Here is a 57,065-nt window from a genome sequence, read left to right as displayed (position 1 = left end):
CCACGCTGGTGAAGATCCTTGCCGGCGTGCACCAGCCGACCTCCGGCACGATCGCCTTCGGCGGCGAGCATGTCGTCCTGTCCGATCCCTCCACCGCGCTCGGCCTCGGCATCGCAACCGTTTTCCAGGATCTGGCGCTCTGCGAGAATCTCGATGTGGTCGCGAATATCTTCCTCGGCCGTGAGCTCAATCCGCTGCGGCTCGACGAGGTCTCCATGGAGCTTCGTGCCTGGACCTTGCTCAACGAATTGTCAGCGCGGATCCCGAGCGTGCGCGAGCCCGTCGCGTCGCTGTCCGGCGGGCAGCGCCAGACGGTTGCGATCGCGCGTTCACTGCTCACCGAGCCGAAGCTCATCCTGCTCGACGAGCCCACGGCCGCGCTTGGCGTCGCCCAGACCGCCGAGGTGCTCGACCTCGTCGAGCGCGTTCGCGCCCGCGGCCTCGGTGTCATCATGATCAGCCACAACATGGAGGACGTTCGCGCGGTCGCCGACCGGATCGTGGTGCTGCGCCTCGGCCGCAACAACGGCGAATTCGAGCCCGACGTCTCCAACCAGGATCTCGTCACGGCGATTACCGGTGCGGACGAAAACTCGGTCTCGCGCCGCGCCAGCCGGCGCCGCGCCCATCAGTCGCCGGAGCTTGGGCGATGACCGACGACACGCAACGGGTTTCGGCGGCGCGGCTGCTCGACCGCAGTGACGAACGGGTCAAGCACGCGGACACGCTTGGAAACACGATCCGCGGCTTCGTCGATCGTGTGCGGTCGGGCGACCTCGGTTCGCTGCCGGTGGTCGTCGGGCTCATCGTCATTTGCACGGCATTCGAGAGTCTCAATCCGGTTTTTCTCGCGCCGAACAATCTGGTCAATTTGCTGTTTGATTGCTCGACGGTGGGCGTGATCTCGCTGGGCATCGTCTGCATCCTGATGGTCGGCGAGATCGATCTCTCGGTCGGCTCGGTGAGCGGGTTTGCATCGGCGCTCGTCGGCGTGCTCTGGGTCGGTCAGGATTGGCCGGTCGCCGTTGCCATCTTCACGGCCCTGTTGCTGGGCGCGGCCATCGGCGCGCTCTATGCGTTTCTGTTCAATCGCCTGGGGATGCCGAGCTTCGTGTCGACGCTGGCCGGCCTGCTGGCGTGGCTCGGCCTGCAGCTCTATCTGCTCGGCTCCTCCGGTTCGATCAACCTTCCGTATGGATCGCCGCTGGTCAATTTCGGGCAGATGCTCGTCATGCCGCCGGTCGTGTCCTATGTGCTGGCGGCGCTGGCGAGCCTGATCATGTTCGTGGCCGGCTATCGGACGGCCGCGCGCCGGCGGGCGGCGGGGCTGTCGGCCAGTTCGCTTAGCCGCATGGTGCTGAAAGCGCTGCTGGTCACCATCGTGCTCGAATTCGCCGTCTATTATCTCAATCTCGGGCGCGGCATTCCCTGGATGTTCGGCCTGTTCGTCGGCTTGTGCGTGGTCATGAACTATGCGTTGACGCGGACCAAATGGGGCCGCTCGATGTCTGCCGTCGGCGGCAATCGCGAGGCGGCGCGCCGTGCTGGCATCAACGTTCGGCGCGTCTATCTGTCCGCGTTCGTGCTGTGCTCCACGCTGGCCGCCGCCGGCGGCATTCTTGCCGCGGCGCGGCTGGCATCGTCCAGCCAGCAGGCCGGAACCGGGGACGTGAACCTCAACGCGATCGCCGCTGCGGTCATCGGCGGCACGAGCCTGTTCGGCGGCCGGGGCAGCGCCTATTCCGCACTGCTCGGCGTCATCGTCATCCAGTCCATTGCAAGCGGCCTCACGCTGCTCGATCTCTCCTCGTCGCTACGGTACATGATTACGGGCGCGGTCCTTGCCATTGCGGTCATCGTTGATTCGCTGGCACGGCGCTCGCGTCTCTCTCATGGCCGAGCTTGAATAACTCGAACAAGAAAAAGGACAAGCCTTGGCCCAGGAACTTGCAGGAAAAGTTGCCGCAATTACCGGCGCGGCGTCGGGCATCGGTCTGGAATGCGCCAGAACATTGATCGGCGCGGGCGCGCGGGTGGTGCTGATCGATCGGGCGGAGGAGGCGCTGAGCCGCGCCTGCGCCGGGCTGGGCGATCAGGCGATTCCATTGCGTATCGATCTCACCGATCCCGCGAGCGTGGCAGCCATGATGCCGCAGGTGCTGGAGAAGGCAGGCCAGCTGGACATCTTCCATGCCAATGCAGGCGCCTATGTCGGCGGTGAGGTGCTTGGCGGCGATCCCGACGCCTGGGACTGCATGCTCAATCTAAACATCAATGCGCTGTTCAGGTCGATCCATGCGGTACTGCCGCACATGGTCGAACGCAAAAGCGGCGACATCATCGTCACCAGTTCGATCGCAGGCCTCGTCCCCGTCGTCTGGGAACCGATCTACACCGCCTCCAAGCACGCCGTGCAGGCTTTCGTGCACACGCTACGCCGGCAGGTCGCCAAACACGGTTTGCGTGTCGGAGCCGTTGCGCCCGGTCCGGTCGTGACCGCGCTGATCAAGGACTGGCCCAAAGCGAAGATCGAGGAGGAAATGGCGGCCGGCGGCTTGATGCAGCCGGTGGAGGTCGCAGAGGCGGTGCTCTTCATGCTGACGCGTCCGAGAAACGTGACCATCCGCGACCTCGTCATTCTCCCGCAGAGCAACGATCTGTAGCGTCTTCATGACCAGGCAATCCGATCATCGCCATTTCCTTGGCATCGATGTCGGCACCGGCAGCGCACGGGCCGGCGTATTCGACCGCTCCGGCAGACTGATCGCGAGTGACAGCGCCCCTGTCGCGCTGTGGCGGGAGGCCGGCGACGTCGTCGAGCAGTCGAGCGAGGATATCTGGCGTGCCGTCTGCCGCAGCGTGCGGAGCGCGGTGGCACAGGCCGGCCTCGCGGCGGATGGCATTGCCGGCATCGGCTTTGACGCGACCTGCTCGCTGGTGGTGCTTGGGGAGAGGGGCGCGCCGCTGCCGGTTGGCCCGTCGGGCGATCCTGCCCGCAACGTCATCGTATGGATGGATCACCGCGCCGCCGATCAGGCGCGCCGGATCAACCAGACCGGCGAGAAGGTTCTCGATTATGTGGGCGGCACGATCTCACCCGAGATGGAGACGCCGAAACTGTTGTGGCTCGCCGAGAACATGCCCGAGACATTCTCCCGGGCGTGGCAGTTCATGGACTTGACGGACTTCCTCACCTGGCGCGCGACCGGGAGCTTGTCCCGCTCCATCTGTACCGTGACGTGCAAGTGGACTTATCTCGGTCATGAGAACCGTTGGGACGACAAATTCTTCCACAAGGTCGGCCTCGGCGTGCTCGCCGACGAGCAGTTCCGCAGGATCGGCACCGAGATCGTGCCGGGCGGAACAAGGCTGGCGGCGGGCCTGACCGCGGAGGCCGCGGCCGATCTCGGTCTCGCCGCGGGAACGCCGGTCGCCGCAGGCCTGATCGATGCGCATGCCGGCGGCGTCGGCACGGTGGGCGCGCGCGGTACGGCCGGCACGGTGCTCACGCGCATGGCCTATGTGTTCGGAACCTCCGCCTGCACCATGACGACCACGCCGGACCCATCCTTCGTGCCCGGCGTTTGGGGGCCCTATTTTTCCGCCATGGTGCCCGGGCTTTGGCTCAATGAAGGCGGGCAGTCGGCCGCCGGCGCCGCCATCGAGCATCTGTTGCAGATGCATCCGCATTCCGCGCAAGCGGCCCAGGCTGCAAGCGGGAAGCAGCAGACGCTTGCCGATTGGCTTGCCTGGGAAACTGAATCCCGCGGCGGTGCCGAAATGATTCCGCAGTTGGTCGGCGAGGTTCATATCGTCCCCGAGTTTCTCGGCAATCGCGCGCCATTCGCGGATCCCGACGCGCGTGCGCTGATTGCAGGGCTCGATATGCGCTCGGATCTGGAGAGCCTGCTGGCGCTTTATCTGGCCGGGCTGTGCGGTCTCGGTTGCGGGGCGCGCCAGATCGTTCGCGCTCAGCAAGACAAGGGCATTGCGGTCGATACGATCGTGGTCAGCGGCGGCGCCGCGAAAAGCGGTCTGGTGCGGCAAATCCTCGCCGATATGACGGGCCTGACGGTCGCTGCGTCGGCCTCCCCGGAGGCCGTCCTGCTCGGCTCCGCAATGCTTGGGTCGGTTGCCTCAGGCGATCATGCCGATCTCGGCGAGGCGATGCAGGCGATGTCGGTTTTGGGAGACGTCCATCGACCCCAGGCCAGTTTGGCAGGCTGGGCCGATCGGCGCTTTGCCGCCTTTGAGGCCCTGCAAAAGGTCGGTCGGGCAATGAGAAGCGCTTCTTAGCCGCTTTGCCAACTGAACCCGCTAGCCAGGCCCGGCTTGCGTCTGACCCGGCAATGCCTGCTGGAGAAGAGGGCGCCCGACCCTCTTTCATCATCTCGACACATATGTCATGATAGAAGTACAAATGTATAGGCCGGCTTGTTTGCCCGGCGAGGGAGGGCTGCCCATGAGTAGGAAAGTCGCATTCATTGCGGCCTTGTTCGGTGCGTTGGCATTGGCTGGTCCGGCGCAGGCGCGGGTCGAGGTCCAGTGGTGGCACGCCATGAGCGGCGTCCTCGGCGACCGGCTCAATGAACTGGTCGAGAAGTTCAACAAGTCGCAGGACAAGTACACGGTCGTCGCGGTTGCCAAGGGCAACTATGACGAGGTGACCAACGGGGTGATCGCCGCCTATCGCGCCAAGCGGCCGCCGGAGATGGTGCAGATCGCCGAGCGCGGTTACATGACCATGCTGCTGTCAGGGGCCATCGTTCCCGTGCAGGATCTGGTGGAGCAGAAGGGTTACAAGATCGACTTTTCGGACTTCATCAAGCCCGTGGCGAGCTTCTGGAGCTACAAGGGGCGGATGTCGGCGATGCCCTTCAACTCGTCGACGCCGATCTTCTGGTACAACAAGGATCACTTCCAGAAGGCCGGTTTCGACAAGCCGGCCGAGACCTGGCAGGAGCTGGAAAAGCAGCTCTACGCCATCAAGTCCAAGGGGATCAGCGAATGCGGCACGGTGCTGCCCGGCGATTTCTACTGGAGCCTGCTCGAGAACTACAGCGCCATCAACAATCAGCCCTACGGTACGCTGGCGAACGGCTTCGACGGGCTCGGCACCGAGTTCGTGTACAACAAGACGAAGGTTGTGTCGCAAGTCGCGCGGCTCAAGAAATGGCTCGATGACGGCGTGATGCAGATCGCGGGCCAAGGCTTCAGTCCCGAGCAATTGTTCACGTCGGGCCGGTGTTCGACCTTCGTCAATTCGACCGCATCGCACGGCAACATCGAGCGCAATGCGACCATCAGCTGGAGCGCCACGTTCCTGCCGCACGAAAGCGACATCAATCCGCCTCTCAACAGCACCATCGGAGGCGGCGCCATCTGGGTCATGAAGGGTCACACGCCGGAGCGCTACGAGGCCGTCGCGGCTTTTCTGGATTTCGTCGCCCAGCCGGAAACCCAGGTCTGGTGGCACGGCGCGACCGGTTATGTTCCGGCGACGAATCGCGCCTATGCGCTCGCGCGGGAGCGGGGTTATTACAAGGATCATCCGACCAGGGAGATCGCGGTGCTGCAGCTCTCGCGGGGCACGCCGAACGAGAACTCGCGCGGCTTCCGCTTCGGCAATTTCGTGCAGACGATGCTGGCCCAGCGCCAGGAGGTCGAGGCTGTGTTCTCGGGCCAGAAGCAGCCCCAGCAGGCCATGGATGACGCCGTCAAGCGGGGTAACGAGATTCTGCGGCAGTTCGAGAAGCTGAATGCCGGAAAGACTCCGGAAACCGAGCGTCCATGACGCTGCGCCTGTCCATCCCGTGGCGTGACGCGCGCGCGCCCGTGCTGCGAAGGCACGGGAGCGGCGGGTCCAAGGCCCTGCCGGCGGCGGCCGCCGGCAGCTCGCGCAGGTCGGGGAAGACGCGGCGGCGCGAGGAGGCCGGACTGAAGCGCGCCAATTTTGGTGATGGTCCGGGCCTGCCGACGCTGCTGTTGCTGCCGCAATTGTTGATCCTGCTGTTCTTCTTCTTCATTCCGTCGCTGCGGGCGCTGATGCAATCCGTCCTGCTCAGCGATCCCTTCGGCAATAACGTCCAGTTCGTCTGGTTCGATAATTTCAAGGCGCTGCTTGCGAGCAGCGACTACCGCCAGTCGATCGCGGTGACGTTCTGGTTCACGGTGGCGCAGAACGTGCTGACATTGGGCAGCGCGCTCGTGCTGGCCTTTGCCACGGACAGGATCGTGCGTGGCCGCTCGGCCTATCGCACGATCATCCTGTTACCCTATGCCATAGCGCCCGCGATCGCCGGCATCCTGTGGGCCTTCCTGTTCAATCCGGCAGTCGGCCCGCTCGCGCAGGTGCTGCACAGTTTCGGCATCGCATGGGACCCCAACCTCAATCCGTCCGATGCGCTGATCCTGGTGACGCTCGCCGCGTCCTGGAAGCACATCTGCTACGACTACATCTTCCTGGTCGTGGGCTTGCTCGCGGTACCGGTGTCGCTGATGGAGGCCGCCGCCGTGGACGGCGCGGGGCCGATCCGCCGCTTCGTCTCGATCGCGCTGCCGATGCTCGGGCCCACCATCTTCTTCCTCACGGTGATGAACTTCATCTATGGCTTCTTCGAAACCTTCGCCATCATCGATGCCGTGACGAAAGGCGGGCCGGCCGGTGCGACCAATATCCTGGTCTACAAGGTCTTCGTCGACGGCTTCGTCAATCTCGATCTCGGCTCTTCGGCAGCACAATCGGTTCTCTTGATGAGCTTTGCGCTGATCTGCACGCTGCTACAATTCCGCTACTTCGACCGCAAGGTCAATTACGGGGTCTAGCCGCATGGTCGAACGCTCGCCGGTCCTCAATATGGTCTGCCACGCGATCCTGATCGCGGGCGCGCTGATGGTCTGCGTACCCCTGTATTTCGCGTTCGTCGCCGGCTCGCTCACGGTGGCCGAGGTGCAGAAGGTGCCGTTGCCGTGGCTGCCGGGAGGCCAGTTCATCGACAATCTGCAGCTGGCCTGGAGCAAGGGCAATTTCAGCCGCACCTTCGCCAATTCGATCATCGTTGCGCTCGGCATCACGGCCGGCAAGATCGCGGTGTCGTTGCTCTCGGCCTTCGCCATCACCTACTTCCGCTTCCGCTACCGAATGCTCGCATTCTGGCTCATCTTCATGTCGCTGATGCTGCCGATCGAGGTTCGGATCGTGCCGACCTTCGAAGCCGTGGCCAATGCGGCGCTGCCGCTGCAATGGCTCCTGGAGACCCTGCATGTCGCGGAGATCTGGAGCTGGATCAGCGGGCATGAGGTCGCGATCGCGCTCGAATGGAACATGGTCAACACCTATCCCGGGCTGATCCTGCCGCTGATCGCCTCGGCCACTGCCACGTTCCTGTTTCGCCAATTCTTCCTGACCATCCCGGAGGAGCTGTGCGAGGCGGCGCGGCTGGACGGCGCCTCGCCGCTGCACTTCTTCTGGAGCATCCTGCTGCCGCTGTCCGTCCCGAACATGGTGGCGCTCGCCATCATCCTGTTCCTGTTCGGCTGGAATCAGTATCTCTGGCCGCTGCTGTTCACGACCGACAAGGACATGGCAACGGCGGTCATCGCGTTGAAGGGCCTGATCCCGCGCTCCGACAGCGAGCCGGCCTGGAATATTGCCATGAGCGGTGCGCTCCTCACGATGTTGCCGCCGGTATTGGTCGTTCTGCTGTTGCAACGCTGGTTCATCAAGGGTCTTGTCGACAGCAGCAAATAGGAATTGATCATGGTTTTCATCGCCGGGCATCGCGGCGGACGCAATCTTTGGCCGGAGAACAGCCTGACCGGTTTCCGCAATCTGTGCAGGGAAGGGGTCGACGCGGTCGAGTTCGACGTGCATCAGAGCACGGACGGCGGGCTTGTCGTGATCCATGATCCGCTGCTCGATCGCACCACCTTCGAGACGGGACCGGTGGGCGCGCGCAACCTGCGACAATTGACGGCAACGCGTCTGCGTGATGCCGGCGATGAGTGCATTCCGACCCTGGACGAGGTGCTCGATGTGTACAGCGAAACCACGCTCGAGCTGCATATCGAGATCAAGACGGATGCGCTCGGCAATCCCTATTCGGGCCTCGAGGCGCGGCTGATCGACCATATCAAGCGCCGCGGCCTGGAACGGCGCGCGGTCATTACCTGCTTCGTGCCCGGGGTGATCGAGACCGTTCGTCGGCTATGGCCGGAAGCGCGGGTGCTGGTTTCGCTCGACCGTCGTTCGGCAGAGATGATGGGCGGGATCGAGCCCGCGCTGGCGCAATTGGCCGCCATTCCCGGCTGCATCGTCGCGGTCGAAAAATCGCTGCTGGGGCTCGTCTTGCCGCTCGCGCTCAAGATGCTCGGCTCCGAGCGTCTCGGTGCATGGGTGACCAACGAGCCCGAGGATATCGCTTACTGGCTCGCCCAGCCGGTGCGACAGATCACGACCGATCGGCCGGATCTCGCCGTGAGCATTCGTCGCAGGCTCGAAACGATGCCGGCGCGCCCATGATTGCCCGCCGCCGCTTTCTCGTGGGATCGCTGGCGAGCGCCGCCTTGGCTGCGCCCGCTGGCTTCGTGCGGGGAGCGCCGGTGTCGTTCGGCGCAGATCCCTTCACGCTCGGTGTTGCCTCCGGATGTCCGCGTGAGGATCGCGTCATCCTGTGGACCCGCCTTGCGCCGCAGCCGCTCGAGGACGGCGGCATGCGGGACGCGTCGGTGGACGTCGAATGGCAGATTGCGGAGGACGAGGCCTTTTCGCGTATCGTCTCCCGCGGCGTCATGCGGGCAACGGCCGAGCTTGCGCATTCCGTGCATGCCGAGGCGACGGGCTTGCTGCCGGATCGCGTCTACTGGTACCGCTTCCGCGCCGGTCCGGCGCTCAGCCCGGTCGGACGCACCCGGACCGCACCCGCCGGGTCGTCGCGGCCTTTCCGCTTTGCCTTCGCATCCTGCCAGCAATACGAGCAGGGCTATTTTGCCGCCTATCGCGACATGGCCGCACGCGATCTCGATCTCGTCGTGCATCTCGGCGACTACATCTACGAGAAGTCCTGGGGATCGCGCCACGTCCGCCAGCACGGCGTCGGAATTCCGACGACGCTCGAGGAGTTCCGCAACCGCTACGCGCTCTACAAGAGCGATCCCGACCTGCAGGCGGCGCACGCCGCCTTTCCCTGGCTTTCGGTCTGGGACGATCACGAGGTGATGGACGACTATGCCAATGATCGCTCCTACACCGTGCACGACGCCGGTCAGTTCCTGAAGATCCGCGCGGCCGCCTATCAGGCCTATTACGAGCACATGCCGCTTCCGCTTTCGGCGCGCCCGCGCGGCGCGAACGCCACGATCTACGAGCACTATCGCTTCGGCGAGATGCTCGACGTGCTCCTGCTCGACGACCGGCAATATCGCTCGGCATCTGCCTGTGTCGGAAATGGGCGGCCGACCTGGGTGACGGATTGTGCAGGCCGCACCGACGAGGCGCGGACGATGTTGGGCCGGGACCAGGAGCAATGGCTCGATGCGCGCCTGCGCGACTGTCGCGGCCGCTGGACCATCGTCGCGCAGCAGACCTTGATGGCGCAGGACAAGCGCGAAGCAGACGACGGCGCGCGTTTCTGGATGGATGGCTGGGACGGCTATCCCAATGCACGCCGCCGGCTCCTTGATTCGCTTATGGCGCATCGCCGGCGCAATCCGATCGTGATCGGCGGCGACCGCCACGCCTTCTTTACCGCCGATCTCAAGCGTGATGACGCCCGCCCGGATGGCCCGACCATTGCGACCGAGTTCGTCGGCACGTCGATCAGCTCGGACGGGCCGAGCGAAGCCAGCGTCCGCAAGGCGCTGGCGGAGAACCCGCATCTGCTCTATGCGCGTGGCGACAAGCGCGGCTATGCGACCGTCGAGCTCGACGCCCGGCATTGCACCGTGGGATTCGAAGCGCTCGACGACGTCAAGGACGCCGCGAGCGCCGTGCGCCGGCTGACGAGCTTTGTGGTCGAGAATGGCGTGCCGGGCGCGAAGACCGCATGACGACATCCGCATGCTGCAGATTTGACGGCCAACGAAAGATCGCCTCAAATGCTTCGACATCTGATTGTGCCTTGAGGCCGCTGCGGGGGGCTGCGCCGTGACTGATCAAACCATCCTGCGGGTCGCCTGGCTCTACTACATGGAGAACCTGACCCAGGCCGAGATCGGCGAGCGGCTCGGGCTGACCCGCGCTCGCGTCAACCGCATGCTGTCGGATGCGCGGCAGACCGGCATCGTCAACATCCGCCTCAACTCCGCCTTTGCGATCTGCACGGAGCTGGAGCACCGCTTGCGCCGGGAATGCGGCCTCGAGGATGCCGTCGTCATCCCGAGCCCGGAGAATCCCGAGCAGGTCGGCAGCCTGATCGGTATGGCGGCCGGCGCGTATCTGTCCAAATTGCTCGAGCAGAAGCGTCCGCGCATCATCGGCATCGGATGGGGGGCGACCTTGCGCGAGACCATCCGTTACGTCACGCCGGCGGACTATCCCGATCTCTCCATCGTCTCCATGATGGGCGGCCTATCGCGCGGACTCGAGCTCAACACCTTCGAGATCGCCGGTGAGCTCGCGCACCGGCTGCACGCCCAGTGCAGCTATCTGGCCGCCCCGATCTTCGTCAGCAGCCGGCGCTCGCGCGACACCTTTTTGGCCCAGGAGGTCTATCAGGAGGTGCTGAACAGCGTTGAAAAGATCGATCTTGCGCTGTTGAGCATGGGAGACATGACGCCGCGCTCGCTGTTGATGCGGCATGGGCTGCCGCCGGACGTGCGCGCCGAGCATCTGCGGGCGGCTGGCGCCGTCGGCGACGTCCTGGCGCAATTTCTCGACAAGACCGGCCGGCCCATCGATCACAACATCAACAGCCGCGCCATTGCGATGCCGCTCGACAAGCTGGCGCGCGTGCCGACGTCGATGCTGATCGCCGGAGGGCTCAACAAGGCGCCGATCATCGCTGCGGTGCTGCGCGGCCGGATCGGCAAGGTGCTGGTGACCGACGAGAACACCGCCATCGCGGCGCTGAAGCTGATCGACAAGCAGAAATAGCCGTACTTTCCGCCACCGCTATGACATCCGCCGTGGGCGCCCCTGTCCACGCGCGGCCGACGTGCGCCGGAAGGCCTGCAAAAGCATTTGTCACTTCGCTGTTACATATGTAATATGCCGGAGACAATTGCTCAGAAGGATGGCGTCGACATGCGCGCTGCGGTGCTCCAGGACATTCGTGATATCCGCGTCCTCGATATTCCCGAGCCGAAGCCGCTCGCGGAGGACGAGCTCATCATCCGCGTCAAGGCTGTCGGCGTCTGCGGCAGCGATCTGCACTCCTATCTCGAGGGCGGAACAACCGGTCCGACGCAAGTCAGGCCGTTCGTCCTGGGTCATGAATTCTCGGGTGTCCTCACGCCGGACTCGGCGCGCAAAGCGGGGTTCTCGGCCGACGCGCTGGTGGCGGTCGATCCTTCCATTCCCTGCGGCCGTTGCGAGTGGTGTCACCGCGGGCACACCAATCTCTGCCCCAATGTGAAGTTCCTGGGTTACGCGCCTCACAACGGCGCCATGGCCGAATTCGTCTGCGTGCCCAAATCGGCCGTGCATCTGGTGCCCGACAGCATCGATCCCGCCGGCGCAGCGATCCTGGAGACGCTCGGTGTCGCGATCCATGCCATGGATCTGGCGCGTCCGCGGCTGCTGGAAAGTGTGGCGGTGCTGGGCTGCGGGCCGGTGGGACTGCTGCTGGTGCAACTGGCGCGGCTCGCGGGCAGCGGCAAGATCATCGCAATCGACCCGGTCGAGCAGCGTACCGCACTGGCCTGCGACCTCGGCGCGGACGTGGCATGCCGCAGCTACGCCGAGGTCGGCGAGGCCACCGAGGGCCGCGGCGTCGACCTGGTGATCGAGGCGACCGACTCCTCGCACGGCTTCGAGCATGCGGCGCGTTGCGCCCGTATCGGTGGCCGGGTGGTTCTCGTCGGCATCCCCGAGAACAACCAGTACATCCTCAGCGGCGCGGAATCGCGCCGGAAGGGCCTGTCGATCAAGTTTTCACGCCGCATGCCGGAGGTCTATCCGCGGGCCATTGCCCTTACGCAGTCGGGGAAGATCAAGCTGGCGCCGCTGGCCACGCATCGCTTCTCGCTCGACCAGACGCCCGCCGCATTCGAGCAGCAGGTCGCGCGGCGCGATGGAATCATCAAGGCGATCATCTGCCCGTAGACGGAGCGTCATCTCGTCAAGAGCCTGGTGCAGTGGAGCAGGCACAGAAGCAGGACCGGTCGTGATGGCGAAATCGTCGAAGTTGGTCGTCGCCCGAAAAGGGCGCGTGCTGATGGTGAGACGCAAGCGCGACGGGCTCTGGATGTTTCCCGGCGGCCGCAGGCGGGCAGGCGAGAGCGACAGGAGCTGCCTTCGTCGCGAGATCAAGGAGGAGCTTCCCAAGCTGAAGCTCGGGCCGTTGAAACTCTGGAAGGAAGTCAAGGCGAGGAAGAGCCGGACCGGCCGGCGGATGAGCGATGCGATCTTCCTGGCCAAGAAGGTGTCGGGGCGCCTGAAGGTCGGCGACAAGAAGGAGATCGACCGGGCGGTCTGGCGCAAGCCGCGCGGCGCCGGACTGACGCCGACCTCGCGCTACATCCGCGACAAGCTGTTCCCAGGGCGCGGCCGCCGCTAGGTCGCTTGCGCCAGACGATGAGCGAAGGTTCGTCCTCTGGACCTGCTCGTCATTGCAGCGCCTGGCGCAGGAGAGCGAGCAACTCCTCGTGGATCAATCCGTTTGAAGCGATCTTGTCGAGATCGTCGTTGCGGCACGGCCGCCCCGTCAGTGTCGTGACCTTTCCGCCACCGGCCCACACCATCGGCATCGCGGCCGCGTGCGAGACGATGTCGGCTTTCAGGGAGACAAAGCCGTCCAGGCGACCCGAGGCGACCATGGTCGTCTCGAAGGCGCCGGAGACGACGATACGCACGCCGCGCACCACTTTGCCGAGCAGTTCGATCACGCGCGTCGTCCGCTGGACCTCGTCGGGCGAGAAATGCGAGGTCAGAATCACCGAGATCACCGCATCCGACAGTGAACGTGTCGTGGAGACGCGCGCCGGCAAGCCGTCGATGGTCGCGCCTTCTCCTGTGAGATAGCGCGCCGTCAGTCCGATCTTGGGCACGTTGATCAGGCCAAGCTTCGTCTCGCCGTCGACCTCGTAGGCGACCGTCACGGAAAACCACGGCAGCCCCCGCGCGTAGTTGATCGTGCCGTCGAGCGGATCGATGATCCAGCGCGCAGCATTGTCCCCGGGGCTCGCGCCGCTCTCCTCGGCCAGGATGCCGGCCTCCGGCGTCAGCGCCTTCAAGCCCGCGACCACGATCGCTTCGGAGGCGAGATCCGCCTCGGTGACGATGTCGAGATGGTCCTTGCGCTCCGTGCGCAGCGGCGTGGATTGCATCGCGACCAGCCTGGCCGCCGCCTCGCCGACGACGGCCTCTGCGCGCCTCAGCAGTGCCGGAAGGCCGTCGCCCCGGTCCGTTCCCGGATCGTCTTGGCCGGCCGCGATCTCGAATGGGCGACCGTAGTCTCCGACCGGAACGAGGTGGCTGCTGATGCCCGTGTCCGGCCGCCAGCAGTGCAAGGCAAATCCCGGCGGCTCCATGATGAAACGATTGCTGTGACCGGGCCGCAGATCGAGCACAACCTGGTGCGCCGTGCTGGGCGCCACATAGCCCACGGTTCCCGCATAGCGCGCCGTGATCGAGCGGTGATAGTGACCGCACAGCACGCGTTCGATTTCGGGATGGTCTTTGATGATTGCGTCGAGCGCGTCGGCCCCGAGGAGGCGCAGATCGTCCATCCCGTCGGCCCCGACCAGGAACGGCGGATGATGAATCACGACGACCGTCGGCTTGCCGCGCCCGGTCGCGAGCGCGTCGCGCAGCCATTGTTGCCGGGCCGCGCAGAAGGTGCCGTGGATCTTCCCGGCCTCGACGCTGTCGAGGAAGATCAGCCGGACCGGAAAATCGTCCACGACGAAATTGATGAAGCCGTCGGACGGAAGATAGCGGTGACGAGAGCGTAGCGAAGATATCAGCTGCTCGCGGCGGTCGTGGTTGCCGGGAATGACGAACACCGGCATCGGCAGCCTCGCCAGTCCGGCGGCGACGATCTCATATTCCTCTTCGAGCCCGCCATCCGTGAGGTCGCCGCTGACCACGACGCAATCGGGCCGCGGATCGAGCCTCAGCACGGCGTCGATGGCGTCGTGAAACATCGCGTTGGTATCGACGTCGCCGTAAGCGAGCTTGCCGGGCGGTCGGACGTGCAGATCGCTCAGCTGGGCAATGATGAACACAGAATTCCGCCTCCGAAGGGAACAGTAGCGGCCAGCGCCAGGCCGCTTGCCGCAATCGATCGTCCGCTGCCTACGAACTCTTCATCAAGGCGTTGCTTTCCTTGACCATGCGATCGAGCCCTGCCTCGGCGGTCGTTTCGCCGCGCATGACGGCATGGATGATCTCGCGCTGTGTGCGCCAGATCTTCACGGATTGTCCGCCTGGATAGCCCTGCCACGGCTTCGCGCGCTCGATCTGCTGCGACACGGTACGGAAGTTCGGGTTCTTGTCGTAGAACGGGGCCAGGAATTCCGGCCCTGAAGCGCGCAGATTGGTCGGCATGTAGCCCGTCGTCTCGACCACGATCTTCTGCGCTTCCGGTCCGCTCACGAATTTCAGGAACTCCCAGGCGGCCTGCTGCTTCGCCGGATCCTTCGCCGTGATGATCGCCGCGTTGCCGCCGGTGGGCAGCCCACCCTTCTGCTTGTCGTCGATCGGGAAGGTGCAGGTGCGCAAGGTGAACTTGTCGCCGATCAGGTCGGTGACCTGGCGCAACCGGGCCGGCGTGTCGGCGAAAATGCCGATCTTCCCGGCGATGAACTGCTGGCGCGAGGAGTCCCAATCGATCAGCGGCATCTTGGCATCGGCCACGAACCGCCGGCAATGGGTCAGGGCCTTCAGCCCGGCGTCGTTGCCGAATCCGGCTGCGGTTTCCGACGCATCGAGCATCTGGCCACCACCTTGCAGGATCAGCGAACGGAACAGCCAATCGTCGGGCCAGTCGTGGATGTTGTAGGCGAGGCCGGCGACGTCGGCCCCCTTGCTCTTGATGCTGACGGCGAGGGCGATCATGTCCGTCCAGTTGTCGGGCATCTTGTCGGGATCGCCGCCCGCCGCCTTCACGAGCTGCGCGTTGAAATAGATGATCGGCAGCGAGGCGTTGAACGCGAGGCCGTAGATCTTGCCGTCGACCGCTCCGAGCGCCAGGATCCCGTCGGAATAATTGGCCTTGCGCCAGGCGGCGTCCTCCTTCTGCAGCATCGGAGCAACCTCGGTGATCTGGTTGCGTTTCACCAGCGTGCGCACCAGCTCGGCGAGCAGGTGGTAACCGGAATAGTAGACGTCCGGCAGCTGGTTGGTGACGGCCTGCCGCAGCATGGTCTGATGACCTTCGTCATAGCTCGCCGCCGGTGCCCGGAACTGGATCTTGATGCTCGACTGCCGCTTCATGAACTCCTCCGCGATCGGCTCATGGAATTTCGCGAAGGCGGGAAAGGCATAAAGCACATCCAGCGTCACGTCTTGCGCTTGCGCCGGGCGCGTCAGGAACGGGCTGGAAAGTGCGCTCGTCCCGACGGCGGCGGCGCTCTTCAGGAGGTCTCGGCGATGCAGCATGACGGTGTCTCCCCTGGCAGTGGTTGAGGTCATTTGATTCCGGTCATCGTGATGCCGGCAATGAAATGCCGCCGCGCGATCAGGAAGGCGATGACGAGCGGTGCCGTGATGATGGTGGCGCCGGCGGCGAGCGCCCCGTAATTCGAGCCCAGCTCGGAATCGGCGAAATACATCATGCCGAGCGGCGGCGTCGCGAGCTTGGTGTCGGAGACGACGATGAGCGGCCAGTACAGGTCGTTCCAGTGCGCCACGACAGAGAAGATCGAAAACGCCGCGATGGCCGGCCAGGCGCTCGGCACCACGATGCGCCACACGATCTCGAACTCGCCGACGCCGTCCAGCCGCGCGGCCTGGATGATCTCGTCCGGATAGGACTTGAAGAACTGGCGGAACAGGAAGATCGCGAACACCGACAGGAAGAACGGCATCATCATCGAGAGGTAGGTGTTGAGGATGCCGAGCTCGGCGAATGCGATATAGAGCGGGAGCGAGGGCGCCTGGACCGGAATGCAGAGTCCGAGCAGGACCAGCGAAAACAGGATCGGCCGTCCCGGAAACCTCAGCTTGGCGAGCGCATAGGCGCAAGGGATCGCGACCAGCAGCTGGACGACGAGGATGCCGCCGCAGACGATGAGACCGTTGAGCAGGAAGCGCAGCAGCGGCGCCGTGCTCAAGGCAGATTCGAAATTCTGCCATCCGTAGAACTGGCGCGGCCAGAGCCGGAACGTCGCCTCGAAGATCTCGCCCGGCGGCTTGATCGCGCTCGTCAACATGAACACGAAGGGCAGTAGCATGAAGACGGCGCCGCCGATCAGCACCGCGTGGACGAACGCAAGCGACACGAGGCGCCGCATCCGGACCGCGACCGGCGCAGGCGGGCGGGCGATCGTGGCCGATATGCGCGTCAATAGTGCACCCGTCGGTCGAGGATGAAGGTCTGCAGCACCGAGAACACCAGGGTGAACGCGAGGAAGACCAGCGTGAGTGTCGCCGCATAGCTCATGTGAAAGTACTGAAACCCCTCCAGATAGATGGCATAGAGCAGCACCTCCGATGCGCCTCCGGGGCCGCCACGCGTCATCACCGCAACCGTGTCGAAGATCTTGAACGCCGTGATGAACGTCGTCACGGTCACGAACATCGTCGTCGGACCAAGCATCGGCCAGGTCACTTTCAGGAAGCGGTCGATGGGATGGCTCGCGCCGTCGATATCGACAGCTTCATAGAGGTCGCGAGGGATCGCCGAGAGACCGGCAAGGAACAGCACCATGTTGAAGCCGACGAGCTGCCAGATGCCGATCGCGGCGAGCGTCGGGATGACGAGGCGCGGCTCGCTCAGGAAGGCCGTTTCGGCGAAACCCAGCCCCTTGAGGGTCTGATTGATCAGTCCCAGGGTCGGGTGCAGCAGGAACTGCCACATCGTGGCCATCGCGATGAGCGTCGAGGTGACGGGAAGAAAATAGATGACCTCATAGAGGCTGCGCGTGCGCTTGCGCTGGTGGATCAGGATTGCGACGAGCAGCGAGATCAGGACGCCGCCGGGCACGACAATCGCCACGTAGAGCAGCGTATTGGTCACCGAGCGGCGGATCACGGGATCCTGCAGCGCCGTGCTGAAATTCTTGAGGCCCACGAACGCGAAGTCGAGAGCGCCCAGCTCGTAATTGGTGAAGCTCAGAAAGGCGAGAGCCGCCAGTGGCGCCAGATTGGTCAGGACCAGCAGGATGAAGGCGGGTGCTGCGAAGCCCAGGCCCGCGAACCGTTCGATCCAACGCTGGCGGCTGGCTGGCGGCGCCGCGGTGAGCGGGGTGATTTGAGCCGCGACCGCGTTCATCGGGCCTCGCTCGCGCGGCGTACGTCGCGGCCGGCCGCATTGCGGCTCTCCACCTCGATACGGCGGCCTTTGTTGTCGAACACGTGACAATCCCGCGCCTCGAAGGCGAGCGTGACCTCGCCCTCGGGAACGGGCATGTCATTGTCGATCCGGCAGAGTACCGCCACCTCCGGAGAGGCCGCGAGGTCGAAGTGGAGGATGCTTTCCGAGCCGAGGTTTTCTCGGCGCCGGAACCTGCACGGAACGGTGCACGGACCGCCCCCGATTCGCATCGCTTCCGGACGCACGCCGATCGTCAGTTCCGCAGCCGGCACGTTGCGAATATCGATCGGCAGCGTTCGGCCGAGCAGCTCGACCTGGCCGTCGGGGCCCACGTGGGCCGGAAACAGATTGATCGCCGGACTGCCGATGAACTGCGCGACCGCGGTCGTGGCGGGTCGTTCATAGACCTCGGCGGGTGTGCCGAGTTGGAGGATATCGCCGTGATCCATCACGGCCAGCCGATCGGACATCGTCATCGCCTCGATCTGGTCGTGTGTCACGTAGACCATCGTGGCGCCGAGACGCGCGTGCAGCTCGGTCAGCTCGCCGCGCATGTGCACACGCAGCTTGGCATCGAGATTCGACAATGGCTCATCCATCAGGAACGCTTGCGGATGACGCACCATGGCGCGGCCGAGCGCGACGCGCTGCCGTTGTCCGCCCGAAAGCTGTCCGGGACGGCGATGAAAGAAGGTGTCGATGCGAAGCTGCTCCGCGACGGCCCGCACCTCACGCGCGATCTCGTCCATCACGCGCCTGCGGCGCAGCGACAGGTGACGCGTCAAAGGCAAGCGCTCGAACAGGTTCAGGCGCGTCATGGTGAGCGGCAGTGCGATGTTGTCGAACACCGACATGTGGGGATAGAGCGCGTAATTCTGGAACACCATGGCGATCCTGCGCTCGTGAGGCCGCAAATGGTCGACCGAGGTCCCGCCGATCGACACCGAACCGCGATCCTGCGATTCCAGGCCGGCGATGATGCGCAGGAGCGTGGACTTGCCGCATCCGGAGGGACCGACCAGCGTCAGAAACTCGCCGTCCGCAATATCGAGATCGATGTCGTTGAGGACGGCCGTGTCGCCGAAAGTCTTCCCGATGCCGCGCAATGTGAGGCCGGCCATCGCGGATCACGCCTCAGCTTCGCGCGGCGGATACACCTCGTGCACCACGTCGTCGATCCAGTAATCGGTGAGGCCCGGCACCGGTCGAATGCTCACGTCGATGTTGTCGCCGTCGATGTCGTAGATCACGGCTCCGAGCCGCGCGGCGCCGCCCATCGGCGGCGCCAGTTTCTCGCCGACCAGAAAGCCGGCCGCCGGCCCCCAAACGTAGTGCGTGCCGTTCAGCCGAATTTCGTTCCAGCGATGCAGATGTCCGCTGGCCACGATCTCGACCCGATAGCGCTGCAGCAAATCGAGAAGGGCGCGACGCGGCTCCGGCTTGACCGACCAGTACCCGGTGTCGGCCTCGGTCGGTGACTCGATGAACAGCGGCCGATGCGTGAACCAGGCGATGCGACGCCCCGCGGCATCGGCCATCGCGGCCTCGAGCCATTCGGTCTGCCGCGCCTCCTCGGGGCCGCCGCCGAAGATCATCGAATTGAGCCCGATCAGGCGCCAGCCGTCCACATCGCGTAGCCAGTGGTCGTCACCGAAGTGACGTCGGAAGCGATCGAGCCGCTCCTCGTTCACCGGCTGGTGTGGATTGCCGACTTCGCCGACGTCATGATTTCCCGGAACCGACACGACGGGGACACCGAGCGAGGCCAGTTGGGCGGCGCAATATGCTGCGTCGGTCTCCTGATCCGCCGCGTCGACCGTCACGTCGCCGGTGTGGATGACGAGATCCGGCTTCTGTTGCGCGATCCAGCGCGCAAGGGGCGCCCAGTTTGACGCGAAGTGCTGCTTGCTCGGGCTGAGATGCGTATCGGAAATCTGAACAACTCGGACCATGACGCCTCTGCTGTGGGTCGCGTGTCACGCCGTGCGTCGACCGCGCAGCGGTCTCTCGCTCGTTTCGAAACGCGCTGCTTCTCGCCGCGCGGGTTGGCGGTGATTGCCATCGTGGGATCTGAGGTTCTTGGCGCTCTCCCTTGCTGACGATCACTTGGGCGGATCGTGCTCTTTTGATCGAATATACATATGATCGAGCGTCGTGACAAATGTAATATGGCGGTGACAGCGTTCGAACGACCCTTCGCTGTGCGTGCTGTCGCAGGTCGATCGACCGGGCCGGCTGGGACTCGATCGCCCGTGCACGCCGATGGTCGAGACTGGACGCTGCCGGCATACGGAGGCGTGCCTGCGGAATTACGGAAGCGCGTAGGCCCGCACGTAATCGCCGAGCTTGGTGCCGAACGAGCCGTGGCCGCCGTCGACGGTCACGACATATTGCTTGCCGCCCGCCTCATACGTCATCGGCGTGGACTGGCCGCCGGCGGGAAGACGGTCCTGCCACACTTGCCTGCCATCGCGGACGTCGAACGCCCTGATGTAGTCGTCCATGGTCCCCGTGATGAAGATGACGCCACCTGCGGTCACGATCGGTCCACCCAGCATGGGAACGCCGAGCTTGAATGGAAGCGGCAGCGGCGCCTGGTCGCGGATCGTGCCGATGCGGTGTTGCCACACAACCTTGTGGGTCCTGAGGTCGATGGCCGCGATGTTGCCCCAGGGTGGGGCCAGGCAAGGTATGCCGAGCGGCGACAGGAAGATGCCGAGATCGACGCCGAAAGGAGCGCCATACATCGGCTGCACCCCGACTTCGGTGCCCGGTGGATGTGCCGCGTTCGGCGCGGCCGGATTGTCTTTTCCTCGCGGTACGAGACGCGAGATGAACGGAATCGATTGCGGGTTGGCGATGGCGATCTGGCGCTTCGGATCGACAGCGATGCCACCCCACTCGAACATGCCGAAATCGCCGGGAAAGACCAGCGTGCCTTGCTCCGAAGGCGGGGTGAACGGTCCTTCGTAGCGCAGACGCTTGAACTTGATGCGGCAGGCGAGCTGGTCGAGCATCGTGCTGCCCCACATCTGGGCGTCCGTCAGCATGCCGGGCGGACGGAAGCTTAGTCCCGAGAAGGGCTGGGTGGGAGCCAGCCGATCGCCGGGGGCGGCGCCCTGCGGTACAGGCTTTTCCGGCGCAGGCACCAGCTGATGCCCGTCGCGGCGGTCGAGCACGAAGATATCGCCGGTCTTCGCCGGAATGTAGATCGCCGGAGTCACGCCGCCATTCGAGCGCAGATCGACCAAGCTCGGTTGCGAGGGCATATCCATGTCCCAGAGGTCATGGTGCACGTTCTGGAACGACCAGCGCAGCTTTCCGGTGGCGATTTCAAGAGCGACCAGCGCCGAATCGTAGCGCTCCTTCTCCGGCGAACGGCCCCCGCCCCATATATCCGGCGAGCTCGAGCCGAGCGGCACATAGACGAGCCCGAGACTCTCGTCGGCCGCCGAGATGCTCCAGGAATTCGGCGAGCCGGCCGTGAAGTGGTGCGAGCCCGACGGCATCTCGTTCGGATCGGGGTTGCCGGCGTCAAAGGCCCAGATCAGTCGCCCGGAATAAATGTCGAAGCCGCGGATGACGCCGGATGGCACGCGGTCGGAGTAATTGTCGATGACGGCGCCGCCGACGATCAGGATCTTGTCGGTCACCACAGGCGGTGAGGTGCCCTCGTAGAAACCGAGCGTCTGGATCTCGCTTCCCTCCTTCAGGTCGATCTGGCCCTGATTGCCGAAGCCGGCACAGGGCGTGCCGGTCCGGGCGTCCAGCGCGAACATCCGTCCGTCATTCGTCGGGACGAAAATGCGCTCCGGGCAATCGGAGGGAGCCGGTGCGCCATCGGTCGTCACCGCACCGGGCTTCGTTGCGTGATAGGATACCCCGCGGCAGGTCATGTGCTGGAAGGCTTTGTTGTGCCGAACCTGCGGGTCAAATTTCCAGCGCAATTTTCCGGTCGCCGCATCGAGCGCGAATACGATCTGGTGCGGCGAGCAGGTGTAGAGGAGATCGCCGATCTTGAGCGGGGTCGCCTGGTTGGTGATTTCGTCGGGGTCATCAGGTCCCTTGTGATCGCCGGTGCGAAATTCCCAGGCGAGCTTGAGGTCTTTCGCATTGGCTGTGGTGATCTGGCTGAGCGAGGAATAACGTGTGCCGAAACTGCTACCGCCATAGGCTGTCCAGTTGTCGCCGCCGGCGGGCGGGGCAGCTTCAGTGGAGGCAACAGCGTCGGTCGTGCTGCCGTCCGCGACGGTGCCGGCGAGATCATGGCGATCGCGTGCCAGGGAGAAGGCGAGGACTCCCATTGCTGCGACCAGCACGAGGCCGAGCGCCCACCTTGCGACCCGCAGATTGGGCGCCAGAGAGCGAGCGATGAAAGGTAGCAGCAGCCAGACGCCGAGTGGCGCGAGCACGTCGCCACGAGGTGCCAGCGACCAGAAGTCGAATCCGACTTCCCAGATCGCCCACGCCATCGTGCCAAGGAGCAGCGCGGCAAAGACCCAGAGCGCCTCGGCGCGATGTCGCGCGAGCAGCCAGGCAGTGAGCAGCAGCACGATGCCGGCGCTGAGATAATAGAGGGAGCCGCCAAGCACCGCGAGCCAGGCGCCACCTGCGGTGAGGCACAATGCCATGATAACGACAACCACAACAGTGATGGCGAGCAGAGGCGCGGCGCGGAAAAAGGTGGCAGAGCGGGTGATGAGAGACATGTGATCTGCTTCAGCGTATAGAGAAACGCGGCGATATCGCGCGCGTCCTTCGGGTGATACCCACTTTCGGTATGCCGCTGCCCGGCAACGCGCGCTGCGGGTTTTCGATCCAGTCACCGGCCTGGAACATCGGTTGGGCAGAATGATGCCGACCTTTGTCTCGCTGGTGAGCAGCAGCCCGACCCAGATTCCGACCTCGCTCGCGATGTCTGCGATTGGCGCCTTCGCGATCTACCTGACCGGAGCGAGACGCTGTTGCGAAGTCTTGGACGCATCGTGAGTTTCACGCCCTCAATGTGATGATCTCATCGAGCTCATCCTGGGTTGGTCGTCGGTCTCGCTGCTCCGAACTGCCGACCGGACCCAAAGGCTTCATGCGAAATGTGCTAGCCGTCTACGGGTGTACGGAGAGGTCAAAACAGGTACAAGCGTGCGTAATTTCGACCCGTTTGGAGTGCATCCGTTCCGGGCATCCCATTGAGAGCATAAGGTAAATCGTTGAAATCACAGGGTTATCGCTTTTCCGTAGCCCCCATGATGGACTGGACTGACCGGCACTGCCGGGTGTTCCACCGCCATCTGACGCGGCGGGCGTTGCTCTATACGGAGATGTTGACGACGGGCGCCATCATTCACGGCGACCGCGAGCGGCTGCTTGGGTTCGACGCGGTCGAGCATCCGGTGGCGCTTCAGCTCGGCGGGTCGGATCCGCGTGACCTCGCGCAAGCTGCGCGGATCGGCGAGGCGTTCGGCTATGACGAGATCAATCTCAACGTCGGCTGCCCGTCGGACCGCGTGAAGGACGGCCGCTTCGGCGCGTGCCTGATGGCTGAGCCGGAGCTGGTGGCAAGGTGCGTCGAGGCGATGAAGAGTGCGGTTACCGTTCCCGTCACGGTGAAATGCCGCATCGGGATCGACGATCAGGATCCGGAAGTGGCGCTCGATGCGCTTGCGCGCGCGGTGGTCGCCGCCGGCTGCGATGCGCTGATCGTGCACGCCCGCAAGGCCTGGCTCAACGGTCTGTCGCCGAAGGAAAATCGCGATATCCCGCCGCTCGATTACGACCGCGTCTATCGGCTCAAGCGTGCGATGCCCGGTGTGCCCATCATCATCAACGGCGGCATCCCCGGTGTAGACGACGCGAAGGCGCATCTCGACCATATCGACGGCGTGATGCTCGGCCGCGCCGCCTATCAGGAACCGTGGCGGCTGCTCTCCGTCGACTCCGAGATTTTTGGCGAAGCGCCCCCGCATGACTCCATGCAGGCCGCGCTCGAGGCGGTGATGCCCTATATCGAGCAGCAGCTCGCACGCGGCACGCGGCTGCATGCGATCACGCGGCATTTCGTCGGCGCATTTCATGCCGTGCCCGGCGCACGGGCCTTCCGTCGCCATCTCGCCGAGCAGGGCACGCGGCCGGGCGCCGGCGCCGACGTGCTGAGCGATGCGATCGCCAAAGTCGCATTCGGGCAGGTTGCGGCCTAGAAGCTGCACCCAACGCGCCTGTCCCAATCGCTGGGGACAGACGGCGGCGCCTGGATACGCTAGGTCTCGGCAGGGATACAGCAAGGGAGCGAAGCTTGAGCACCGCGCCGCGAATCGACATCGATCCCACCGCATTCTGGGCCGATCCCTATCCAATGCTCGCGAAAATGCGGAAAGAAGCGCCGATTGCCTTCGTGCCGCAGCTCGGCTCGACGCTGCTCACCTGCCGCGACGACATCTCGATCTCGGAGAAGCAGATCGACGTGTTCTCCTCGCACCAGCCCGCCGGCCTGATGAACCGCCTGATGGGCCACAACATGATGCGCAAGGACGGCGAGGCGCATCAGGTCGAGCGCCGCGCGATGTTCCCGACGGTGTCGCCGAAGACGGTGAAGGCGCATTGGACCGCGCAGTTCCAGGCCCATGCCGACCGCATCCTCGCGTCGATCGCGCCCGGCCGGGTCGATTTGATGCGCGACTTCGCGTTGCCGTTCTCCGGCGAATGCCTGAAGTCGATCACCGGCCTCACCAATATCGGCTTTGCGGACATGGACGCCTGGTCGCAAGGCATGATCGAGGGCATCGCCAACTATGCCGGCGATCCCGCGGTCGAGGCGCGCTGCCATGCCGCGACGTCGGGTATCGACGCTGCGATCGACGACATCCTGCCGGTGCTGCGCAAGAATCCCGACCAGAGCATCCTCGGCGTTCTCCTCGCCTCGGGCATGCCGATGGAAAGCGTGCGCGCCAACGTCAAGCTCGCGATCTCGGGCGGGCAGAACGAGCCGCGCAAGGCGATCGCCGGCACGATATGGGCGCTGCTGACCCATCCCGAGCAGCTCGATCTCGTCAGGCGCGGTGAAGTCTCCTGGCTGCAGGCGTTCGAGGAATATGCCCGCTGGATCTCGCCGATCGGCATGTCGCCGCGCCGCATCGCAAAGCCGTGGTCCATCCGCGATGTGTCATTCGAAACCGACGAGCGCGTGTTCCTGATGTTCGGCTCCGCCAATCGCGACGAGAAGCATTTCGACCGCGCCGATCAGTTCGACGTGCGTCGCGACGTGACCAGGAGCGTCGCGTTCGGCGCCGGCCCGCATTTCTGCGCCGGCGCCTTCGCCTCCCGCGCCATGATCGCCGACGTCGCGCTGCCGACCTTGTTCGGACGGGCAAAGATGCTCGAGATCGCCGACGACGAGGAAGTGCGGATCGGCGGTTGGGCGTTTCGCGGACTGCAGAATCTGCCGGTGCGGTGGATGCATTAGACCTGTAGGCCACGGCGGCCCCACTCCGCGATCATGCCATCATGCTCCTGTTTTGCCCGACGGAGCAAACGCATTGCCTGAGGCCGAATAGCCTGCCGCGTAAGTGATTGATTCCGTTATCGCCGGCTACTTTGCATGGGGTTGTTTTTCGCCTTTTGTGTCCGGCCCCGACCAAACGGCCCTCACATTTGCGTGCGGAAAGATTTGCCTGCATTTGCCTCGCCGATTGAACGATTGATCATGTCGTCGGACGCGCGACAGCATGCGCATTGTTCTTCGTTGAGAGATCTCGACAAGTGCGGCTGACCGCACCATCGTTTTAAGTGCTTTAGGTTCGGAGCCGGTTGGCGGCGAGCCACTTGTTATCGGCGGACGATCGTACCTAAATACAGGGAACCCCGCTTCGGGGAGCAATGCTATGAATGTAGTGCCCCGCGATCTCATGACTGAAATCCCCGTCTCGTCCGCCGATTTCCGCGGCGCCATGCGCCATCTCACCGGCGGCGTCAGCGTCATCACCGCCGGCAGAGGCAAGGACATCACCGGCATGACGGTGACCTCGGTGACCTCGCTGTCGGTCGAGCCGCCGACGCTGCTGGTCAGCATCAACCGGGATGCCTCGTCCTTCCCCTTGATCCGGCGCCACGGCGCCTTCGGCGTGAACATCCTCACCGCCGACCAGCTGGATGTCGCCGAGCGCTTTGCCGGCAAAGGCGGGCTGAAGGGCGCCGATCGTTTCAAAGGCGCCAAATGGGTGACGGCGGTCTCGGGCGTGCCGCTCCTGGTCGGCGCGCTGTCGGCCTTCGATTGCGAGGTCGAGGAGATCATGGAGCGCCACTCGCACGGCATCGTCATCGGCCGTGTCAGAGACATCAAGAGCTCGATGCGTACCGCGGCGCTGGCTTATTGGCACGGCCAGTATGTGGCGGTCGACCAGGACGAAGACGCCGCAAGGCTCGCCGAAGTCAGCCTTCCCGCGCATGGCCGGCGCGGCGCTTGATCGCTGCCCGAGGAAGCGCAGGCTGGCCTTTTCCGCCTCATCGCTCTAGAAGCGGCCAGAGTCTCCCGGTTCGGGATGGCCATGGAGCGGATCGATGAAGCGCATCGCGACCTTCGCCTTCTACGCCGTCGGCGCGCTCGCGATCGCCTATCTCGCGCTCTATGCCTATGCGATGTTCTCTGGCCAGCCCGTGATCATCCCCGGCGATCCCATCCACATCTTCCGCAAGCCGGACGCCCCGAGTTATTCGTGAGACGCGGGCGGGCATGACGGCGGAGGCCGTGGCTACCCCCGCAAAATCGCCAGCGCCAGGGCCTGCGCGCGCGGCACGATGCTGTCGATCTCGAGATATTCCTCCGGCGTATGCGCGAGGCCGCCGACCGGGCCGAGACCGCAGATGGTCGGCGTGCCAACGGCGGCGGTGAAGCCGGAATCCGCGCAGCCGCCGGAGAACTCGCCCTGCAGGGTGGTGAGGCCGACCTGCCGCGCGGCCGCCTGATAGCCATCGAACAGCGTCTTGGACTCCGCACTCTGCACCACCGGCACGAACTCGCCCTTGATCGTCAGCGCTGCGCTGGTGCCCGGCACGTAAGACGTCGCGACGATTCTTTCGATCGCATCCATCACCCGCGCACGATCCGCCGGATCGACATAGCGCAGGTCGATCTGGCCCTCGGCGGAGGGCGCCGTGGTGTTGACGGACTGCCCGCCCGAGACGAGGCCGACATTCAGCGTGATGCCCTTGTCGAGATCGGTGAGCGCGTGGATCTGCACGATCTTGTGCGCGAGCTCGCCGATCGCGCTGACGCCGGCGGCGAAGTTGGCGCCGGAATGCGCGGCTTTGCCGGTGATGGCCAGATGCATGAAGATGCCGCCCTTGCGCCCGGTGACGACGTTGCCGGTCGGGCGGCCCGGCTCGGAATTGAACACGGCGCGAGCGGAGCGGCCTTCGCGCTCGATCACGGGCCGGGAGGAGGGCGAGCCGATCTCCTCGTCGGAGGTGATCAGCAGCTTGATCGGATGCGGGTTGCCGCCGAATTTGTGGAAGGCTGTTGCGACGAACACGTTCATGACGAGACCGGACTTCATGTCGGCGACGCCAGGCCCGTAGGCGCGCCCATCCCTGATGGTGAACGGCCGGCGCCCGGCCTCGCCCTTGCCGAACACGGTGTCGCGATGTCCCATCAACAGCACCGGCTTCTCGTTGCTGCCGGGCTTTACCACCTCGGCATGGATCGCATCGCCGAAGGTGGCGTTGGCCTCGCGGCGGCACGGAATGCCGTGCTCGGCAAAATGCCTCTCGAACCGCGCCCCGACCGCATCGACGCCGTCCTTGTCATAGGAGCCGGAATCGATGTTCACGACATCGCGGAGCAGATCGACCATCGCCTGCCGCTGCGATGCCAGCCAATCCGTGATTTGACCTTCAGACATGTGGTTCCTCGCGTGGTTCTCAGGCGGGGTTATAGGACTTTGCTCCCGGGCGTCCTAGTCGCGTGGCGCGATCCCGTTATGCGACGAGCGCTCTCAATGACGAGGTTGGCAGCTTGCTCCACAACAGAAATGCCCGGGACCAGCCCGGGCATTCGTTGTCTCAACCAGCGTGAGGCGCTTACGCCCCCATCATCGGCACCCGCGGATATTCGCCGGGCGTGCCCGCCGGCGGGATCGGGATGCCGCCGTCGGAATATTCGTTGAGCTTGTTGCGCAGCGTGCGGATCGAGATGCCGAGGATGTTGGCGGCATGGGTCCGGTTGCCGAGGCAGTGCTTCAGCGTCTCCAGGATCAGGTCGCGCTCGACGTCGGCCACGGTGCGGCCGACCAGGGCGCGCGTCACCTGCTCGGCGGCCATGGTTGCGTGGGCGACGGCGGGGGGCGTCTTGGCGAGGTCGAGACGGTCGCCGTCGGGCGTGATGATGGCGTCGGCGCCGATCTCGTCGCCCTGCGCCATCAGCACCGAACGGTGCATGGTGTTTTCGAGCTCGCGGACGTTGCCCTGCCAGCGGTTGGCCGAGAGCACGCGGCGCGCTTCCGCCGAAATCGGGCGCAGCGGCACGCCGTTGGCCTCGGCGTATTTCTTCACGAAATGCTGGGCGAGCTCCAGGATGTCGGCGGGGCGCTCGCGCAGCGGCGGGATCTTCAGGTTCACGACGTTGAGCCGGAACAGCAGGTCCTCGCGGAACGTGCCCTCGCGCACGGCTTCCGCCAGATTGCGGTTCGAGGTCGCGATGATGCGGATGTCGACGGGCACGGGCTTGGTGCCCCCGACGCGGTCGATCACGCGCTCCTGGATCGCGCGCAGCAATTTCGATTGCAGGCGGACGTCCATCTCGGAGATTTCGTCGAGCAGCAGCGTGCCGCCGGTCGCCTCCTCGAACTTGCCGATGCGGCGCGCGACCGCGCCGGTGAAGGCGCCCTTCTCGTGGCCGAACAGCTCGGATTCCAGGAGATGCTCGGGGATCGCGGCGCAGTTGATCGAGATGAAGGGACGCTTGGCGCGGGCCGAGCGGGTGTGGACGTAGCGGGCCAGCACCTCCTTGCCGGTGCCGGACTCGCCGGTGATCATCACCGAGGCGTCGGAGCCCGCGATCTGCTGCGCCAGCTTGATCACCCTGGCCATGGCTTCGTCGCGATAGATCAGCTCGCGTGAATCGTTGGCGACGGCGGCCAGCACCGCGGCGATCAGCTCGGGGTCGGGCGGCAGCGGGATGTATTCCTTGGCGCCGGCATGGATCGCGGCAACCGCGGCGCGGGCGTCGTTGGTGATGCCGCAGGCGACGATCGGGGCGTGGATGTGCTCGGCCTCCAGCCGCATCACGAGATCGCGGATGTCGAGGGCGACGTCGACCAGCAGCAGGTCGGCACCCTTGCCGCCGCGCAGCACGCGCATCGCCTGGTCGTGATCCTCGGCGTGGGTCACTGTGGCGCCGTTGTCCATCGCGATCTTGGTGGCGGTGGTGAGCTGGCCCTTCAATGTGCCAACGATGAGAAGCCGCATGTCAGTCTCCTGTCCGTCTGGTCGCGCCTTCGCGCGTTATCACGTGCGTTCGGTCTTGATGATTTCGGTCATGGTCACGCCGAGCTTGTCCTCGACCAGGACAACTTCGCCGCGGGCGACCAGCTTGTTGTTGACGTAGATGTCGATGGCTTCGCCGACGCGGCGGTCGAGCTCGAGCACGGTGCCGGGTCCGAGCTTCAGCAGCTCGCTGACGTCCATCTTGGAACGGCCGAGCACGGCCGAGACCTGCACGGGAACGTCGAACACGGCCTCGAGGTCGGCGGCGGCGCGCGCTGCATATTCGTCCTCGTTGTAGCCGACATCCGTGCCGGCAGGCGGCATCGGGCCGTTGAGATCGGGCAGCGGGACCTGTCCGTCGGTGTCGCTCATGGGTTAACTCCCCCTGCGGGACGCGATGTAGCGTCCGACCATTTCGTCGATCTTGGCCGCGATGGCGCCGCGCTCCAGCACGACGCCGCCATCGGCCCATTCGATCCGGCAGTCGCCGGTGGCAATCTCCGGCTCGGCCAGGATCACCAGCCGGCCCTCGAAGCCGCTCTGCTTGGCGAGCCGCTCGATCTTCTCGCGGGCGGCGTCGTAGAGCGCATCGTTGATGCGGACGACGAGATGCGGCGTCGCGACCAGATGCGAGAAGCAGTCCTTGACCAGCGCGACGATCTCGCCGAGCGGCTCGGCGGCAACGAGATCGGCGCACAGCTTGCGCGCGACCGCCACCGCGACGTCGACCGCCTCGGTTTCCATCTTGGTTTCGATGCTGCCGATGCCGGCCGCGATGCCGCGGACGGCGATATTGATCTCTTCCATGGCAAGCGCGACGCGGCGGTCGCTCTCGGCCTTGGCTTCGTGCTGGCCTGCGGCAAAGCCTTCCTGATAGGCGCGCGCTTCGGCTTCCGCGACCTTCTGGGCGATCTCGGCGGCGGTCGCGGCCTTCTCGCGCGTCGCCCGCTCGGGCGCCGCGAAGTCGGTATCGAACAGGAATTTCGCCGGAGCGGCCATCAATACACCAGTTCGTCGTCGGCGCGATTCTTGGTCAGCATGATCTCGCCCTTGGCGGCGAGGTCCTTGGCGAGGTTGACCAGAAGCGCCTGGGCCTCGTCGACGTCGCGCAGGCGGACCGGGCCCATCGCCGCCATGTCGTCCTGCAGCATCTTGGCCGCGCGCGAGGACATGTTGCCGAAGAAGAAGTTGCGGACGTCCTCGTTGGCGCTCTTGAGCGCGACGCCTAGCTTGTCCTTGTCGACGTTGCGCATCAGGGTCTGGGCCGATCCGGAATCCAGCTTGACGAGGTCGTCGAAGGTGAACATCAGCGCCTTGATGCGCTCGGCCGATTCCCGGTTGTCCTCCTCCAGCGAGGTGATGAAGCGGGTTTCGGTCTGGCGGTCGAAATTGTTGAAGATTTCAGCCATCACCTCGTGCGCGTCGCGGCGGCGGGTCTGGGACAGATTGGACATGAATTCGGTGCGCAGTGTCTTCTCCACGCTCTCGATGACCTCCTTTTGAACCGCTTCCATCTTCAGCATGCGGTTGACGACGTCGAGCGCAAGGTCCTCAGGGAAGATGCCGAGCACGCGCGCGGCGTGTTCCGGCTTCAGCTTCGACAGCACCACCGCGATGGTTTGCGGATATTCGTTCTTGAGGTAGTTCGCGAGGACCTCTTCCTGCACGTTGGAGAGCTTCTCCCACATATTGCGGCCGGCAGGGCCGCGGATCTCGTCCATGATGCCGTTGACCCGCTCCGGCGGCAGATATTGCTGGAGCAGGCGTTCGGTGGCGTCGAAATTGCCCATCAGCGCGCCGGAGGCCGACATGCGCGAGACGAATTCGAGCAGCATGTCCTCGACGGTGTCGACCTCGACGGTGCCGAGCGTCGACATTTCCAGCGAGAGCTGGCGCACTTCGTCGTCGTCGAGCAGGCCCCAGATCTTGCCGCCATATTGCTCGCCGAGCGCAAGCATCAGGATCGCGGCGCGCTTCGGTCCGGACAATTGTTCGGCCGGCTTGCCGTCCTTTGCCCTTGTGTTGGCACGCTGACCGAGCGTGGAGATCACGCTGGTGATGTCGTTGCTGTTGGCGTTTTGCAATGCGGCGGCCATGTCAGTTCACTTCTCGTATTACTTTGCGGATTCGCTCAGCCATTGGCGGACGATGGCGACGGTTTCGTTGGGGTTGCGTTCGGCGAGCTCGCCGACGCGATGAACGGACTGGGCGTGGACCTGGCCCTGGATGGTGGCGACGTCGATCGCGCTGGCGGCGCCGCTCGGCAGGAGCGCCTGGCCCGAGGCGGGCGCGGCCTCTTCCGAGGCGGCGGGGCCGGCGAGGACGCCGGAGATGGCGGCGGCCATTTCGTCGGAGGCGAGGATGCGCTTGACCAGCGGGCGGATCACCAGGAACAGCACGATCAGGCCGAGCAGCATCATCACGCCGAGCTCGACGAAGTACATGACGTCGTCCTTGGTGAACTGCAGCATGCCGAGCAGGCCACCGGGCTCGCCGATCGGAGCGGTGGAGGGTGCGTCGGCAAAGCGCAGATTGACGACCTCGACCTGGTCGCCGCGCTTCTGGTCGAAGCCGATGGCCGAGCGCACCAGCGCGGCGATGCGGTCGAGCTGCTCCTTGGTGCGGTCCTGATAGGCCAGCTCGCCCTTGTCGTTCTTGGAATAGATGCCGTCGACCAGCACCGCGACCGAGATGCGGTTGACCCGGCCGGCCTCGGTCACCTCGGTCTTGGTGGTGCGGGAGATCTCGTAATTGTTGGTCTCTTCGGTCTTCTTGCTCTGGTCCTTGGCCGCGACGCCGTTGTTCTGCTGGTTGCCGGGGAGCTCGTTGTTGACTGTGACCTGGCCGTTGTTGTCGGCGGTCATGCTCTGCTCTTCGCGGGTCTGGCTCGAGCGCAGCACGCGGCCCTCGGGATCGTACTTGTCCGAGGTCTGGGTGACCTTGTTGAAGTCGAAATCGGCGGAGAGCTGCACGCGGGCGCGGCCCGAGCCGACCACGGAGGAGACGATCTCCTCGACCTGCTTGCGCATCCGCTTCTCGAAGGAGATGCGGCGCTCGTCGCCGACCGCCTGCTCCGGATCGGCTGCCGCGCCGTCGGCCAGCAGCTGGCCGGCCTCGTCGACGATCGAGACCCGCTGCGGCTTGAGGCCGTTGACGGCGGAGGCGACGAGGTGGCGGATGGCGCGGATCTGCTGGGCTTCCAGCGAGCCGCGGACCCGCACCACGATCGAGGCCGACGGCTCCGGCGCTTCGCGGGCGAACAGCGGACGCTCGGGCAGCACCAGATGGACGCGGGCGGCCTGGATGCGGTCGATGGCGCGGATGGTGCGGGCGAGCTCACCTTCCAGCGCACGCAAGTGATTGATGTTCTGAACGAAAGAGGTGGTGCCGAGCGCGTCCGACTTGTCGAACACCTCGTAGCCGACGCCGCCGCCCTTGGGCAGGCCGCCCTCGGCGAGCTTCATCCGCAGCCGCGCGACCTTGTCCTTGGGCACCATGATGATGGAGCCCTCGTTGCGGATCTCGTACTGGATGCCCTGGCGCTCCAGGTCCTTGATGATGCCGGAGGAATCCTCGACGCTGAGGTCGGTGAACAGCGTGGTCATCTGCGGCGTGGTGACGCGCATGATGACGAACGCGAAAAAGCCGATGAGCGCGGCGGTGACCGCGATCATCGCCGCGAACCGGGCGGCTCCGATACTCTTCAAAAAGTCCGCAAGACCTTGCAAGCAACCGCCCCAACAGATTCGGCCGCTTTCACCGGAAAGGCCGACTGGGCAATTATTGCCTAGGGGATGGTTTCGATATGGTTAACGAAGGTTAAGAGGTCGGACAAAAGTAGCGCCAAAGACCAAATATGAAAAAAATCGGCCTCGCAGGGCGAGGCCGATTTTCGTCAAAAGCCGCAGTTTTCCGGATCGCCTTACTGGCGATATTGCTGGATACGGGTGGTTCGAAGACCCGCCAGACCATGCTGGTCGATGGAAAACTGCCAGGAGAGGAATTCGTCGACCGTCAGGGTATAACGGCTGCAGGCCTCCTCGAGCGAGAGAAGTCCACCACGGACAGCGGCGACAACTTCGGCCTTGCGGCGGATGACCCAGCGTTTGGTGCCGGGTGCAGGCAGGTCCGCGATCGTCAACGGACTGCCGTCCGGCCCGATGACGTATTTTACCCTCGGGCGATGGGGTTCTGTCATGGCGTACTCACAAACTCTCAACCACTGAACTCACATCCGTAACCCTACGCCCGGCGGCTTAAAAATCCGCTAAGCCTAAGGCTTCAATACAATTCTCGTTGAAAATGCTGAAACGACGCCATGTCGGCCGGCGGATCGGGTGACATCCGGGCCGGTCGAGGGGTCTTCTTAAATACTTTACTAACGAATGAGGCCCTCAAGGGGCTCTCTCAGCCGTCGTCCCTGCGAAAGCAGGAGAACTCATACCGCGTGATCTCTCGATGGGTCGCGCGTGGCAGCACCAAGAAAAATTTCCTAGCTACGAGTCTTCGCCAAATTCCTCCCCGGGGTTATGGATCCCCGCGCCGGTGCGCAATTGTGCACGAGGCGGGGATGGCACCGACTATGTGGCTCGTGCCCGAGCCTAATTGCTGCTCGTCGCGATGATGCTCTTGACCTGGCTCAGCGTGTAGCTGGCGCCGTCGATGGTGAGCAGCGGCGGCGACTGGGTCAGGTCGACGGACGACACGGTGCCCTGCACCTGCGCGGCGATGCCGACATTGTTGTTCGCGACGTCCTTGCCCGTGGCCGTGATCGTGTACTTGCCGTCGGGCCATTGGGTGCCGTCATTGCCCTGGCCGTTCCAGGTGAAGGGGATGTCGGTGCCGGCGGCGGCGGTATATTTGCCGGTGAACACGGTCTGGCCGCTGGCATTGGCGACGGTAATGTCGACGGTAGAATCCGTGGGCACGTTGAGATGCCAGGTGGCCGACGAGCTCTTCATGGTCGCGGTCGAACCGTCGACCAGGGCGGTCTTGCCGACGAAGCCCAGCGCCTGGGTCGCCTGCGTGGTCTGCTGCAGGGTGACGAGCTGGGACAGCGCATCATTGGTCTTGAGCTGCTGCTCGACGCCGGCGAACTGCACCAGCTGCTGGGTGAACTGGTTGGTGTCGAGCGGATCCAGCGGGTTCTGGTTCTGCAGTTGCGTGGTCAGCAGCGTCAGGAAGGTCTGGAAGTTGCCGGCGAGCGTCGATCCCGTGGTCGAGCTCAAGGAGTTCGACGAGGAGGATTTCGGCAGGTCCGTCGTCCCGGAGACGACAGCAGGGGCAGTAGCGCCAGTCGTGGTTGTCATGTCGAATACTCCTTACACTCTGATATCGACGCCGCTGCTCGGCCCGTACATGCGGCCATAGCCGCGCCCGACGGGTGCGGCAGCGACAGTGTCGTCCTCGCTGATGATCAGCCGGCGGGCATTGCCGCCATTGTCGTTGTTCTGGCCGGAGTTCTGGCCCGATGAATTCTGGTCGCGCAGGCTGAAGGACAGCCCGTTGCTGCCGGTCTTGAGGCCGGCGTCGTCGAGCGCGCGCTGCAATTGCGGCGCGTCCTGGCGCAGCATCTGCAGTGTCTCCGGCTTCTCCACCGTGAGATGCGAGGTGACGTTGCCGGCGCGGTCGACATGGATGCGCACGTCGATGCGGCCGAGCTCGGCCGGATCGAGGCTGATGTCGAAGCGGGACCTGCCGGAGCGGATCGCGGCCGCGATCTCGACCGGCACGCCGCTGATTGGCACCGCCGTGGCCGTCGCCGCAGTTGCGGTCAGTGTCGCGGTCGATGCGGACGCGGTCGAGGTCGTGTTGGTCAGCGGCGCCTGCACGGCGGAAGCGGCCTGCGCGCTCGCATCGGTGGCGTTGAAGGCGGCCTGCGCATTGGCATGGGCCTGGGCGGCCGGTGCCGCCGGAATCGCGTCGGGGCTGCGGTCCGCGGCGCCCGGCTTCGTCTCGGTCGCTGCGTCATCCGCTTGCGGCTTGGGGCCTTGCGGATGCGCGGCGGCGTTGGCGGTCGCAATGCCCAGTGCTTGCGTCGGGGCGGCGTTCGCCTTGCCGGTGTCCTGGCCGATATTGGAGACGTCGGACTGTCCTTGCGCGGTGGCGACGGCCTGGAACGAGGTCTTCGGCGTGCCGGGATTGACGGGGACCAGTCCACTGGTCGGCTTGGCGCCGGCGGTGACCTCGTCGGTTGCGCCGGTCGCGGCGTCGGCCAGCGTCGCCGACGTGTCGGCATCGACCTTGGCGCTGGCGGTCTTGGCGCTCTTGTCGCCTGGCGTTGCGGGGTCGGTCTTGGTGCCCGCGATCTGCGCCGCGGTCGAGGCGCTGGCGGCAAGGCCTGCGGCGGCGATCGTCAGCGGCGAGGAGGTGGCGGCCTGGGTCGCAGCCGCGTTCGGATCGGTCGGGACCACAGGCGCGGCCACCACGATCGCGTTGGGATCGGGCACGGCGGCCTGCGCCGCATCGGTCGGTGCGATTGCCGCGGGATCCACGGCGGCGGCGAGCCCGTCGGTGGCCTCGGCCTTGTCGCCCTTGGTCTCCTCGGACGCGTCAGTCGATTTGGCGTCGGATGTCTCGGACTTGTCCTTGGCCTTGCCGGCGTCCTTGGCCGGGTCGGCGGTGGCGTCGCCCGTTTTGTCGTCCCTGGCGGGGGCCGATACGTCGGTGTCGTCGCTCGCCTTGCTCTGCGAGGATTGATCCGTGGATGAGGTGTCGCGCGGGCCCTTGTCCTGGGAGGACGAGGACGAATCGCTCCGTCGCGGCGCGCTGTCCTGAGCCTGCGAGGCCGCATTGGTGCTGATCGCCTGGGCATTGCTGTCGACCAGCGACCCGAAGCTGTCGTTCGCGGGCGCCTCTTTGGCGCTCTGCGAGCGGGCAGGCTTTTGCTGCGTGCTCGAAACTTGCACGCTTGCCGTGACTTCTGACGTACGACCGACCACAGGCGACCCCTTGGAAACATCTTCGGCATCAGGGGAGCAAGGAGCGGGCCAGCATCGTGATGCGTGATTTTATGTAATAAAATCAGTGACTTAATTGTTTTCGGACGCCGCAGCCAGGCCCGCCGCGACCCCGTCATTTCTGCCTCCCCGGCAAGAATTGCCCTAAGCTGGCCACCCCCGTGATTGCTTCACCGGAATGCCGCCTATATTAAAGAGGTTACTCTCAGCCGCGTTCGACCGGGCAGATGTGCCTTTCGGGAACTAAAGTTCCCGGGGATCGCCAATGTCCCGCGAGAAGCAAGAAATCGCGGGTCGCCGCCCGCCGCCGTCAACCCTTGAAGGCCCATGCTCAACAGTCTGGATCTCGAAGGCCGTCCTGAGGACACCAGGGTCGTCGTTGCCATGTCGGGCGGCGTCGATTCCTCGACGACGGCTGCGCTGTTGAAGGCGGAAGGCTACGACGTCGTCGGCATCACGCTGCAGCTCTACGATCACGGCGCGGCGACGCACCGCAAGGGCGCATGCTGCGCCGGCCAGGACATCCACGACGCGCGCGACGTCGCGGCCAAGCTCGGTATTCCCCATTACGTGCTCGACTACGAGGATCGCTTCCGCGAGTCCGTCATCGACAATTTCGCCGATAGCTACGCGCTCGGCGAAACGCCGGTGCCGTGCATCGAGTGCAACCGCTCGGTCAAGTTCCGCGACCTCCTGAAGACCGCGCGCGAACTCGGGGCGCAGGCGCTCGCCACCGGCCATTACGTCGCCTCGCGCCGCCGCGAGGACGGCTCGCGCGCGCTGGTCTGCGCGGCCGACGCCGACCGCGACCAGAGCTATTTCCTGTTCGCGACGACGCAAGAGCAGCTCGACTTCTTGCGCTTCCCGCTCGGCGACATGACCAAGCCCGAGACGCGCGAGCTCGCGCGGCGCTTTGGCCTGTCCGTCGCCGACAAGCACGACAGCCAGGACATCTGCTTCGTGCCGACCGGGCGCTACACCGACATCATCACGCGTCTGCGGCCGAACGCGATGGACCCTGGCGACATCGTCGATCTCGACGGCCGCGTGCTCGGCCGGCACAACGGCATCGCCAATTTCACGATCGGCCAGCGCCGCGGACTCGGCATCGCAGCTCACGCGCCGCTGTATGTGGTGCGGCTGGAGGCGGCTCACCGCCGCGTCGTCGTCGGCCCGCGCGATGCGCTGAAGATGCACCGCATCGCACTTCGCGACGTCAACTGGATCGGCGACGGCGACCTCGACCGCGCCATCGGCGGCGGCCTCGAACTGTTTGTGCGCGTGCGCTCGACCCGCTCGCCGCAGCCGGCCTGGCTGCGCGGCGGCAATGGCCATTACGAGGTCGAGCTCGTCGCCGGCGAGGAGGGCGTCTCGCCCGGCCAGGCCTGCGTGTTCTACGACGCAGCGAGCGGGCAGGCGCGCGTGCTCGGCGGCGGCTTCATCCAGAGCGCCGCCGCGAAGGTTGGTGCTGCATCGGCGCGCCCGCTTGCCGAAGCGGTTCGCGGCTAATCTTGCCGAGATCGGCCCCAACTGCTACCGCGAAAGAGGTGCACCCCCTCTCCCGCTTGCGGGGGAGGGTAGGGGAGGGGGCTCTCTCCACCAGCGATATATCGCGAGCGGAAAGAACCCTCACCCGGCGCTGCGCGCCGACTCTCCCGCAAGCGGGAGAGGCTCTAGGCCGCGCACGGAGTTGGATCTGATCTCACCAATGATCATTACCGAATAGAAGTGTTCAGGCAGGGCAGGGGCATGGCAGCAGACATCTCGCGGGCCGGGGTCGAGAAGGCCTATGGCCGCTGGGCGCCGGTCTATGATCTCGTGTTCGGCAAGGTGTTCGACGCCGGACGGCAGTCGACCATCGCAGAGGCCGACCGCATCGGCGGCCGAATCCTCGACGTCGGCGTCGGCACCGGGCTGTCGCTGTCGGACTATTCGCGCACCACGAAGATCTGCGGCGTCGACATTTCCGAGCCGATGCTGCGCAAGGCGCAGGCGCGCGTGCGGAGCTTGCGGCTCTCCAATGTCGAGGTGCTCGCGGTGATGGATGCGAAGAACCTCGCCTTCCCATCAGATTTCTTCGACGCCGTGGTCGCGCAATATGTCATCACCGCCGTGCCCGATCCCGAAGGCACGCTCGACGAGTTCGTGCGCGTGCTCAAGCCGGGTGGCGAGCTGATCCTGGTCAACCACATCGGCGCCGAGAGCGGTCCGCGCAAGCTGTTCGAGCTGGCCTTTGCGCCGATCGCCCGCCGCCTCGGCTGGCGCCCGGAATTCCCGTGGGCCCGCCTCGAGGGCTGGGCGGCCAGGCACGGCGGCATCACGCTGGCCGAACGCCGCCCGATGCCGCCGATGGGGCACTTTTCGCTGATCCGCTACCGCAAATCGTGATCATGTGACGCGGGAACAGGGGGCATCGCGCCCGCGTTTCCCTGCCATGCGCACGACATCAAACATCATTCTGGCTGGCCTCCTGATCACCGCTTCCGGCGGAGCGATCGCGCAGGCCCCGCCCGCCCCGGCGACGCCGCCGCAAGCGACTGCGCCGCCATCCCCGCAACATGCCGCCAACTGCGCCCCCCAGGACCGGCCGGGCCGCTCATCGGACGGCACCACCACCGGCCAGTCCCGGGAACCGCTCGGCGACAAATTGGCCAAGTCCGACGGTGTGCTCTGCCCGCCCGCCGGCGTCGACCCAGAGATGCATGCCCCGGCGCCCGACAGCAGCGGCAACACCCCGGTCATCCCGCCCCCCGGCAGCCCCGGCGGCGACCCCAACGTCAGGCCGAAATAGACCGTACCGTCCCGGATATCGTCATGCCCGGGGTTGTCCCCGGGCATCCGCGTTCTTGGGGCCCGCAAATCGAGGCGTGGGTGGTCGGGGCAAGTCCGGCCATGACGAACTCATTGAAAAAGATGCCGTATTCGTAAGGCACTTGCCCCACGATAGCCTTGGCGAAGGCGGAAAAAGGCGGCCGCTTTGCTTGACTTCCCGCCGCCCCCTTCTTTATATGCCGCGCGTTCGCGAGATCGGCCGTCGCAGCCGTTCGCGACCCTGTGGCGGGGTAGCTCAGCTGGTTAGAGCACGGGAATCATAATCCTGGGGTCGGGGGTTCGAGTCCCTCTCCCGCTACCACGTATCTCCCACTGTTATGGTGGGCCTCCGGAGAGGCCTCCCGCCTATCAGCGTGGCGAGTCTCCCCTTCACATGGAGTTCGAAGCCCTTCCAGGGTCCCTTTGGCTGGACAGTGACGCTGTGCACGAGGGTCCGGTAGATCATTCTGCGATTGACCGAGTCTCTGACGACCGGAATGATCTCGCGGGCGCCCTGCCGGTTCTTTTGCGCGGACGTCGCGTCCGGTCTGCCCGTTGGGTGCGACAGAGCGCGGCGCCCGAGGCGGAGCGTGCACGAAGTTGGAGTGGTCTTGGCCTCAACATTTGTAAAGCCGATCGCAGAACCGCACCCCCTGGCTTCGGCAATTCAGGGTGGCTTGAACACGTTGTCCAATGCCCTGAGCTGGGCATGGCTCGACACGGTTTGCCAGTATCGGCGCTCGAGGATCGGCCCTCTGTGGGAAACCCTCAACGTTCTCGTGATGCTGCTGGGCCTGAGCGTCGTCTCGTCGGCCATCTTCGGCAGCAGCGTCTCCGACATCATCGCCTATGTCGGTGTCGGAATCATCGTGTGGTCAGCGATATCGGCGCTGGTCATCGAAGGGGGCGGCGTCTTCGTCAGAAATGCCGGATATCTCAGCAATTCCACGCTCGGTCTTGGTCTCTATGTCGGCCGGACCGTCTTCAAGATCATGATCACCTTCGGTCATCACGCCATCATCTATCTGCTCGGCCTCGTGTTTGCGCTGGTCCCGCTCAGCTGGACGAGCCTGCTGGCGATCCCCGGCATCATCCTGCTGTTCGTCAATGGTTTCTGGGTCGTGATGGTGCTCGGCTTCATTTGCGCGCGGTATCGCGACGTCGAGCTGATCGTGCGCAATTTGATGCAGCTTGCTTTCTTCGTGACGCCGGTATTCTGGAATTATCGGCAGATCGCCAGCAACCGGCAGTTTCTCGTCGAATACAACGTGCTGTTCTATTTCATCGAGATCATACGCAATCCTCTCCTCGGCGAGATCCCGCCGCTTGCGCATTATCTGACGGTGCTCGGCGTGACCGTCGCCGGCTATGGCCTCGCCTTCGTGGTGTACCGCCGGATGCGCGGTCAACTCGCGTTCTGCGTCTAGAGCATGCCCGAAAAATCGAACATCGGTCTTCCCAGCGGATCATGCTCAACCAAGAGATTCCCTCGAGAAACGGCTGACCGATGGCTCATGTTCGTCTGAAGAACGTCAACGTCAGCATCCCGATCTACGACAGCCATGCGCTCCGCCTGATCCGCCTGCCGTCGTTCAGCAATGCCGGGGTCGGCTCCGACTCGGCAAGCCGCACCAACGGCATCATCGTCATTCATGCCTTGAAGAACCTGTCGCTCGACCTGGGAGAGGGCGACCGCATCTGCCTGATCGGCCACAACGGTGCAGGCAAGACTACCCTGCTGCGGCTGGTTGCCGGAATCTACCCGGCGTCGACCGGTTCGGTGGACGTGAAGGGAAGCGCGTTCACGCTGCTCAGCGGCAGCATCGCGCTCAATGCCGACGCGACCGGATACGAGAACATCAGGCTGATCGCGAATCTCTACAACTGGCCGAGTGACAAATATCAGGACCTCGTGCGCGACATCGAGGAGTTCACCGAGCTCGGCGTCTATTTGTCGTTGCCGACGCGCATCTACTCGGCAGGCATGCAGGCGCGGCTCTCGTTCGCGCTTGCGACCGCCCAGAATCCGGACATTCTGTTGATCGACGAAGGCATTGGCGCCGGCGACGCGCACTTCCAGGAGAAGGCGCACGAGCGCGTGAACCAGTTCGTCAGCCGCGCTCGTATTCTGCTGCTCGCGTCGCATTCGAAAGATCTGTGCCGGTTGATGTGCACCAAGGCGCTGGTGCTGTCCAAGGGCGAGGGCGTCTTCTTTGGCGGTGTCGAGGAAGGCTTCGCATTCTACGAGCAGATGGGCTGAAGCAATAGTCCGGGATCGGCGGTGACCTCCGTTCGAGGTGCCAGCTGAGGCTCCGCGATGGGGGATCGGCAGCTTTCCCGGTCGCAAAGACGAATGCGCTCACTTTAGGAACTCCGCGCACGATCGACGCTTGAATCGGCGGGCCAGAGTCGCCGCCGATTGCTGGCCTGCACGGCCCGCCTCCAAGCCCCCATGCCCCCCCAGGGTGGGCCGTGCGTCACGCGAGGAGAGCCCATTGTCCGACCCGACCCAGCAAGAGATCAGAGAACGCGCGCAGCGCCTGTGGGAGCAGGCCGGCAAGCCCGAAGGCCGCGAGGACGAGTTTTGGCAGGCCGCCGAGCAGGAGCTGCGCAACGAGGACAGGTCGAGCACGTTGCGGACGCCGGACACGCTGTGACCGACAAGACCTGCCCATTCTGCCGGGGTCTGGGATGGGTCTGCGAAAACCACCCGCTCCGGGCCTGGAGCGAGAAGCTTGGCGGCTGCCGCTGCGGCGAGGGCATGCCCTGCACCTGCAACACGACCGAAGATCCCGAGATCCGCGTGGTGATCGTCGAAGCCGATACGACCTGGCACTAGCGGCGTCGAGCAGATGTGTTGGTGCGTAGGGTGGGTTACGCCGTCCGCTAACTCGCGCTGTTGCCGAGGGAACAGACCATCCCGGAAAGGAATTCAGTCTCTGAACAGCACGGGCTCTGACAACAATCCTTTCCCACGGCAGTGTCAGTGGTGGATGAGCAGAAGAAGATCGAGCACCAGATCGAACTCGCGACGCGAGCGGCAGCGCTCGTCAAGGACGAAACCACCGGCCAGCGCTTCAGGAATTTCGCCGACGAGCTGAAGCGCAAGCTCCGCCGCATGATGCGGCGCGGCCAGGTGCGCGCGCGTGCCTACGAGCTCTGGGAGCAGGCGGGACGGCCAGCCGGCCAGGATCTGGAATTCTGGCTCGAAGCGGAACGGCAGATCGAGGACGAGCGCGAGGAGCGGAAGGGCCCGGGCGCTTCATAGGCGCAAGCTGCGCGCGCGATCGGAGGGGCCATGTGCCGCGTTGCAACAAAGAAAAAGCCGCCGGGCTCTCACCAGGCGGCTTCGAAAAGTCCCGAGCTGTCGATCGTCGCCGCAGCCTTACGCGTACCGCCGTTACCTTGTTTGCGGCCATGCACCGTCATAGTAGGCGGAGGCGTGTGATTCTGCTGTGATCTGAACCACACAGTGGACGAATGATGGCGGTGCTGGGAGCGACAAGAGGGTGGCGAGACGAAGCAAAGCTCGGGTGAAATGCACCGCGAGGTCGAAAAGGCGTGTCTGAAGCAAGCCTCCGGCCCGGCTCGGTGCCGCAGCGCTCAAGGCGCTGCGGCTTGTTCGGGACACGCGCGTCCAGCCCTCAGGCCCGATACCACGCCGCCAGGTTCCACGTAATGGTGTCCCAGCCCGAGATGTCGATCATCAGATTATTGGCGCCGGCGTTGACGATGGGGCGCGAGAGCAGCGGCAGGAACACGTTGGCCTCGCAGAAGATCTCGTCCACCTTCATCAGCAGCGCGGCGCGCTTGGCGGGGTCGAGCTCGTTCTGCGCGGCCTTGTAGGCCTTGTCGGCTTCGGGATCGGAGTAGCGCGAATTATTGCGGCCGAGCCATTTGTTGTCCTTGGTGGCGATCTCCCAGGACACGCACTGGTTCAGGAAACGTTCCGGATCGGGCTGCGGCTGCGTGGTGTTGTACATCTCCATGTCGGCATAGAATTTCGAGTAGGTGTCGGGATTGCCGACGTCGGAGGAGAAGAACACCGATGCGGTGACCGACTTGATCTCGATGTCGATGCCGGCCTTCTCGCAGGCCTGCTTGATGATGGCCTGCGTCTTCTGGCGCGGCGCGTTGATCGAGGTCTGGAAGACGTATTTGAGCTTCTTGCCGTCCTTCTCGCGGATGCCGTCCGCGGCTTTCTTCCAGCCGGCCTCGTCGAGAATCTTGTTGGCCTTGTCGAGGCTGAACTCGTATTTCAGCTTGGGCGACTTGAACTGTTTGGGCGCGTTGACGAAGCTCGCGGTGGCGATGCCGCCGCGGCCGTAGATGAACTTCTGGATCGAGTCGCGGTCGATCAACAGGTTGATCGCTTTGCGCACCGCCGGATCGGACAGCGTCGGATGCTTGGTCTTGGCGTTCGAACGCTCGCCGTCGACCTCGGTCCAGGGGTCCGTGGTGTTGACGATGATGAACTCGACGTTGCCGGAGGGTGTGATGTCGAGCTTGCCCTTGCCGCTCGCCTCCATGCGCTTGAGGACCTCCTCCTCCACCTGCATGTTCCAGGCGAAGTCATACTCGCCGGTCTGCAGCACGGCACGCGCGGCGGACACCGCGTCGCCGCCGCCCTTGATCTCGAGCGTGTCGAAATGCGGCTGGTTCTTGACGTGATAGTCGGGATTGCGTTCGGCGCGGATCAAGTCGCCGGGCTTGAACTCCACGAATTTGTACGGGCCGGTGCCGACCGGCTTCAGGTTGGCTGGTGCCTCGCGCGACTTGCCGCCGATATAGTCGCCGAAATGATGTTTCGGCAGGATCTGGCCGACTTGGCCGCCGACGAAAGGGTCTGCCCAGAACGGTGTCGGGGCCTTGAAGATCACCTTGATGGCGTAGTCGTCGATCTTCTCGACCTTGATGTCCTTGTAGGAGCCCGTGGTGAAGGCCGCTGTGGCGAGATCTGCGGCGTATTGCCAGGTGAAGACGACGTCGTCCGCGGTGAAGGGCTTGCCGTCATGCCATTTCACGCCTTGCTTCAGCTTCCAGATCACGCTCATGCCATCGGCCGAAAGCCCGCCATTGGCCTTGGTCGGGACCTCGGCGGCGAGGCAGGGGATCAGGTTGCCCTCCTTGTCCCAGCCGGCGAGCGGCTCGAAGAAGACGCGCGAGGCGATCTGGTCCTTGGTGCCGAGCGCGAAATGCGGATTGAGCAAGGTCGGCGCCTGCCACAGCAGCATCTTGAGCGTTCCGCCGCCGCCGGCCTTGGTCGGCTTGTAGGGCAGCGTGGCTTCCGCCATCGCGACGTCGTTCCAGACCAGGATCTGGCTTGCGATCGGGGCTGCGATGCCGGCCGCGGCCACCTTCTGGATGAACGAGCGTCGCGACAGCGTGCCTTGCTTGACCTGTCCGACCAGACCCCGGATTTCATTCTCGTTCATCAGATGACCCTCCACCTCGAAGACAAATCGTCCCTGGCGGTCATCATGTTGCATCACGCGCGAGGCGGCAATGCCGGCAATGCCGCCCTGCGACGAAATGACGATGGGGACAGCCCACGCGGGCCATGAGCGGGATCGCCGCGCATGGCCCCTTGGCGCGCCGGGCATCTTCTAGCCGATGCTGACCACGCCGATCGCCAGGGCCGAGAGCAGCAATGCCTGGCTCAGCAGCTGCAGCGCCGTGTTCGGAAGCGCCAGCCAGCGCGAGACCCGCTCGGAGAAGGACAAATTCGTATCGGCGAACAGCGGCTCGAAGCTGTGCCGGAAGAAATGCGGGAACCTGGCGCCGAACCCCGGGGTCAGCAGGGCGTGAAAAGTCGACATCATGGCGACGAAGATGACGGCGCCGAAGGGCTGGCCGACGAACTCGGCCGCGTCGATCAGCTTGATCAGCAGCGCGACGCCGGAATAGATCGGCACGCCCTGAAGCACAAAATAGAGTGCAAAACATTCGAGCCATTTTCGGCCGGTGAGCTTTGGCGTGGCAAGTGCGGTCATGGTCGATTGCTCCTTTGGTTCCGCTGGTGATGCCGCCAATCTCGCGCGCCGGGCGCCGCGTTGCCGTGATGCGGCTCACGCTTTGCGGCCGCCGCGAATTCGTTCCGCATTTGCCGTCGAATGGAGAACGCGTGCCCGCCCCGAGCATGCAATATGGATTTCCATTTCATTGATTTCGGCCTACGGAGAAGCGAATACGGTTCCAGTCATTTTCGCCGTGCCATGGAGACCAAGATGTCGTTTCGCCTGCCCCTGATCCTCGCAACCTTGCTCGCCGCCTGGTCGGCAGGAAGCTCAGCCGAGACCATCAAGATCGGCGTGACGCCGGGGCCGCATGCGCAGATCCTCGAGGCGGTGAAACCGGTCGCGGCCAAGCAGGGCCTCGACATCCAGCTGCTCGAGTTCTCCGATTACGTGGTGCCGAACGCCGCGCTCGATGCCGGCGAGATCCAGGCCAATTCGTTCCAGAACCAGCCTTATCTCGACAACCAAAAGGCCGACCGCGGCTACAAGATCGAGGCCGTCGGCCTGACCGTGAACTTCCCGATCGGCGTCTACTCGAAGAAGCACAAGGCCTTCGCCGACATTCCCGAGGGCGGCAAGGTCTCGATCCCGAACGATCCGACCAATGGCGGCCGCGTGCTGCTGCTGCTGCGCGACAAGGGCGTGATCAAGCTGAAGGACGGCACCGGCTTCAAGCCGACGGTGCTCGACATTACCGAGAATCCCAAGAAGCTGAAATTCATCGAGGTCGACGCGGCGCAGGCGCCGCGCGCGCTCGACGACGTCGACGCCGCCGCGATCAACACCAATTACGCAACCCAGGCGGGTCTCGATCCGGTCAAGGATCCGATCCTGCGCGAAGACCCCAAGGGCCCCTACGTCAACCTGATCGCGGTGCGCACCGCCGACAAGTACAAGCCCTGGGTCAAGATCCTCGTCGACAGCTACCACACGCCCGAGGTGAAGGAATTCGTCCTCGCCAAGTTCAAGGGCGCGGTGCTGCCGAGCTGGTAGGCAATCTGCCCAGCTCCAGCGCAGTCGCGGGCGATGCGGTGGGCGGCCTTGCGCATGAGCCTTGCTTATGGGCCTTGCCTATGAGCCTTGCCTATGAGCCTTGCCTATGAGCCTTGCGCAATGCCCGCTTGTCTGGAGCAGCACGAACCGACATCATCGGGGGCCTGGCCATCCCAGCCCGACAGGGGTCGTATGAAACGCTTTGCAAATCTGAAACGCCTGGGGTTCTTCACGCGGCTGCTCGACGAGGCCCCGCCGGCGGACCGCTACCGCTTCGCGGCCGAGCAGATCGTGCGCGCCGAAAAGGCGGGGCTCGATTCCGCGTGGATCGCGCAGCATCATTTCCACGAGCGCGAGGGCGGCCTGCCGTCGCCCTTCACCTTCCTCGGCTACGTCGCAGCGCAAACCTCGCGCATCCGCCTCGGCACCGGCATCGTCACGCTGCCGCTGGAGAATGCGGTGCGGGTGGCGGAGGACGCCGCGGTGCTGGATCTCCTCTGCAACGGCCGCTTCGAACTCGGCGTCGGCACCGGCGGCAATCCCTCGGCTTTCGCCGCCTTCGGCCTCGACAGCGCCCAGCGCAACGAGATTTTCGCCCGCAATCTCGAGGTCGTCCGCACCGCCCTGGTCGGCAAGCCGCTCGATGGCGGTGACACGATCTATCCGCAGCGGCCGCAGCTGGACAAGCGGATCTGGCAGGCGACGTTCTCGGTCGCCGGCGGCGCCCGCGCCGGCAAGGCGGGCGATGGCCTGTTGCTGTCGCGCACCCAGCCGCGCACCAAGGAGGCACCGAAGGCGACGCTCGCCGAGATCCAGAACCCGGTGATCGATGCCTATCTGGAAGCGCTGCCCAAGGGGGCTGAGCCGCGCATCATGGCCTCGCGCAGCGTCTTCGTCGCCGACGACCATGCCGAAGCGATGCGGCTCGCAGACATTGGACTGCGCCGCGCGCTGCCGCAATTCATGAAGGGCGGTCACGCCAAGCCGGGCGAGACGCTGGAGGAAATGATCACGGCGTTCGACACCCATGTCGGCGACGCCGATCACGTCGTCGCCTCGCTGCGGGGCGACGCGACGCTGGAGCGGATCACCGATCTCGTCTTCCAGGTGCATTCGGTCGATGCGCCGCACGCCTGCGTCCTGCGCTCGATCGATCTGGTCGCGGAGAAGGTCGCGCCGGCCCTGGGCTGGATCCGGACGGCGCCCGATGTGGCGCTCGCAGGTTAACCGCTATGAACGCGATCGCGTGGCACGAGGCTGAATGATGGCAACAGCAGATATCATCGACACGCTCGCCGGGATCGAGCCCGGCTCGGCTCTGGACGCCATCCGCGCCCGCCGCCTGCAGGCGCGCGACAATGCGCAGAAGAGCTATCTCTCGCTGCTCGAGCCGATCGACGCGAGCGATTTTTCGCTGGTAGAACGCGCCGCGATCGCGGCCTTCGTGACCGGACTGCACGGCGAATCCCCCGTCGCCGCCTTCTATCGCGACAAGCTGGCCGCCGACGCGGATGGCGCCCGCCTGATCGAGGCGATCGACGCCGAGACCGCAGGGGGCAAGACCTCGGGGCCGTATGGCTCGTATCCCGCCGGTCCGCTGTCGATCGAGAACACCGCCGGCCTGATCTATCGCGTGAGCGCGGAGCGCAAGGCTGCCCTCGGTCCGCGGCTCGTCGCGGCCCTCGAACACGCGCATCTCCTGGTGTTCCGGCCGCGCGATGCCGCGTCCGCCGACATGAAGGCGTTGCTGGACGCCGGCTGGTCGGCCACCGGAATCGTCACCTTCTCCCAGCTCGTCGCGTTCCTGTCGTTCCAGCTGCGGGTCGTCAGTGGCCTGCGCACGCTCGCCGCCGCGAACGTATAAGAGGAGGCCACAATCATGAGCGCCACCGTCAATCCGCCCGTCGTCTTCACCCAGGATGAACTCGGCTGGGTCTCCTGGATCGATCCGTTGCCCGAGGCCGAGCTGACCGAACGGCATTACGCTGGCCTGGTCGACCGGGCCCGCGCCAAGTCGGAATATTTCCGCCTGCTGGTGCGCGATCCCGAGGTGCTGGAAGCTCGTACCAAGACCGACAAGGACATCTTCTACAACGTCGCCGACGGCCTGCCGCGGGCCGAGCGTGAGCTCGCGGCGGCCGCGACCTCGCGCCATAACGGCTGTATCTATTGCGCCTCGGTGCATGCGCGCTTCGCCAGCACCTATTCCAAGCGCCGCGACGACGTGCAGAAGCTGCTCGATGAAGGCGTCAAGGCCGATCTCGGCGAGCGCTGGAATGCCGTGGTCAAGGCCTCCGTGGCGCTGGCCGCGACGCCGATCGCGTTCGGCCCTGACAATATCGCGGAGCTGCGCCGCGCCGGTCTCGACGATGCCGAGATCGTCGACGTCATCAACGGCGCCTCGTTCTTCAACTGGGCCAACCGGCTGATGCTGTCGCTCGGCGAGCCCTCGAAATAGGCAATATCACCGGCACAAGACTTGCTGCTTGTTTCAACACCTGAGTGGATGGAGCCGTGCATGAGCAACATCGATCGTCGTACCCTGGTGAAGGGCTCGCTTGCCGCCATGATGGCGGGCGCGGCCTTTTCGCGCGCCGCCTCCGCGCAATCGTCCGAGCCGATCCTGCTCGGCGTCAGCGGTCCCCTGACGGGACCGAACGCGCAATATGGCACGCAGTGGAAGCAGGGCTTTGATCTCGCGCTCGACGAGATCATGGCGGCCGGCGGCATCAACGGCCGCAAGCTCGCCTACCAGTTCGAAGACAGCCAGAGCGACCCGCGCCAGTCGGTGGCGATCGCCCAGAAGTTCGTGTCCGATCCCCGCATCGTCATGGAGCTCGGCGATTTCTCGAGCCCGGCCTCGATGGCGGCATCCCCGATCTACCAGCGCGGCGGCCTCGTGCAGTTCGGCTTCACCAATTCGCACCCTGATTTCACCAAGGGCGGCGATTTCATGTGGAGCACATCGGTCAGCCAGGCCGACGAGCAGCCGCTGCTGGCGGCCTATGCGGTGAAGCGCCTCGGCCTCAAGAAGCTCGCGGTGCTGCATCTCAACACCGATTGGGGCCGCACCAGCCGCGACTATTTTGTCAAGGCCGCCAAGGAATACGGCGCCGAGATCGCGGTGACCGAGGGCTATATCGCGGAAGAGCGCGACTTCCGCTCGACGCTGGTGCGCGTGCGCGACGCCAATCCCGACGGGCTTATCCTGATCTCCTATTATTCCGACGGCGCGCTGATCGCCCGTCAGGCGCGGCAGGTCGGCCTGAAGCAGGTGATGTGCGCCGCAAGCTCGGTCTACTCGCCGAAATTCATCGAGCTCGGTGGCGAGGCGGTCGAGGATGTGCATCTCGGCACGCGCTACTTCCCGCAGGATCCCAGACCCGAGGTGAAGAAGTTCATCGCCGGCTTCAAGGCCAAGTATGGCGGGCAGGAGCCCGATGCCTTCAACGCCTATTCCTATGATGCGATGAACATGGCCGCTGCCGTCGTCAAGATCGGCGGCACCGATCGCCGCGCCGTCCGCGATGCCTTCGCCAAGGTGAAGGACGTCTCCAGCGTCATCTTCGGCCAAGCGACGTTCGACGTCGAGAGCCGCCGCGTCAAGGGCGCCATGAACGCCGAGCTCGTCGTGCGCAAGGGCCAGTTCGCGCTCTGGGACGGCAAGCCGACCTGACCTGATGGTCCGAGCATTCGCTTCGGCCCGTTCTCCCTTCAGTAGGAAAACTGCGTGTCTTCCTGGCTCGACTACACCATCAACGGGCTGATCGTCGGCAATGTCTATGCGCTCGTTGCGGTCGGGCTCGCGCTGATCTTCGGCGTCAGCCGGCTGATCAACTTCGCGCAAGGCTCGATCTATCTCGTCGGCGCCTATGTCGGCTGGGTCGCTGTAGTGCAGCTGCATACGCCGCTGCCCCTCACCATCATCGTGGTCGCGGTAGCGGCTGCGATCGTCGGGCTGATCATCGAGCGGTTCGGCCTGCGTCCGCTTCAGAACTCGGTGCGCATCGCACCGCTGCTCGCGACCATCGGCATCAGCTTCGTGCTCGATCAGCTGGTGATGCTGACCTTCTCGCCCAATCCGCGCGCGCTGCCGAGCCAGTTGCCGGATGTGCGTTTCCAGGTCGGTGGCGGCACGATCGGGCCTCTTGATCTGCTCATCGCAGGTGTCGGCCTCACCAGCGCGCTCTTGCTGTTCGTGTTCCTGCGCTACTCCAAGCTCGGCTGGGCGGTGCGCGCGGCCTCGCAGGACCGCGACGCCGCGATGCAGATGGGCGTCGACGTCAACCGCGTCAATCAGGCCGTGTTCGGCATCGCCGCCGCGCTCGGCGGCGTCTCCGGCATGCTGGTCGGCATGTACTACAACCAGATCGACACCGCGATGAGCCTGCAGGCAACGCTCAAGGGCGTCGTCGCGGAGGTCGTCGGCGGTGCCGGCAATGTACCGGGCGCGGTGATCGGCAGCCTGCTGCTCGGGCTCGTCGAGAGCTATGGCGTTGCCGTGTTCGGCACCAGCTACCGCAATCTGTTCGCGTTCCTGCTGCTCGTCGTCGTGCTCGTGCTGCGGCCGAACGGTCTGTTCGCCAGCGCGCGGCAGGCGCCGCCCGAGCCGCTCACCGGCACCTTCATCGCGCCGAGCCGACCCGTGCGCATTCCGCGCTGGGCCTTGGCCGTCGCCGCCGCCGGCTTTGCGGTCCTGCCGTTGTTCCCGGTATCGTTCTACGTGCTTCAGACCCTGATCAACGCCTGGCTGCTCGGCATGCTTGCGCTCAGCCTAACACTGGTCGCAGGCACGATCGGCCAGGTCTCGCTCGGTCACGCGGCGCTGCTCGCGATCGGCGCCTACACCTCCGCGCTGCTGTCGCTCACGTTCTCCGTTCCCGTCGGCCTCGCGATCATCGGCGGCGGCCTGATGAGCGCTGCGCTCGGGACAGCCTTGATCTCACCCTCGTTCCGCCTGCGGGGGCACTATGTCTCGATCGCGACGCTCGCGATCGGCGAGATCGTCTCGCTGGTGATCCTGAACTGGGAGACCGTCACGCGCGGGCCGATCGGCATCTCCGGCATCCCGCCGCTGTCGCTGTTCGGCTACGATCTGATCAGCCCGACCTCGATCTATTGGTTCAGCTTCGCGGTGATGGTGGTGCTGGCGCTGCTGCAGGGCCGGTTGCTCGGCTCGCATCTCGGCCGCAGCTTCCGCGCCATCCGCGACGATGACGTCGCCGCACGCGCCTATGGTCTCGGCCTGAACCGCTACAAATCGCTGGCCTTCATCTTCGGCGGGTTCGCCGCCGGAATCAGCGGCGGCATTGCCGCGCATCTCTACTCCTACATCAACCACGAGACTTTCAACACGCAGCAATCGATCCTGGCGCTGACCGTCGTCATCCTCGGCGGGCTCGGCAATGTCGTCGGAGCCATTCTCGGGGCGGTTGCGTTGGTCGGCTTGCCCGAGGTGTTCCGGATCGCGGCGGAGTATCGCATCCTGATCTACGGCATCGTGCTGCTGCTGCTCGTGCGGTTCAGGCCGCAGGGCCTGCTGGGGACGATCTGATGGCGGAGCAGCACGTACCCATGCTGTCCCTGCGCGGGCTGACGCGCCGCTTCGGCGGCCTCACCGCCGTCGACGCCATCGATCTCGATCTCGCCAAAGGCGAGCTCGTCAGCATCATCGGCCCCAACGGCGCCGGCAAGACGACGCTGTTCAATCTCGTCACCGGGCTCGACCGCCCGGATGCGGGTACGGTTCACTTCGAAGGCCGGGATATCACCGGTCTGTCGCCGGAGCGGCTGGCGGCCGAGGGCATCGCGCGCACCTTCCAGCTCGGTCGGGTCTTCGGCAATCTCAGCGTGATGGACAACGTCCTGATCGGCGCGCACACGCGCTTGCGTGCGGTGAAGCCGGCCGTGCCGGTGATCGGCCCGCTGCTCGAACTCGGACTGGCGCTGCTGCGGCCCGCGAGCGTCAAGGCGGAGGAAGAGCGGCTGCGGGAAGAGGTGAAGGCCATCCTCGCGCGCTTCGGCGAACGGCTGCTGCCGCGCATCGACCAGCCAGCCTACAGCCTGTCCTACGCCAACCGCCGCCGCGTCGAGATCGCGCGCGCGCTCGCGCTGATGCCGCGCCTGTTGCTGCTCGACGAGCCGACCGCCGGCATGAACCCGACCGAGACGGCGGAAATGCAGGGGCTCGTCGCCGAACTGAAGGCGGAAGGGCTGACCATCCTCCTGATCGAGCATAAGCTGGAGATGGTGATGCGCCTGTCCGACCGCGTGATCGTGATGGACGAAGGCAAGAAGATCGCGGAAGGGCCGGGCGAACAGGTGCGGACCGATCCCAAGGTGATCGAGGCCTATCTTGGCCATGGCCTGAGCAAAGAGCAGGAGAGCGCGGCATGACGAATGCGTCGCCCGAAGCGCTGCTGGAACTGTCCAACGTCAACACGTTCTACGGACAGGCCCAGGTGCATTTTGATCTCTCGATCACGGTCGCGCGCGGCCACATCGTCTGCCTGCTCGGCGGCAATGCCAGCGGCAAGTCGACCACGATGAAGATCATCCTGGGCCTGGTGAAGCCGCGCTCGGGCGAGGTGAGCTTCGACGGCGCCTCGCTGATCGGCCTCTCCACGCCGCAGATCGTCCGCCGCGGCATTGCCTCGGTGCCGGAGGCGAGGCGATTGTTCGCGGACATGAGCGTGCGCGAGAACATCCTGATGGGCGCCTTCGTGCGCAACGACCGCGATGCGGTGGCGCAGGATCTCGACAGGATGCTGACTCTGTTCCCCAAGCTCGGCCAGCGCCTGTCGCAGCGCGCCGGCTCGCTCTCCGGCGGCGAGCAGCAAATGGTCGCAATGGCGCGCGCGCTGATGAGCCGGCCGCGGATGATCGTGATGGACGAGCCGACCATGGGCCTGTCGCCGCTCTATGTCGACCGCGTGCTGGAGCTGATCCGCACCATCAACCAGGAGGGCGTCTCGGTGTTCATGGTCGAACAGAACGCCAGCCTCGCGCTCGAGATCGCGCACGAAGCCTATGTGCTGCAGACCGGCAGGATCGTGCTGTCGGGGCCGGCGCGGGCCTTGAAGGACGACCCGCGCATCCGCGACGCCTATCTCGGCGGCTCCGAGGCGGCCTGACGCTTATGCCGAGGCTGCGCGCGCGACCGGCTCGGCCGGCAGGTCGTCGCCATTGGGATCACCGGGGGCCGTGGCCCAGGCCAGCTCCACCAGCGTCACGATCCGGCGGCCGCTGCCGTCGAGCTGGACCACGATCAGGCCTTGCTCCTCCATATAGCCGAGCAGCCGCTGCGCCCGGCGCAGCGAATGCGAGCCGTAGGCGCGGGCGATCGCGGCGTCGCCGGGGCAGGGCCAGCCTTCCTTGGCGGCACGCGCGATCATCATGAACACGCCCTGCATGTCGTCGGGCAAGATCGACGCGCGCAGCGAGACGTCCTGCCAGGCGTCGTCTTCGGCCAGATCGGTGCCGAGGCCGGCGCGGGCATGGGTCAGCATGCGGCGAAATTCGTTGAGATCGGGCACTGCCGTGCCGAGGCCCTCGATGCGGCAGCGGACCACGAACTCCTGATAGAGCACGCCGATGGCGCGGAAGCCGGCGTCGGGCGCGGCGAGCACGGCCCGCAGCGTACGATCCACGCGCTCGCGCCGCTCGGCGAGTTCCTCGGCACTGACCGGCACCTCGACCACCTCAGGCTGGATCACCGGTGCGGCCGCCTTTGCGGCGCGCAACTGCTCCAGCAGATCCGGCGCGGGCCGTCGCTGCGGCCGGCTGGCATCGGGCGGCGGCGCGGCCAGGATCACGGCGCGCATATCTTCAGTGGCCTCCGGCAGCGGCATCAGCCGCGGCGCCGAATTGCGCGGGGAGGTGTCGGTCGGGCCGATGTTCAGGCGCAGCGGACGGCGCGACAGCGCAGGTCCAAGCGCCATGAACTGGCCGCGCTCAAGGTCGCGAAAGGCTTCCGCCTGCCGCCGTTCCATGCCGAGCAGATCGGCGGCGCGCGCCATGTCGATATCGAGGAAGGTCCGGCCCATCAGGAAGTTGGAGGCTTCCGCCGCGACGTTCTTGGCGAGCTTTGCCAGCCGTTGCGTCGCGATGATGCCGGCAAGGCCGCGCTTGCGGCCGCGGCACATCAGATTGGTCATGGCGCCGAGCGACAGCTTTCGCGCTTCGTCCGAGACCTCGCCCGCCACCGCCGGCGCGAACAGCTGGGCCTCGTCGACGACCACCAGCATCGGATACCAATGGTCGCGGTCGACGTCGAACATCCCGCCGAGAAACGCGGCGGCGCGGCGCATCTGGTTCTCGGCGTCGAGACCTTCGAGATTGAGCACGGTGGAGACGCGATGCAGCCGCGCGCGCTCGCCGGCAACCTGAAGGCCGCGCTCGGTGTGGTCCTCGGCCTCGATCACGAGATGGCCGAAGCGTTCGGCCAGCGTGACGAAATCGCCTTCGGGGTCGATGATGGCCTGCTGCACCCAGGGCGCGCTCTGTTCCAGGAGCCGCCGCAGCAGATGCGATTTGCCGGAGCCCGAATTGCCCTGCACGAGGAGGCGGGTCGCCAGCAGTTCCTCGAGGTCCATGGCGGCCGCGGCGCCCGCCGTGGTCTGCCCCATCTCGATTGCAACTGTCATGCCCGACTCAAGTCCCCGTCATTCGCGGACAGCGGCTTATCAATCCCGCCGCGACGCGTCGAGCGGCATGGCGCGGATCATGCCGCGTTGCCCACGGCGGCGTTCAGCCGTGGTTCGATTGCCGTAGAAGTGCGGGCCGATAGGGGGCTTGCGGATCGTCGTCCTCGTTCTCGGGGATGACGCAGGAGCCGAATTCCTGCCTGATCCGCTCCATCTCGGCGATGCGCTCGTGCAATCGCTGCAAATGTTCCGGCGAGGTTGCCCGCCAGAACCGGAACGTGTCGGCAGTGAGCGGCACGAAGGCCGTGCCGAACAGCGTCGGCTCGGGAACGACGGTGCGTCCGAGCAGCAGAAAGCGGTCGGCGCCGGAGACGACGAGGGTGGCATAACCCCGGTTTCCGATCCGCCTGATCCCGTTCAGCGACCATTCGGCGAGCTTGCTGAAATAAGGCTCCTCGCGCCAGCGATCAGGGCAATGGTCGTCGACCGTCACGTTCACCGCATCCTGGCTGAAATGCACGATGATGCCCGACTTCGCCGGGAACCAGTCGTCGTCGAGATGCCCCTGCAGCCAGGCGCAGACGAAGGAGCGGCACATCTGGGGGCGGCGGTCGTAGATGGTGCAGCCGGTGCCGGTCTGCCAGTGCTTGCAGAGCTGGTTCACCGGCTTGTCGACGGCGGCCACTTCGAGAATGTCGCAGCATGCGTTGCACGATCCGCATTGCCGGGCCAGGGGCGCGGCTTTCGGCACGGCGGTCGCACGAAAGCCCTGGCCGTCGCGGACCAGCAGCTTCTGCTTCTCCAGCGTGTTCAACGCGCGCTCGACCTTTAGACGGGACAATCCGGTCGCGTCGATGAGACTCTTCATGGTTGTCGCGCCGGCCTCCACCGCGCGCACGACCTGCAACGTCGACTGATCCATCTTCGATGACTTGTTCTTTCGCCCATCATCCGGCCGTCGCCGGCAGACCCGGAACCTGCTGTCCGGAACCGGCGTCCGGAGATGCTGCCGAGACATCTCGGCAGCCTCCATTAAGTAAGGCCAGACGTCGCATGGATGCAAATATTTCGCAAACAGGGCGGGGGCCGAGGCGGACGCGGCTGATCCGGCCGCGATCTTCCCAATGGGCGCGCAGGCGGCAAGCAATGCTCGGAACGGCGCGCCTACTGCGCGCCGGATCCGCCCTGAACGATCTTCTCGTTCAGCTTCTGGTCCACGGTGTCGACCGTGCGGTCGATCTCGGGATTGGGCACGCCGAGCTGATGCGAGATCAGCTTCACCAGGAGATCGACGCGCTCGATGAAGGGCGCGCCGCTTGCGACCGCACGCGCGGCCGACGACGGCTTGAGCAGGCTCTCGGCGGCCTTTGCGTATTTCGCGAACGGTACCTGGTCTTGCGGATCGGCGCCGAGGCGGCGCGCGATGGCATCGACATGGTCGTAGATCGTCTGCGAGCGCTTGATGTCGCCGTGCACGGCGTCGCGGATCGACTGCGGCTCGTTCGGCGTGATGCAGCGGTAATTGCCGGTGAGCAGCATCGACCATTTCGCCAGCGGCACGAACAGGGAGTCGAACACTTTCAGCTTCACTGGCACGTCGTGGCCGTCGAGCGTCACCGCGTCGATGTCGGCCTCGAGCTCACGCAGCACCTTGTTGTGCTTCTCGTCGGCGAACACCGAGGCCTTGAAATTGGTGGGCAGGCCGACATGCAGCACGTTCGCGGCTTCTTCCGGCGGACGGAACGCCTGCGGGTCGGGCGAGCACAGCGTCACCAGCCCCGGCTCGAACCGCTCCCACACCTGCGCATTGGTATAGGCCTCTTCGAGGTCCATATCGGCGAGCGCCGGGATCCGCTTCAGATAGGGTAGCGGCGGCATGTTCATGATCGACAGACACGGCAGCTTCGCTGCGGCGATCTTGACCATGAGCATGCGCACGGTGTGGTTGGTGTATTGCGGCTCCTGCATCGCAAGGCCGACCAGATCATAGCGGGAGAGGTCGACATTGGCCGGGGTCACGGCGTCGAGCTTGCCGGGCAGGTCGCGCGAGAAGATCGCCCGGTGCACCGCCTCGTCACGCAGCTTGATGCGCACCTCGGTACCTTCGCGGTTGATCAGCTCGGCGGTCTTGGCGCGGCAGACCAGGGTCACGTTGTGCCCGGCCATCAGCAGCTTCGTGCCCAGCAGCGAGCCGTAAGAAGCCCCGAGAATCAATACGTTGCGCGCCATGCTCCGTCCCTTTGACAATGTGCGTGATTTTTTAGCCCCGGCCGTCATCCGCGGGCGAGTTGCCGGCATGTAAAGCGAAGTCCGCGGAGATGGCAACTGGGATAATGCATACAAGGGTGACCGGCGAGCTTCCTGAAACGCCCGCATGCGCCCCCCAAATGTGCCGAAGAATTTTGATTTACAGAATTTGGGTCTAGTCGCTCTCGCGCGCGTGACGACTTGTCATGAGCACGTCACATAAGTCGTCGCGTCATTGCAATGGATCAGCGTGCCGGCGGCTTCCGTCCTCGTATTGTCAGGTAA

The 57,065-nt window shown here is 65.1% G+C and carries 53 protein-coding genes and 1 tRNA gene (1 of these 54 only partly in view); 33 read left to right on the top strand and 21 right to left on the bottom strand.

The genetic code is table 11. The annotated features are described in order from the left end of the window. The 12 genes from XH83_RS30110 to XH83_RS30055 form a co-directional block, all read left to right on the top strand. Positions 1 to 653 carry the 3' portion of an ATP-binding cassette domain-containing protein gene (locus XH83_RS30110; RefSeq protein WP_194404239.1) on the top strand. Its footprint begins 172 nt before the window's first position, so 653 of the gene's 825 nt are visible here — the last part of the coding sequence; the start codon falls outside the window, past its left edge; the stop codon is at positions 651 to 653. Next, positions 650 to 1,906 (top strand): sugar ABC transporter permease, encoded by a 1,257-nt coding sequence (locus XH83_RS30105; protein ID WP_194404238.1) that lies wholly within the window; start codon positions 650 to 652, stop codon positions 1,904 to 1,906. The genes XH83_RS30110 and XH83_RS30105 overlap by 4 nt, the downstream gene beginning before the upstream one ends. Positions 1,907 to 1,934: 28 nt before the next feature. After that, positions 1,935 to 2,663: an SDR family oxidoreductase gene (locus XH83_RS30100; RefSeq protein ID WP_194404237.1), complete on the top strand. Its 729-nt coding sequence runs from the start codon at positions 1,935 to 1,937 to the stop codon at positions 2,661 to 2,663. Positions 2,664 to 2,670: 7 nt separating this feature from the next. Next, a complete protein-coding gene (locus XH83_RS30095; RefSeq protein WP_194404236.1) occupies positions 2,671 to 4,296 on the top strand; it encodes an FGGY-family carbohydrate kinase in 1,626 nt (541 codons plus the stop codon). A 166-nt stretch (positions 4,297 to 4,462) separates the two neighbouring features. Beyond that, positions 4,463 to 5,794, top strand: coding sequence for an extracellular solute-binding protein (locus XH83_RS30090; RefSeq protein ID WP_194404235.1), 1,332 nt, complete (start codon positions 4,463 to 4,465; stop codon positions 5,792 to 5,794). Further along, complete coding sequence (locus XH83_RS30085; RefSeq protein ID WP_246776349.1) at positions 5,791 to 6,825, top strand: glycerol-3-phosphate transporter permease; 1,035 nt, start codon at positions 5,791 to 5,793, stop codon at positions 6,823 to 6,825. Before XH83_RS30090 ends, XH83_RS30085 begins: the two co-directional genes overlap by 4 nt. Before the next feature lie 4 nt (positions 6,826 to 6,829). After that, positions 6,830 to 7,750: an ABC transporter permease subunit gene (locus XH83_RS30080; RefSeq protein WP_194404234.1), complete on the top strand. Its 921-nt coding sequence runs from the start codon at positions 6,830 to 6,832 to the stop codon at positions 7,748 to 7,750. A 9-nt stretch (positions 7,751 to 7,759) separates the two neighbouring features. Continuing rightward, on the top strand, positions 7,760 to 8,521 hold the full coding sequence (locus tag XH83_RS30075) for a glycerophosphodiester phosphodiesterase family protein (protein WP_194404233.1): 762 nt from the start codon (positions 7,760 to 7,762) through the stop codon (positions 8,519 to 8,521). Further along, positions 8,518 to 10,047, top strand: a complete 1,530-nt coding sequence (locus tag XH83_RS30070) for an alkaline phosphatase (protein ID WP_194404232.1) — start codon at positions 8,518 to 8,520, stop codon at positions 10,045 to 10,047. Before XH83_RS30075 ends, XH83_RS30070 begins: the two co-directional genes overlap by 4 nt. A gap of 97 nt (positions 10,048 to 10,144) precedes the next feature. Beyond that, the gene (locus XH83_RS30065; RefSeq protein ID WP_210346991.1) at positions 10,145 to 11,092 is read left to right on the top strand and encodes a sugar-binding transcriptional regulator; all 948 of its coding nucleotides are present in this window, start codon (positions 10,145 to 10,147) and stop codon (positions 11,090 to 11,092) included. A gap of 150 nt (positions 11,093 to 11,242) precedes the next feature. After that, complete coding sequence (locus XH83_RS30060) at positions 11,243 to 12,262, top strand: zinc-binding dehydrogenase (RefSeq protein ID WP_194404231.1); 1,020 nt, start codon at positions 11,243 to 11,245, stop codon at positions 12,260 to 12,262. A 64-nt stretch (positions 12,263 to 12,326) separates the two neighbouring features. Then, positions 12,327 to 12,716, top strand: a complete 390-nt coding sequence (locus XH83_RS30055) for an NUDIX hydrolase (protein WP_194404230.1) — start codon at positions 12,327 to 12,329, stop codon at positions 12,714 to 12,716. 49 nt (positions 12,717 to 12,765) lie between these two features. Here the strand turns inward: XH83_RS30055 and XH83_RS30050 are convergent, their stop codons facing one another. The 7 genes from XH83_RS30050 to XH83_RS30020 all read right to left on the bottom strand — a co-directional run bounded on the left by XH83_RS30050 (position 12,766) and on the right by XH83_RS30020 (position 22,345). After that, a complete protein-coding gene (locus tag XH83_RS30050; RefSeq protein ID WP_194404229.1) occupies positions 12,766 to 14,385 on the bottom strand; it encodes an inositol monophosphatase family protein in 1,620 nt (539 codons plus the stop codon). Positions 14,386 to 14,455: 70 nt separating this feature from the next. Next, positions 14,456 to 15,760 (bottom strand): ABC transporter substrate-binding protein, encoded by a 1,305-nt coding sequence (locus XH83_RS30045; RefSeq protein ID WP_194404228.1) that lies wholly within the window; start codon positions 15,758 to 15,760, stop codon positions 14,456 to 14,458. A gap of 29 nt (positions 15,761 to 15,789) precedes the next feature. Further along, positions 15,790 to 16,614, bottom strand: coding sequence for a carbohydrate ABC transporter permease (locus tag XH83_RS30040; RefSeq protein WP_194408443.1), 825 nt, complete (start codon positions 16,612 to 16,614; stop codon positions 15,790 to 15,792). A 50-nt stretch (positions 16,615 to 16,664) separates the two neighbouring features. Continuing rightward, positions 16,665 to 17,594 (bottom strand): carbohydrate ABC transporter permease, encoded by a 930-nt coding sequence (locus XH83_RS30035; RefSeq protein ID WP_194404227.1) that lies wholly within the window; start codon positions 17,592 to 17,594, stop codon positions 16,665 to 16,667. Beyond that, the gene (locus XH83_RS30030; RefSeq protein WP_194404226.1) at positions 17,591 to 18,757 is read right to left on the bottom strand and encodes an ABC transporter ATP-binding protein; all 1,167 of its coding nucleotides are present in this window, start codon (positions 18,755 to 18,757) and stop codon (positions 17,591 to 17,593) included. Before XH83_RS30030 ends, XH83_RS30035 begins: the two co-directional genes overlap by 4 nt. Before the next feature lie 6 nt (positions 18,758 to 18,763). After that, positions 18,764 to 19,588 carry a metallophosphoesterase gene (locus XH83_RS30025; RefSeq protein ID WP_194404225.1) on the bottom strand — a complete coding sequence of 275 codons (825 nt, stop codon included), beginning with the start codon at positions 19,586 to 19,588 and terminating at the stop codon, positions 18,764 to 18,766. A 357-nt stretch (positions 19,589 to 19,945) separates the two neighbouring features. Then, positions 19,946 to 22,345: a glucose/quinate/shikimate family membrane-bound PQQ-dependent dehydrogenase gene (locus tag XH83_RS30020; RefSeq protein WP_194404224.1), complete on the bottom strand. Its 2,400-nt coding sequence runs from the start codon at positions 22,343 to 22,345 to the stop codon at positions 19,946 to 19,948. A 534-nt stretch (positions 22,346 to 22,879) separates the two neighbouring features. Between XH83_RS30020 and dusA the strand changes: the two genes are divergently transcribed. The 4 genes from dusA (at position 22,880) to XH83_RS30000 (ending at position 26,345) form a co-directional block, all read left to right on the top strand. Further along, positions 22,880 to 23,830, top strand: a complete 951-nt coding sequence (dusA, locus tag XH83_RS30015; RefSeq protein WP_246776348.1) for a tRNA dihydrouridine(20/20a) synthase DusA — start codon at positions 22,880 to 22,882, stop codon at positions 23,828 to 23,830. A gap of 95 nt (positions 23,831 to 23,925) precedes the next feature. Continuing rightward, positions 23,926 to 25,092 (top strand): cytochrome P450, encoded by a 1,167-nt coding sequence (locus tag XH83_RS30010; RefSeq protein ID WP_194404222.1) that lies wholly within the window; start codon positions 23,926 to 23,928, stop codon positions 25,090 to 25,092. A gap of 418 nt (positions 25,093 to 25,510) precedes the next feature. After that, positions 25,511 to 26,092 (top strand): flavin reductase family protein, encoded by a 582-nt coding sequence (locus tag XH83_RS30005; RefSeq protein ID WP_194404221.1) that lies wholly within the window; start codon positions 25,511 to 25,513, stop codon positions 26,090 to 26,092. Between the two features lie 94 nt (positions 26,093 to 26,186). Beyond that, complete coding sequence (locus XH83_RS30000; RefSeq protein ID WP_164718287.1) at positions 26,187 to 26,345, top strand: hypothetical protein; 159 nt, start codon at positions 26,187 to 26,189, stop codon at positions 26,343 to 26,345. A 32-nt stretch (positions 26,346 to 26,377) separates the two neighbouring features. On the opposite strand, the gene XH83_RS29995 is transcribed toward XH83_RS30000, so the two are convergent. The 9 genes from XH83_RS29995 to XH83_RS29955 all read right to left on the bottom strand — a co-directional run bounded on the left by XH83_RS29995 (position 26,378) and on the right by XH83_RS29955 (position 36,049). Beyond that, the gene (locus tag XH83_RS29995; RefSeq protein ID WP_194404220.1) at positions 26,378 to 27,526 is read right to left on the bottom strand and encodes a M20 family metallopeptidase; all 1,149 of its coding nucleotides are present in this window, start codon (positions 27,524 to 27,526) and stop codon (positions 26,378 to 26,380) included. A 178-nt stretch (positions 27,527 to 27,704) separates the two neighbouring features. After that, complete coding sequence (locus XH83_RS29990) at positions 27,705 to 29,090, bottom strand: sigma-54-dependent Fis family transcriptional regulator (protein WP_194404219.1); 1,386 nt, start codon at positions 29,088 to 29,090, stop codon at positions 27,705 to 27,707. A gap of 39 nt (positions 29,091 to 29,129) precedes the next feature. Beyond that, positions 29,130 to 29,480 carry a flagellar motor switch protein FliN gene (gene fliN, locus XH83_RS29985; RefSeq protein ID WP_018641467.1) on the bottom strand — a complete coding sequence of 117 codons (351 nt, stop codon included), beginning with the start codon at positions 29,478 to 29,480 and terminating at the stop codon, positions 29,130 to 29,132. Between the two features lie 3 nt (positions 29,481 to 29,483). Then, a complete protein-coding gene (locus XH83_RS29980; RefSeq protein ID WP_194404218.1) occupies positions 29,484 to 30,107 on the bottom strand; it encodes a FliH/SctL family protein in 624 nt (207 codons plus the stop codon). After that, complete coding sequence (fliG, locus tag XH83_RS29975; protein ID WP_194404217.1) at positions 30,107 to 31,204, bottom strand: flagellar motor switch protein FliG; 1,098 nt, start codon at positions 31,202 to 31,204, stop codon at positions 30,107 to 30,109. Before fliG ends, XH83_RS29980 begins: the two co-directional genes overlap by 1 nt. An 18-nt stretch (positions 31,205 to 31,222) precedes the next feature. Next, the gene (gene fliF, locus XH83_RS29970) at positions 31,223 to 32,836 is read right to left on the bottom strand and encodes a flagellar basal-body MS-ring/collar protein FliF (RefSeq protein ID WP_194404216.1); all 1,614 of its coding nucleotides are present in this window, start codon (positions 32,834 to 32,836) and stop codon (positions 31,223 to 31,225) included. 194 nt (positions 32,837 to 33,030) lie between these two features. Continuing rightward, positions 33,031 to 33,306 (bottom strand): DUF1153 domain-containing protein, encoded by a 276-nt coding sequence (locus tag XH83_RS29965; protein ID WP_002714638.1) that lies wholly within the window; start codon positions 33,304 to 33,306, stop codon positions 33,031 to 33,033. A 403-nt stretch (positions 33,307 to 33,709) separates the two neighbouring features. Further along, positions 33,710 to 34,417, bottom strand: coding sequence for a flagellar hook assembly protein FlgD (locus XH83_RS29960; RefSeq protein ID WP_194404215.1), 708 nt, complete (start codon positions 34,415 to 34,417; stop codon positions 33,710 to 33,712). A 12-nt stretch (positions 34,418 to 34,429) separates the two neighbouring features. After that, positions 34,430 to 36,049, bottom strand: coding sequence for a flagellar hook-length control protein FliK (locus XH83_RS29955; RefSeq protein ID WP_194404214.1), 1,620 nt, complete (start codon positions 36,047 to 36,049; stop codon positions 34,430 to 34,432). Positions 36,050 to 36,394: 345 nt separating this feature from the next. On the opposite strand from XH83_RS29955, the gene mnmA reads away from it, so the two are divergent. The 9 genes from mnmA (at position 36,395) to XH83_RS29910 (ending at position 42,146) form a co-directional block, all read left to right on the top strand. Further along, positions 36,395 to 37,576, top strand: coding sequence for a tRNA 2-thiouridine(34) synthase MnmA (gene mnmA / locus XH83_RS29950; protein ID WP_194404213.1), 1,182 nt, complete (start codon positions 36,395 to 36,397; stop codon positions 37,574 to 37,576). A gap of 240 nt (positions 37,577 to 37,816) precedes the next feature. Continuing rightward, positions 37,817 to 38,455: a class I SAM-dependent methyltransferase gene (locus XH83_RS29945; RefSeq protein ID WP_194404212.1), complete on the top strand. Its 639-nt coding sequence runs from the start codon at positions 37,817 to 37,819 to the stop codon at positions 38,453 to 38,455. A 46-nt stretch (positions 38,456 to 38,501) separates the two neighbouring features. Then, positions 38,502 to 38,858 (top strand): hypothetical protein, encoded by a 357-nt coding sequence (locus tag XH83_RS29940; protein WP_194404211.1) that lies wholly within the window; start codon positions 38,502 to 38,504, stop codon positions 38,856 to 38,858. Positions 38,859 to 39,123: 265 nt separating this feature from the next. Beyond that, positions 39,124 to 39,200: transfer RNA gene (locus tag XH83_RS29935), tRNA-Met, on the top strand. 355 nt (positions 39,201 to 39,555) lie between these two features. Next, positions 39,556 to 40,305, top strand: a complete 750-nt coding sequence (locus tag XH83_RS29930; RefSeq protein ID WP_194404210.1) for an ABC transporter permease — start codon at positions 39,556 to 39,558, stop codon at positions 40,303 to 40,305. A gap of 80 nt (positions 40,306 to 40,385) precedes the next feature. Beyond that, positions 40,386 to 41,138, top strand: coding sequence for an ABC transporter ATP-binding protein (locus XH83_RS29925; RefSeq protein ID WP_194404209.1), 753 nt, complete (start codon positions 40,386 to 40,388; stop codon positions 41,136 to 41,138). A 235-nt stretch (positions 41,139 to 41,373) separates the two neighbouring features. Continuing rightward, positions 41,374 to 41,535, top strand: a complete 162-nt coding sequence (locus XH83_RS29920; protein ID WP_194404208.1) for a DUF2934 domain-containing protein — start codon at positions 41,374 to 41,376, stop codon at positions 41,533 to 41,535. Further along, positions 41,532 to 41,717 (top strand): hypothetical protein, encoded by a 186-nt coding sequence (locus tag XH83_RS29915; RefSeq protein WP_194404207.1) that lies wholly within the window; start codon positions 41,532 to 41,534, stop codon positions 41,715 to 41,717. The genes XH83_RS29920 and XH83_RS29915 overlap by 4 nt, the downstream gene beginning before the upstream one ends. A gap of 150 nt (positions 41,718 to 41,867) precedes the next feature. Further along, positions 41,868 to 42,146 carry a DUF2934 domain-containing protein gene (locus tag XH83_RS29910; protein WP_194404206.1) on the top strand — a complete coding sequence of 93 codons (279 nt, stop codon included), beginning with the start codon at positions 41,868 to 41,870 and terminating at the stop codon, positions 42,144 to 42,146. 376 nt (positions 42,147 to 42,522) lie between these two features. On the opposite strand, the gene XH83_RS29905 is transcribed toward XH83_RS29910, so the two are convergent. Together XH83_RS29905 and XH83_RS29900 are read right to left on the bottom strand one after the other, a co-directional pair. Then, complete coding sequence (locus XH83_RS29905; protein ID WP_194404205.1) at positions 42,523 to 44,313, bottom strand: peptide ABC transporter substrate-binding protein; 1,791 nt, start codon at positions 44,311 to 44,313, stop codon at positions 42,523 to 42,525. A 171-nt stretch (positions 44,314 to 44,484) separates the two neighbouring features. Next, positions 44,485 to 44,871, bottom strand: a complete 387-nt coding sequence (locus XH83_RS29900; protein ID WP_194404204.1) for a hypothetical protein — start codon at positions 44,869 to 44,871, stop codon at positions 44,485 to 44,487. Between the two features lie 222 nt (positions 44,872 to 45,093). On the opposite strand from XH83_RS29900, the gene XH83_RS29895 reads away from it, so the two are divergent. The 8 genes from XH83_RS29895 (at position 45,094) to XH83_RS29860 (ending at position 53,021) form a co-directional block, all read left to right on the top strand. Continuing rightward, complete coding sequence (locus XH83_RS29895; RefSeq protein ID WP_194408442.1) at positions 45,094 to 45,888, top strand: MetQ/NlpA family ABC transporter substrate-binding protein; 795 nt, start codon at positions 45,094 to 45,096, stop codon at positions 45,886 to 45,888. A 192-nt stretch (positions 45,889 to 46,080) separates the two neighbouring features. After that, positions 46,081 to 47,115 carry a putative FMN-dependent luciferase-like monooxygenase gene (locus XH83_RS29890; protein WP_194404203.1) on the top strand — a complete coding sequence of 345 codons (1,035 nt, stop codon included), beginning with the start codon at positions 46,081 to 46,083 and terminating at the stop codon, positions 47,113 to 47,115. Positions 47,116 to 47,152: 37 nt separating this feature from the next. Then, positions 47,153 to 47,752: a CMD domain protein gene (locus tag XH83_RS29885; RefSeq protein ID WP_194404202.1), complete on the top strand. Its 600-nt coding sequence runs from the start codon at positions 47,153 to 47,155 to the stop codon at positions 47,750 to 47,752. Between the two features lie 15 nt (positions 47,753 to 47,767). Beyond that, entirely contained in the window at positions 47,768 to 48,346 is a 579-nt protein-coding gene (locus tag XH83_RS29880) for an alkylhydroperoxidase domain protein (RefSeq protein ID WP_194404201.1), read from the top strand. A 60-nt stretch (positions 48,347 to 48,406) separates the two neighbouring features. Beyond that, complete coding sequence (locus XH83_RS29875; protein ID WP_194404200.1) at positions 48,407 to 49,564, top strand: ABC transporter substrate-binding protein; 1,158 nt, start codon at positions 48,407 to 48,409, stop codon at positions 49,562 to 49,564. Between the two features lie 54 nt (positions 49,565 to 49,618). Further along, on the top strand, positions 49,619 to 51,442 hold the full coding sequence (locus XH83_RS29870; RefSeq protein WP_194404199.1) for an ABC transporter permease: 1,824 nt from the start codon (positions 49,619 to 49,621) through the stop codon (positions 51,440 to 51,442). Then, the gene (locus tag XH83_RS29865; RefSeq protein ID WP_194404198.1) at positions 51,442 to 52,284 is read left to right on the top strand and encodes an ABC transporter ATP-binding protein; all 843 of its coding nucleotides are present in this window, start codon (positions 51,442 to 51,444) and stop codon (positions 52,282 to 52,284) included. Before XH83_RS29870 ends, XH83_RS29865 begins: the two co-directional genes overlap by 1 nt. Further along, on the top strand, positions 52,281 to 53,021 hold the full coding sequence (locus tag XH83_RS29860; protein WP_194404197.1) for an ABC transporter ATP-binding protein: 741 nt from the start codon (positions 52,281 to 52,283) through the stop codon (positions 53,019 to 53,021). Before XH83_RS29865 ends, XH83_RS29860 begins: the two co-directional genes overlap by 4 nt. A gap of 3 nt (positions 53,022 to 53,024) precedes the next feature. On the opposite strand, the gene XH83_RS29855 is transcribed toward XH83_RS29860, so the two are convergent. The 3 genes from XH83_RS29855 to XH83_RS29845 form a co-directional block, all read right to left on the bottom strand. After that, positions 53,025 to 54,533 carry an ATP-binding protein gene (locus XH83_RS29855; protein WP_194404196.1) on the bottom strand — a complete coding sequence of 503 codons (1,509 nt, stop codon included), beginning with the start codon at positions 54,531 to 54,533 and terminating at the stop codon, positions 53,025 to 53,027. 103 nt (positions 54,534 to 54,636) lie between these two features. Further along, on the bottom strand, positions 54,637 to 55,455 hold the full coding sequence (locus tag XH83_RS29850; RefSeq protein ID WP_194404195.1) for a YkgJ family cysteine cluster protein: 819 nt from the start codon (positions 55,453 to 55,455) through the stop codon (positions 54,637 to 54,639). Positions 55,456 to 55,697: 242 nt separating this feature from the next. Beyond that, a complete protein-coding gene (locus XH83_RS29845) occupies positions 55,698 to 56,762 on the bottom strand; it encodes a ketopantoate reductase family protein (RefSeq protein ID WP_194404194.1) in 1,065 nt (354 codons plus the stop codon). Positions 56,763 to 57,065: the final 303 nt, after the last annotated feature.

This window comes from Bradyrhizobium sp. CCBAU 53351, from assembly GCF_015291745.1.
Lineage (GTDB): Bacteria > Pseudomonadota > Alphaproteobacteria > Rhizobiales > Xanthobacteraceae > Bradyrhizobium.
The sequence above is the reverse complement of the archived record's forward strand: the minus strand, read 5'-3'. Positions and strand labels throughout refer to the sequence as shown.

Bases quoted from the DNA above. Each gene is read 5' to 3' on its own strand.
- XH83_RS29895 (WP_194408442.1), top strand. From the start codon at position 45,094: ATGGAGACCAAGATGTCGTTTCGCCTGCCCCTGATCCTCGCAACCTTG.
- XH83_RS30055 (WP_194404230.1), top strand. From the start codon at position 12,327: ATGGCGAAATCGTCGAAGTTGGTCGTCGCCCGAAAAGGGCGCGTGCTG.
- XH83_RS30005 (WP_194404221.1), top strand. From the start codon at position 25,511: ATGAATGTAGTGCCCCGCGATCTCATGACTGAAATCCCCGTCTCGTCC.
- XH83_RS29960 (WP_194404215.1), bottom strand. From the start codon at position 34,417: ATGACAACCACGACTGGCGCTACTGCCCCTGCTGTCGTCTCCGGGACG.
- XH83_RS30085 (WP_246776349.1), top strand. From the start codon at position 5,791: ATGACGCTGCGCCTGTCCATCCCGTGGCGTGACGCGCGCGCGCCCGTG.
- XH83_RS29940 (WP_194404211.1), top strand. From the start codon at position 38,502: ATGCGCACGACATCAAACATCATTCTGGCTGGCCTCCTGATCACCGCT.
- XH83_RS30025 (WP_194404225.1), bottom strand. From the start codon at position 19,588: ATGGTCCGAGTTGTTCAGATTTCCGATACGCATCTCAGCCCGAGCAAG.
- XH83_RS29965 (WP_002714638.1), bottom strand. From the start codon at position 33,306: ATGACAGAACCCCATCGCCCGAGGGTAAAATACGTCATCGGGCCGGAC.
- XH83_RS29925 (WP_194404209.1), top strand. From the start codon at position 40,386: ATGGCTCATGTTCGTCTGAAGAACGTCAACGTCAGCATCCCGATCTAC.
- XH83_RS29860 (WP_194404197.1), top strand. From the start codon at position 52,281: ATGACGAATGCGTCGCCCGAAGCGCTGCTGGAACTGTCCAACGTCAAC.
- XH83_RS29880 (WP_194404201.1), top strand. From the start codon at position 47,768: ATGAGCGCCACCGTCAATCCGCCCGTCGTCTTCACCCAGGATGAACTC.
- XH83_RS30105 (WP_194404238.1), top strand. From the start codon at position 650: ATGACCGACGACACGCAACGGGTTTCGGCGGCGCGGCTGCTCGACCGC.
- XH83_RS29980 (WP_194404218.1), bottom strand. From the start codon at position 30,107: ATGGCCGCTCCGGCGAAATTCCTGTTCGATACCGACTTCGCGGCGCCC.
- XH83_RS29900 (WP_194404204.1), bottom strand. From the start codon at position 44,871: ATGACCGCACTTGCCACGCCAAAGCTCACCGGCCGAAAATGGCTCGAA.
- XH83_RS30020 (WP_194404224.1), bottom strand. From the start codon at position 22,345: ATGTCTCTCATCACCCGCTCTGCCACCTTTTTCCGCGCCGCGCCTCTG.
- XH83_RS29995 (WP_194404220.1), bottom strand. From the start codon at position 27,526: ATGTCTGAAGGTCAAATCACGGATTGGCTGGCATCGCAGCGGCAGGCG.
- XH83_RS30090 (WP_194404235.1), top strand. From the start codon at position 4,463: ATGAGTAGGAAAGTCGCATTCATTGCGGCCTTGTTCGGTGCGTTGGCA.
- XH83_RS29875 (WP_194404200.1), top strand. From the start codon at position 48,407: ATGAGCAACATCGATCGTCGTACCCTGGTGAAGGGCTCGCTTGCCGCC.
- XH83_RS30080 (WP_194404234.1), top strand. From the start codon at position 6,830: ATGGTCGAACGCTCGCCGGTCCTCAATATGGTCTGCCACGCGATCCTG.
- XH83_RS30000 (WP_164718287.1), top strand. From the start codon at position 26,187: ATGAAGCGCATCGCGACCTTCGCCTTCTACGCCGTCGGCGCGCTCGCG.
- XH83_RS29885 (WP_194404202.1), top strand. From the start codon at position 47,153: ATGGCAACAGCAGATATCATCGACACGCTCGCCGGGATCGAGCCCGGC.
- dusA (WP_246776348.1), top strand. From the start codon at position 22,880: ATGATGGACTGGACTGACCGGCACTGCCGGGTGTTCCACCGCCATCTG.
- XH83_RS29890 (WP_194404203.1), top strand. From the start codon at position 46,081: ATGAAACGCTTTGCAAATCTGAAACGCCTGGGGTTCTTCACGCGGCTG.
- XH83_RS30095 (WP_194404236.1), top strand. From the start codon at position 2,671: ATGACCAGGCAATCCGATCATCGCCATTTCCTTGGCATCGATGTCGGC.
- fliG (WP_194404217.1), bottom strand. From the start codon at position 31,204: ATGGCCGCCGCATTGCAAAACGCCAACAGCAACGACATCACCAGCGTG.
- XH83_RS30075 (WP_194404233.1), top strand. From the start codon at position 7,760: ATGGTTTTCATCGCCGGGCATCGCGGCGGACGCAATCTTTGGCCGGAG.
- XH83_RS29990 (WP_194404219.1), bottom strand. From the start codon at position 29,090: ATGCGGCTTCTCATCGTTGGCACATTGAAGGGCCAGCTCACCACCGCC.
- mnmA (WP_194404213.1), top strand. From the start codon at position 36,395: ATGCTCAACAGTCTGGATCTCGAAGGCCGTCCTGAGGACACCAGGGTC.
- XH83_RS30030 (WP_194404226.1), bottom strand. From the start codon at position 18,757: ATGGCCGGCCTCACATTGCGCGGCATCGGGAAGACTTTCGGCGACACG.
- XH83_RS30060 (WP_194404231.1), top strand. From the start codon at position 11,243: ATGCGCGCTGCGGTGCTCCAGGACATTCGTGATATCCGCGTCCTCGAT.
- fliN (WP_018641467.1), bottom strand. From the start codon at position 29,480: ATGAGCGACACCGACGGACAGGTCCCGCTGCCCGATCTCAACGGCCCG.
- XH83_RS29945 (WP_194404212.1), top strand. From the start codon at position 37,817: ATGGCAGCAGACATCTCGCGGGCCGGGGTCGAGAAGGCCTATGGCCGC.
- XH83_RS29855 (WP_194404196.1), bottom strand. From the start codon at position 54,533: ATGACAGTTGCAATCGAGATGGGGCAGACCACGGCGGGCGCCGCGGCC.
- XH83_RS30035 (WP_194404227.1), bottom strand. From the start codon at position 17,594: ATGAACGCGGTCGCGGCTCAAATCACCCCGCTCACCGCGGCGCCGCCA.
- XH83_RS30045 (WP_194404228.1), bottom strand. From the start codon at position 15,760: ATGCTGCATCGCCGAGACCTCCTGAAGAGCGCCGCCGCCGTCGGGACG.
- XH83_RS29865 (WP_194404198.1), top strand. From the start codon at position 51,442: ATGGCGGAGCAGCACGTACCCATGCTGTCCCTGCGCGGGCTGACGCGC.
- XH83_RS29845 (WP_194404194.1), bottom strand. From the start codon at position 56,762: ATGGCGCGCAACGTATTGATTCTCGGGGCTTCTTACGGCTCGCTGCTG.
- XH83_RS29905 (WP_194404205.1), bottom strand. From the start codon at position 44,313: ATGAACGAGAATGAAATCCGGGGTCTGGTCGGACAGGTCAAGCAAGGC.
- XH83_RS30070 (WP_194404232.1), top strand. From the start codon at position 8,518: ATGATTGCCCGCCGCCGCTTTCTCGTGGGATCGCTGGCGAGCGCCGCC.
- XH83_RS29850 (WP_194404195.1), bottom strand. From the start codon at position 55,455: ATGGATCAGTCGACGTTGCAGGTCGTGCGCGCGGTGGAGGCCGGCGCG.
- XH83_RS30040 (WP_194408443.1), bottom strand. From the start codon at position 16,614: ATGCGGCGCCTCGTGTCGCTTGCGTTCGTCCACGCGGTGCTGATCGGC.